Genomic DNA, 57,671 nt, shown 5'->3' with positions numbered 1-57,671 from the left:
ACACCACGAGCATCATCGCGCTGCGCACGGGTGAGAAGGACCAGGGGGTCGTCGGGCTGCACCAGACGGGTATCCCCGAGGAGTACGAGCCCTCGCTGAACGTGCGCTTCATGGGCGTCGACACCACCGCGATCATGAGCTATCTGGTCACGGCCTACTACTCGATGGCCGTCCTGGTGCCCGACGCGGCCGGGATCCTGGAGAACGTGCAGGTGGGGTGGATGCCGGAATGAACGAGCCGTCACCGGCCGGAGCACCCTCCCTCGACAGGGCCCCGGAGCCGCTGGAGCCACCGGGTTCCGCCCCTGCCCGGCCACCCGAGACCCCGGGTTCCGCGCGTACGCGGCTGCCGGGGCCGCCGAGTCCCGCTCGGGCGCGGCGGGCTCGGCGGGCGGGCGCGATTCCCGGGCTGCTGTACCGGCCCGCCGTGCCCGCGGATCCGGCGCGGGCGGCGGAGGTGGACCGGCGGCTGGAGGCGTGGGCGGAGCGCCTCGATCTGTTCCCCCGGGAGTGGCGGGGGCAGTTCGCCCGCTTCGGCCTGGGCCGGGCCATCGTGCTGGCGCATCCGGGCGGGGCCGGCCTCGACCATCTCGCCGCCGCCGGGAAGCTGCTGCTGGCCGAGCATCTGGTCGACAACGTCTACTGCGAGGTCGACGAGGGCAAGGGCGGTTCGCCGCGCGGCCTCGGGGGCCGGCTGCTGATGGCCCAGTCGGCGCTCGACCCGCTGCACTCCACGCCGGAGGCGGAGGAGCGATGGGGGCGGGGAGTACGGGCCGACGGTCCGCTGCGGTCCTACCACTTCGCGCTGCGCGACTACGCCGCCCTCGCCACGCCCAGCCAGACGGACCGGCTCGTGCACGACCTCGCCCGGTTGCACCTGGGCTACCTCGGCGAGGCGGCCTGGGCCGAGACGGATCACATGCCGCAGGTCTGGGAGTACCTGGTGATGCGGCAGTTCAACAACTTCCGGCCCTGTCTGTCGGTGGTCGACGCCGTGGACGGCTGGGAGCTGCCGGAGGCCCTCTACGCCCGGCCCGAGGTGCAGCGGATCACCGCGCTGGCCGGGAACGCGGCCACGATCGTCAACGACCTGTACTCCTTCACGAAGGAGCTGTCGAGCGATCCTGGCCATCTCAATCTGCCCGTCGTCATCGCCGCGAACGAGCGGCGCGGGCTGAAGGCGGCCTATCTGGAGGCCGTCGAGATCCACAACCGGATCATGGAGGCGTTCGAGGAGGAGTCCGCGGCGCTGTCCGCGACCTCGCCGCCGGTGGGGCGCTACGCCGCCGGGCTCGCGGCCTGGGTGGCGGGCAACCACGAATGGCACGCCACGAACACCGACCGCTACAGCCTGCCCGACTACTGGTAGGGGCTGCGCGCCCCGTTCGCGCAGTTCCCCGCGCCCCTGATGAAATGGCCGCAGGCCTTTCAGGGGCGCGGGGAACTGCGCGAGATGGCGGAGACCCTGCAGGGCGACGAGCGGGCCCGACTGCTGGAGCGGACGCGGGAGGAACTGGTCGACGCCACGCTGGAGGCGTCCCTGAGCGCGGACCTGGAGGCCCGGATGCACGAGGAACTGGCCGACGTCCTCGATCTGTTGGGCCGTTCGGACGAGGCGATCCTCGCGCTGCGCTCGATCGGTGACACGGCGAGCCGGTCCGGGGCCGGCCGGCACCACGAGTGGATCGCCCATCTGATCGCCGGGCGGGAGGAGCCGTGGGAGGTGGAGCAGGAGCTGATCGAGGCGCAGGACGCCTGCGCGGCGCGGCTGGAGGAGTTCCACGGCACGGACGAGGAGCCTCCGCTGCGCGCCGCGCTGGTCACGCTGACCGCGCGGCTGGCGATGTTCTACGCGGAGCAGGGCATCCGGCTGGACGAGGCGCGGCTGCTGGCGGAGGGTGCCCTGAAGAGTGCGCGACAGGTGCTGGAGCCCGGCCGGATGGCGCTGTGCGAGGACGCCTGCGGTTGGGTCGCCTACCGGCAGGGGCGTCTGGAGGAGGCTGTCGACCTTCTCCAGGACGCCGTCGAGCACTCCGGCGGGCACGCCCGCCAGTGGGCCCACCTCGCCCTGGCTCTCGAAGCGCGCGACGATCCCGAGTGCGCCGACCGCGCCCGCGACATCTGGCAGCAGATCGCCGAACAGTTCCTCCACAGCGACACGGCGGACCAGGCCCGCCGCCATCTCACGATCGCGTCGCCGTGAAGGGGGGACGGACACCCGGGCAGGCGTCGGCGTCAGGCGGGGGTCACGGGCCCATGCTCACGGTTCCGAGGTCTCGGATTCGAGGGCCGTGCGGGTGGGCTCGCCGTAGACGCCCGACTCGTCCTCCAGGAGGACTCGGGTCAGCTGGTAGCCGCGGACCGCACTCTCGACCTCACGGTCGAAGTCGCCGTCGGCGTCGCCGTTGTAGAGGCCGAGCTGGCCCAGACGGAGCTGGAGTTCGGTGACCTCCGCGCCCTGGTCGCCGAGGCCGAGGACGGGCGGCGGCCCGTCGGAGACGGTCGGCGCGGGCGCGGTCGGCACGGTGGCATCGCTCCCGGCGGGGTCCCTGGTCGGGGTGGCCGACGCGGTGGGGGTGGCCCGGGTCGCGGTCGGCGTCGCCTCGGGCGAGGTGGCCGCGCTGCCGGACGGGGACGCCGTGGACGCCGTGGGGGACGCGGTCGCCGAGCGCGAGGCCTCCTGGGCGGCCGCCGCCTCCGGAAGGCCCGCCCTGATGTCGTCGGGGCCCGAGCCGTCCCGCGACGGGGCCTCGTACGAGAAGAGGCCGCCGATGATCCCGCCCGTCACCAGGACAGCGGCCACGAGGGCCCCCGCCCCCGCGGCCAGCGCCACCCTGCGCCGCCGCCGACCGCCCCCGTCACGCCCGTCCGGACGTCGAGCGTCACCCGCGAGGTGCGCGTCGTCGCCCGCGTCCGGTTCCTCGGCCACGGCCTGTTCCGGGCCCGCAGCGCCGTCCTCGTCCCCGACCGCGTCTCGCCCCTCCTCCACCGGCGGTGTGCCGTGCGGCTCGCTGTCGTCGCCGACCTGTACGAACGGGCGTATGCGCACCGGGTCGAAGTCCTCCGCGGCCTCGGCCTGTGCCGCGCGAACGTCCCGGTGAGCGTCGGAGGCGAGGCGGCCGCAGGAGCAGGCCGGGGTGCCGTCCGTCGCCCGGGGCGTTCCGCATCGCGGGCAGACGGGGGCTGTCGGTTCACTCACGCGTGGTCTCTCTTCGAACGGGTTTCAGAATTTAAACAGATCTTCTCCACGGAATCCCCCACACTTGCTTGAAGCCTGAACCAGCGCGCGAGGCTGACTCAAGTCCCCCCGCAGAACGGCGCGTTCACGCTCATCAGCTCTTCATGCGTCGGGGGTGGTGCCCGACCCGCTCCTCGGTGTGTCATGCCTCTGACATCAACCCGGTGTGCCCGGAGTGGAAGGAACCCCGTGAGCCAGATCCGTCCCCGACCCCGTTCCCGCCCGCGTGTCCGCGCCCGCGCCCTGTGCACGGTCGCCGCGCTCGCCCTGGGCGTGCCCGTCGCCTTCTCGGGCCCCGCCGCCGCCGCGGTCCCCACGTACGCGGTGTACCTGCAGAACTCCGTCACCGGCCTCAACGCGGCGGACACCGGCGGTACGGTCGCCGCGCACAACCCCAAGGGCAATGAGGACCACCAGCAGTGGACACCGGTCGCGGTCACCGGTGGCCACCAACTGCGCAGCGCCGACCAGTCGGGGGTCTGCCTCGGACGCAGCGGCACCTCCGCGGTGACCGCGTCCTGCGGCACGGACGGCACCACGTGGACGGTCACCGAGGCCGCGAACAGCACGTACACCATCGGTGTGCCGGGAACCTCGCAGGTCCTGACGGGGACGTCCGCCGACTCCTCCCTCGTGCAGCTCGGTTCGAGCGGCTCCTACGCCCGCTGGTATCTCACCCCGGTCTCGTACGCGACGTCGGCCATGCCCCCCGCCGACACCCGCACCCTCGACCAGGTCTCGTTCCTCACCTCGCACAACGCGTACGCGAACGGCGTCGACGGCAACTTCGCCTCGTTCCCCGTCAGTCTCTTCCCGAACCAGGCGCGGGGTGTGAGCCAGCAACTCACCGACGGGGTAAGGGGGTTCATGCTGGACGCCTACACCGTCTCGGGACAGGCGATGCTCTGCCACAACAGCTGTGACGGGGTGAGCAGCCCGGTCCCGCTCGCCACCGACCTCCAGCGCATGGTCACCTTCCTCAAGGCCAACCCGGGTCAGTTCGTGACCGTCTTCCTGGAGGACTACACCTCCTCCGACGTGCTCAAGTCGTCGCTGGCTTCCGTGAGCGGCCTGTCCGACGTGCTGTACCGGCCGGACCAGGAGGGTGTGGCGACGAGCGGCTGGCCGAGGATGGCGGACCTCGCGGCCCGGGGCAAGCAGCTGCTGATCTTCAGCGACCGCACGCGCGCGAGCGACACCTCCGCCGGCTACGTCACCCGTGACACGTTCGGGGTGATGTACCAGCGTGAGTGGACCGTCGAGAACTACTGGTCCATGGGCGGCGGGCTCGGCGGCTCCGACTGGTCCTGCCACAGCCGCTGGGGCACGGCCAGACCGCTCACCACGGACTCCGCCGCCTTCCACCCGCTGTTCGTGATGAACCACTTCCGTGACTACACCGTCAGCGGCACGGCGGAGACGGACAACGCCAAGCTGGGCAACCGGGCGCAGAACTTCTGCACCCCGGCCGCGCGCAAGAAGCCCAACTACCTCGCCGTGGACCGCTACGAGCTGGGTTCGCCGTCACCGCTCACGACGGTCGGGAACCTCAACACGTACGTCCTCACGGCCGGCCAGTAGCCGCCGCCCCGCGAGACGACCCGGCAGACGACCCGGCAGACGGCCCGGCAGACGGCCCGCCGAACGACCCTCCGGCGGGCGTCGCCGTGCCCACCGCGCGCCCACCCTGCGGGGCGCCGAGCGCATGTCCCGCAGGACGGGCAGATGGCTCCGGGTGAGCTTCGCCCGCTCGCCGCCGCCCGCGATCAGGGCGTTGACCGACGCCATCGGATCGGCACCGGCCGACCGCGCCACCAACGCCCCCACCACCAGCGGCAGCAACACCACCGCGAGGGCCGAACCGGTGGCGGTGGCCGTGGCGGTGACCTGGCGGAGGGGGCGCGGGCGCGGGGTGTGCGTGTCCATGACGACAGTGCATCACCGGGACGGGGCGCCGGGCACCCGACCACATACTCAGTCGCCCCGTCCGACGTACTCAGGCCGCCGCCACGGTCCCCCGCTCCCCCGCCTCCCGGTGGATCGGCATGCCCGAACCGGTCAGCGGCACACCCGTGCCGCCACGCCGGGCCGCGACGATCTCCGCCGCGATGGACAGGGCCGTCTCCTCGGGCGTACGGGCGCCGAGGTCGAGCCCGATCGGGGACCGCAGCCGGGCCAACTCCCGCTCGGTGAGGCCGACTTCACGCAGCCTCCGGTCCCGCTCTGTGTGGGTGCGGCGGGAGCCCATCGCGCCCACGAACGCGACCGGCATCCGCAGGGCCTCCTTGAGCAGCGGGACGTCGAACTTGGCGTCGTGGGTGAGCACGCACAGGACGGTGCGGCTGTCGGTGTCGGTGCGCCGCAGATAGCGGTGCGGCCAGTCCACGACGATCTCGTCCGCCTCGGGGAAGCGGGCCCGGGTGACGAAGACCGGCCGGGCGTCGCACACCGTGACGTGGTAGCCGAGGAACTTGCCCGCCCGCACCAGTGCCGCCGCGAAGTCGATCGCCCCGAACACGATCATGCGGGGTGGTGGCACCCGCGTCTCCACGAGGAGGGTGAGCCCGTCGGGGCAGTGCGACCCGTCCGGGGAGAGCTCGATCGTGCCGGTCCGTCCGGCGTCCAGCATGGCCCGCGCCTCGGCGGCGGCGGTCCGGTCCAGGTCCCGATGGCCGGCGAGACCGCCGTCGTACGCGGCGGCACCCGCACGCGCCCCGCCGCCCGCCCGGCCGTGCTCCTCGGCGTCAGTCCTGTCGTGCGGCTCGCCGGACACCCCGGCGGTCCGTACGAGCAGGGCCTGGCCGAGGAGTTCGGCCGGGCCCCGGACGACGCGGGCGACGGCCGTCGGCTCGCCCGCGGCGGCGGCCGAGAGCGCGGCGCGCAGGACCGCTCGGGCGGGTGACCGGGCGGTGACGGGGGTGACCAGGATGTCGATCACCCCGCCGCAGGTCAGACCGACGGCGAAGGCGTCCTCGTCGCTGTAGCCGAAGCGCTGAAGGACGGTCTCGCCGTCCGCCAGGGCCTGTCGGCACAGCTCGTACACCGCGCCCTCGACACACCCGCCGGAGACGGAGCCGATCACCGTGCCCTCGCCGTCGACGGCGAGGGCCGCGCCGGGACCGCGCGGTGCGCTGCCGCCGACCGCGACGACGGTGGCGACGGCGAAGTCGCGGCCCTCCTCGGCCCAGGCGCTCAGCTCGGTGGCCAGGTCAAGCATCCCGGGCCGCCGTCAGGACGCGGTCGGGCCGGATCGGCAGATGACGGTGGCGGACGCCGGTGGCGTGCCAGACCGCGTTGGCGACGGCGGCCGCCGCGCCCACGATGCCGATCTCGCCGATGCCCTTGATGCCGACGGGGTCCTCGGGGTCGGCGTCGTCCACCCAGTCGGCCTCGACGGCGGGCACGTCGGCGTGCGCGGCCACGTGGTAGCCGGCGAGGTCGGCGCCGTAGTGGCCGCCGGACGCCCGGTCGCGTACCGCCTCCTCGTGCAGGGCCATGGAGATGCCCCAGGTCATACCGCCGATGAACTGGCTGCGGGCGGTGAGCGGGTTGACGATGGTGCCGGCCGCGAAGATGCCGAGCATGCGGCGTACGCGTACCTCGCCGGTGGCGGGGTCGACGGCGACCTCGGCGAACTGGGCGCCGTAGGCGTGGCGTTCCTTCTGGGCGAGGGCGCCGATGGCGGCGGTGGTGTCCGAGCGGACCGTGAGGCCCTCGGGCGGGACGGCTCCACCGAGGGCGAGCCGTCCGCGCAGTTCCTCCGCCGCGAGGGTGACCGCCCAGGACCAGGAGCGGGTGCCCATCGAGCCACCGGCGATCATGGCCGGGCCGAGGTCGCTGTCCCCGAGGCGTACGTGGACGCGGTCCGTGGCGACGTCCAGCGCGTCGGCGGCGACCAGGGTGAGCGCGGTGCGCGCGCCCGTGCCGATGTCCGCCGCGTTGACCCGCACGGTGAAGGTGCCGTCGGCCTCGGCCGTCACCGCCGCCGTGGACGGTCCCGCCCCCGCACCGAAGGAGGCCGCCGCCGTGCCGGTGCCGAGCAGCCAGCGGCCGTCGCGGCGCACACCGGGACGCGGGTCGCGGTCGGCCCATCCGAACCGGCGTGCGCCCTCGCGGAAGCAGGCGTGCAGGTTGCGGTTGGCGAAGGGCAGTCCGGAGACCGGGCCGCGCTCGGGTTCGTTGCGGGCGCGCAGTTCGATCGGGTCGATGCCCAGTTTCTCGGCGAGTTCGTCGAGCGCCGACTCCAGTGCGAACGAGCCCGGGGCCTCGCCGGGCGCCCGCATGAACGTCGGGGTGGGCACGTCGAGCCGGACGACCCGGTTGGCCGTGTGGTGGGCGACGGCGTCGTACATCACGCGGGCCGGTCCGGCGCCCGACTCGACGAACTGGTGGACGGTCGAGGTGAGGCTCTGGGAGCGGTGTTCGAGCGCGCGCAGCCGTCCGTCGGCGTCGGCGCCGAGCCGGACGCGCTGGGTGGTGGGGCTGCGGTATCCGGCGAGGGAGAACATCTGACGCCGGGTCATCACCACCCGGACCGGCCGCTGCAGGACGGTCGCGGCCATGACGGCGGCGACCTGGTGCGCGCGGACGCCCTTGCTGCCGAAGCCGCCGCCGACGTGCTCGGAGCGCACGTGCACCGAGGCGGGGTCGAGGGAGAACAGGCTGGCGAGTTCGCCCGCGACCCACATGGTGCCCTGGTTGGAGTCGACGACGTCGAGTCGGCCCCCGTCCCAGCGGACCGTCACGGCGTGCGGCTCCATCGGGTTGTGGTGTTCCTCGGGGGTGCTGTACTCGGCGTCCACGACGGCGGCGGACGCGGCGAGTTCGGCCTCCAGGTCGCCCTTCCCGGTCACCGCCGGGCCGAAGCCGCCCGCGTCGTAGGCGGCCGGGTGCTCGGCCGCGAACGCGACGTCGTGCGGCTCCTGGTCGTAGTGCACGACCAGGGCCTCGGCGGCCTCCCTGGCCTGCTCGGAGGTCTCGGCGACGACGAGCGCGACCGGCCAGCCCAGGTGGGGGACCCTGTCGTGCTGGAAGACGGCCGTGGTCGGGTCGGGGGTCATCCCCATGAGGCCCGTGTAGTCGGTCTCGACGCGCGGAGCGTTCTCGTGGGTCAGGACGGCGAGCACGCCCGGCCGCGCGAGCGCGTCGGCGGACTCGATCGCGCGGATCCGGCCACGCGCCACGGTCGACAGCGCCAGCCAGCCGTGGACGAGCCCGGTGAACGGGACCTCCCCGGCGTAGCGGGCCGCTCCGGTGACCTTGTCGCGGCCCTCGATCCGGGTGTGCGCGGTGCCGACGGCGCGCTGGCGTGCGGTGGGGGCGGTGGTCATCGGGTGGCCTCCTCGGAAGACTTGGAGGTGGGTACGGACGTGGCAGGGGGTTCGGAGGCGAGTTCGGACAGGACGGCCACGACGAGGTTGCGCATCAGCGTCACCTTGTACGTGTTGTGCGGCAGCGGTTTCGCGGCGGCGAGTTCGGCGTCGGCGGCGGCCGCGAAGGTCGCGGCGTCGGCCGGCGCGCCGGTCAGCACACGCTCCGCGGCGTGGGCCCGCCACGGTCGGGAGGCGACCGCGCCGAAGGCCAGCCGCACGTCCCGTACGACGCCGCCCCGGACGTCGAGCGCGGCGGCGACGGAGCCGATCGCGAAGGCGTACGAGGCGCGTTCGCGCACCTTGCGGTAGCGGGAGTGCGCGGCGACGGGGGTGGGCGGCAGGGTGACGCCGGTGATCAGGGCGCCCGGCGGCAGGGCGTTCTCCAGGTGCGGGGTGTCGCCCACGGGGAGGTAGAAGTCGGCGAGCGGCGACCGGCCCGGCCCGTGGGGCGTCTCGTACGTCACGACGGCGTCGAAGGCGGCCAGGGCCACGCCCATGTCGGAGGGGTGGGTGGCGACGCAGTGCGAGGAGGCGCCCAGGATCGCGTGGTTGTGGTGCTCGCCCTCGATCGCGGGGCAGCCGCTGCCGGGGTCCCGTTTGTTGCACGGCCGGGTGACGTCGGCGAAGTAGCCGCAGCGGGTGCGCTGCAGGAGGTTGCCGCCGACGGTGGCCATGTTGCGCAGCTGCCCGGAGGCACCGGCCAGCACCGCCTGGGCCAACGCCGGGTAGCGGCGGCGGACTTCCGCGTGCGCGGCGAGGTCGCTGTTGGTGACGGTCGCGCCGATCCGCAGTCCGCCGTCCTCGGTCGCCTCGATCCCGTCGAGCGGGAGTTCGCGGACGTCGACGAGGCGGGCGGGCCGTTCGACGCCGGTCTTCATCAGGTCGACGAGGTTGGTGCCGCCGCCGAGGAAGCGCGCCTCGGGGTCGGCGCCGAGCAGGGCGAGGGCGCCGGAGACGTCGTGGGCCCGCTGGTAGTCGAACTCCCTCACGCAACGGCCTCCTTGGCCTTGGCAGTGCTGTCGGCGGCGGCGCGGGCGACGGCCTCGACGATCGACACGTAGGCACCGCAACGGCACAGGTTGCCGCTCATCCGCTCCCGGATCTCCTCCGGTGTCAGCGGTGGCGCTCCCGCCTCCGGGCGTACGTCGTCGGTGGCGGCGCTGGGCCAGCCCGCCGCGTGCTCCTCGATGACCGCGATGGCCGAGCAGATCTGGCCCGGTGTGCAGTAGCCGCACTGGAAGCCGTCCAGATCGAGGAACGCCTGCTGCACGGGGTGCAGTTCGTCCCCGTCGGCGACGCCCTCGATGGTGGTGATCTCACGGCCCTCGGCCGCCACCGCCAGCTGGAGACAGGAGAGGCCCCGGCGTCCGTCGACGAGGACGGTGCAGGCACCGCACTGCCCCTGGTCACAGCCCTTCTTGGTGCCGGTCATGTCGAGGCGCTCGCGCAGGGCGTCGAGGAGCGTGGTGCGGTGGTCGACGGAGAGCGTGTGCTTCTCGCCGTTGATGTTCAGGGTGATGGCGCTGTACGTCGAGGAGGTGGCTGGGGGCATGATCAGCCTTCTTTCGCGTATCCGGGACATGTCGAAGGGACTCGCTCCGGCGGGCGGTCGCATCAGGAGAACGGACAGTGGGGGTGCCGACGCGGGTCGCGCCGACGCTACGATGAAGCAACCGGACAGCTGTCCGCTCCGGAAAACGTAACGGACAGCTGTCCGCTTAACAAGTACGGGTTTCGGACACGGATCCGCCAGGAGGTCGCGTGCGACAGAAGAAGGACGCCTCCCTGCGCTCGGACGCCCAGCGGAACCGCGAGCGCATCCTGGCGGTCGCGCTGGTCGAGCTGACGCGCGCCGCGGACACACCGCTGAGCAGGATCGCCAGGGAGGCGTGCGTCGGACAGGGCACGTTCTACCGCCACTTCCCCACCAGGGAGGCCCTCGTCCTGGAGGTCTACCGGCACGAGATGCGGCAGGTCGCCGACGCCGCCGCCGAGCTGCTCGCCCTCCGGGAGCCGGACCGGGCGCTGCGCGAGTGGATGGACCGTCTCGCCCGGTTCGCCATGACCAAGGCGGGCCTCGCGGAGGCGATCCGCCAGGCCACCTGCGGCCCTGGCGCCCCCGAGAAACCGGGGCACACGCCGGTCTCCGAAGCCGCCGAACTCCTGTTGCGCGCGGGCGTGGAGGCCGGCACCGTCCGCCCCGACATCACCGTGGACGACTTCTTCCTCGCGATCGCCGGCCTCTGGCAGCTCGACCCCGAGGACTGGCAGCCGCGCGCCACCCGCCTCCTCGACCTCGTCATGGACGGCCTGCGCACCGGGACGACGGCGAGCTGAGCGCGGCGGCGAGTTCGGTGACCCTCGGTTTCACGGCGACCCGTGACTCCACCGACCCGGCACCGACCACGCTCACGCTCAACGGGGCAGCCTGCACGGCGAGTTGACGCGCAGGGGCAGCGCGTGCCGCGCCGGCGTGCCGCGCCTCAGCCGGGTGGCGCTCCGGGGCCCGCCCCGCCCTTGAGCCGCTCCAGGTCGGAGGGCCGGACCTGGATGGCGAGGACGGCGATCAGGGCCGCGATCACGGTGAAGATGGCGGCCATGACGAAGGCGGCCGAGACACCCGCGGTGAGCACCTCGTCGGACCAGGGCGGCGGCAACTGCCCGGTCCGCTCGAACTCCAGTCGCTCGGCCGGGGTCGCCTGGGAGAGGAAGTCCGGGACCTGCTTCTCGGCCTCGTTGGTGCTGGCCGTGCCGTACATCGTCACGAGGATGGAGAGGCCGAGGGACCCGCCGACCTGCTGGGTGGCGTTGAGGAGCCCGGAGGCCGCGCCGGTCTCCGCGGGGGTGACGTTGGAGAGCGCCATCAGGGTCAGCGCCACGAACTCCATGCCCATGCCCAGGCTGAAGACGAGCATCGGGCCGAGCACACTGCCGGCGTAGGTGGAGTGGACGTCGGTCAGGGTCAGCCAGCCCAGGCCCGCCGCCGCGAGGATCGCGCCCACCACCATGAACGGCTTGGGCCCGTACACCGGCAGGAACCGCGAGGTCAGTCCGGCACCGACCGCGATGACGGCGCTGACCGGCAGGAACGCGAAGCCCGTGGCCAGCGGGCTGAAGTCGAGGACGTTCTGGGTGAAGAGCGTCAGGAAGAAGAACATGCCGAAGATCGCGGCGGCCAGGCACAGCATGATCCCGTAGGTGCCGGCGCGATTGCGGTCGGCGAACATGTGCAGCGGGGTGATCGGCTGCCGGGACCGCCGCTCCACCAGCACGAACACCACGAGCAGCACGACGGCGCCGGCGAACGACGCCAGCGTCAGCCCGTCCCGCCAGCCCTCCTGCGCGGCCCGGATGAAGCCGTACACCAGGAGCACCATGCCCAGGGTGGAGGTCAGGGCGCCGGTGATGTCGAAGTGGCCGGGGTGGCGTTCGGACTCCTTGATCCAGCGGGGCGTCGCCAGCGCGATCAGCAATCCGATCGGCACGTTGACGAACAGCACCCACCGCCAGTTCAGCCACTCCACGAGGATGCCGCCCGCGAGCAGCCCGATCGCGCCGCCGCCCGCCGAGACGGCCGCGAACACCCCGAACGCCCGGTTGCGTTCGGGGCCTTCACGGAACGTCGTACTGATCAGCGCCAGCGAGGTCGGGGACGCGATCGCGCCGCCGACGCCCTGGAGGGCGCGGGCGGCGAGGAGTTGGGCCTCGTTCTGGGCGAGACCGCCGAGCAGCGACGCGAGCACGAACAGCAGCACACCGAAGACGAACACCCGCCGCCGGCCGAGGATGTCGCCGGCTCGTCCGCCCAGCAGCAACAGGCCGCCGAACGTGAGCGTGTAGGCGTTGACCACCCATGCCAGGCTCGTCGTGGAGAAGTCCAGCGACCGCTGGATGTCCGGGAGCGCGATGTTCACGATGGTGATGTCCAGCACCACCATCAACTGGCACGAGGCGATGACGAACAGCGCCATCGCGCTTCCACCACCACCTGTTTCCAAGGTGGTGGTCGGCGCTGGGGAGGTGGGCCGCGAGTCGCTCATGACGTGTCGCAAAGGCAAGGTGAGGTGTCACCGAGGCAGGGTGCGGCGGACGGTCGCGTCCACCGCCGCGTTCACTGTTCGACCGTACGCCGCCACCCGGTCCCGCACCACTTGACGGAGAGGGCGCGGACGGTGGCCCGTCCGGGGGGGTCGGGGCGCGCGGGTGCGTGGGGGTGTGCGCGCGGGTCCCAGGTCGAAAAACGGGTGTGCGTGGGAGCCCGGTGGCGTTACGATCCCCGCGATGACTACTCATTCCCTCAGCAGAATGGGGGTCCCGTCCGCGCAAGGTGAGTGCTGATGCTCACCGATGTCGCGAACGGGGATCCCCGGCTTTCCTTCTGGTTGCGCGTGCGCGAGTTCGCCGTGCCACCCTCCATGATCGAGACGGCGACCGCCCGCCGTGCCGTCGGCGACTGGGCCGGTGCGTGTGCCGCCGCAGCCGTCGACCTCGACTTCGACCTGCGTTCCCTGGCCGGCCGACACGGCTCGGCGCTGGCGTCCCGAGTCCGGGCGGACCTACGGCACTTGGCGCCCGATCTGCTGCGCTGGCACATGCCGCGGGTCGCCCCCGACGGGCTGCTGCGACCGGGCCTGACCCTCACCCTGGCCACGTACGGGGCGGCGGAGGGTGCCGGGCCGGGCCCCGTACATCTGGTGGCCCGCACTCCCCCGGCCTGGGCGGACGCCGGTCAGCGGATCGGGCTCGCCCTGTGGGAGGGCTCCCGGTCCGGGCCCGACGCCCGTGGCCATCCTCATCCACGGCCCAGCCGTCGCCACCGGTTCGATCTGCACCGCCATCTCTGGGACGCGCGCAGAGCCCCTGAACTGCGGGCCCGTGCGGGAGCGGACCGACCGGCCGCCGGCACACCACCGACGCACCCGCACCCGCACCCGACGCTGCCTCCGTCGGCGGCTTCGTCGGCGGCTTCGGACGAGTGGTGGGCGTGGGCGGCGGAACACGGCTGTGCCGTGGACCGGTGGGCGGAGGAGGCGGCGATCGTGCTGCGCGCCGAAGGGCGGTCCACCGGTTCCGTCCTCGTACGGTGCGGCGCCCGACGGCGGCTCCTGCTGGACGTGGGCCCGGACGCCGTGACGGGCGGGGGCCCGGCCGATGACGCCACGCCGGACGCGGACGACGGCACCCGGCCGGCCGCGCCGCGGATCACGGCCGTGCACGGCGACGACGGTGCCCTCGGCGCGCTGCCGGTGCTGCCCGACGCCGCGACCTGGGTCCTGCCCGACCTGGAGCTGATCCGTGCCGGTGCCATCGACGCCGGGCGGCTGCATCCGCTGGTCGCGTCGGCGCTCGTACCGGATCACGTGCCGTCGGCCGCGGCCGCGGCCGAGGCCCCGGACCGGGCAGGGCAGCCGCGGATCGTGGAGTGCCGGGGGGAGCGCCACCGGATCGGCCTGGTCGACGGGGTGCTGGTGGCCCTCGACCACGACCCGGCCGAACTCCGGCGCGAGGAACTGCTGGTCGCGCTGACCGGCACCCCGCTCCCCTGTCTGCGGGTCATCGACGAGGCACATCGTCGCCCGGACTGTCTGTCCGGTGTGCGCGAGCGCCTGGACCACGGGGACGTCGACGGTGCGCTGGCGATCGTCGAAGGGCTTCTGGGCCCCGAGGCGATCCTGCGCGACGGCCCACTGCGGGACGAGTTGGAGTCCGCCGCGCGCCGACGGATCGCCTACGGCCTGTACCGGGCCGGTCTCGCCGAACCCCTGCCCGGCCGGGTCCGCTCCAACGTCGGCCGCCGCCCGTCCCGTCAGCGCCGCCCCCGCATGGCGACGTTCTTCTGACCGCACGCCCACGTCTGACCGCACACCCACTTCTGACCCCACACCCGGCGCGCCACCGACCGCGCGCGTTCGACTTCAGCCTTCTACACCCCAAGGTGATCACACATGCCCACACGCACTCCTTTCGCCATGCCCGCCGACGCCGACCCGCTCTCCCAACTGGACGTCGCCGCAGACCTGTTGACCATGCTGCGGACCACGACCACCGAACCGCGCCCCGACATCCAGCTGGAGGCGCTCACCCTGGCCGTCGCCGCGGATCTGCCCGTACTGCTGTGGGGTGAGCCGGGGATCGGCAAGACCGCGGCGCTGACCCAGCTCGCAGCCTCCCTGGATCTACCGCTGACGACCGTGATCGCCAGCGTGCACGAGCCGTCCGACTTCTCGGGCCTGCCGATCGTGGGGGACGACCCGGCCGAGCAGGGTGTCCCGATGGCTCCGCCGGACTGGGCGGTGCGGCTGGTACGGGCCGGCCGGGGGCTGCTGTTCCTGGACGAGCTGTCGACGGCGCCGCCCGCCGTCCAGGCGGCCCTGCTGCGGCTGGTGCTGGAGCGCAGGATCGGCGCGCTCCAACTGCCGCCCGACGTACGGATCGTGGCCGCCGCCAACCCCAGGTCCTCGGCGGCCGACGGCTGGGAGCTGAGCCCGCCGCTGGCCAACCGTTTCGTGCACCTCCAGTGGACGCACGACCACGAGGTCGTCGTACGGGGGCTCGGGGGGACGTGGCCCCGGGCCACTCTGCCGCTGCTGGCACCGGAGCGGCTGGCGGAGGCGGTGGACTTCGCCCGGCGCGCGGTGTGCACGCTGCTGGCCGCCCGGCCCAAGCTCGTGCATCAGCTGCCCAACAGCGAGAGCCGACGCGGTGGGCCCTGGCCGTCGCCGCGGAGCTGGGAGATGACGCTGCGTCTGATCGCCTTCGCGACCGCCGCCGGTGTCTCGCGCGACGTGCTGTCCCTGCTGGTCAGGGGCACCGTGGGCGACGGCCCTGGACTGGAGCTGCTGGCCGCCCTGGACCGGCTGGACCTGCCCGATCCCGAGGTGCTGCTCGCCGACCCCACGGCGGCGGAGCTGCCCCAGCGGGGGGATCTGCGCCAGGCGGTGCTCGACGGGGTGGTGGCGGCGGTCCGGTCACGGCCGGACAAGGCCCGCTGGGACGCGGCCTGGGCGCTGCTGGTCCTGGCGCTGGAGACGGGGGCACCGGATCTGGTGGTCGTCCCCGCCACCACCCTGGCCTCGCTGCGCCGCGACGACTGGGACGTCCCGACGGAGATCGAGAACCTCGCGGGAGTCGTTCTCCTCTCCCGGCGGGCGGACGAGGCGGCGGCCCGCGCGAAGACGGCGACGAAGGTACGCCGATGAGCACGGACACCGACACCGGCCGGGGAACGCCGTCCACGAACCGCGAGGGCACCCTCGACCTCGACAAGCTCTTCACCGCCCGGCTCCAGGCGGCGCGGGCCCGGCCCTATCTGGCGACGGCACTGTTCGCGCTGCACACCGTCGAGTCCCGGCAGGTGCCCACCATGGGCGTGGACCGGTACTGGCGGTGCTACGTCTCGCCGGACTTCGTGGACCGTACTCCGGTGGAGGAGCTGGCCTCGGTGTGGGTGCACGAGGTGTCGCATCTGCTGCGGGACCATCACGGGCGCAGCGACCGGGTCGCGAAGGAACGGGACCTGACCGGCCCCGGGGACCGGCTGCGGATGAACATCGCCGCCGACTGCGAGATCAACGACGACGCGTTCGGCGACGGACTGGTCACGCCCTCGGGGGCCGTGCTGCCGTCGTTCCTGAAGCTGCCCACGGGACAGCTGATGGAGGAGTACCTGTGGGAGTTCCGGCTCGGGCCCCGCACCAGGGAGTTGGCGTGGCTGGACTGTGGCAGCGGCGCCGACGGTCTGGAGCGGGAGTGGGAGCTGGGCCCGGACGGGGCGCACGGCCTGAGCGAGCAGGAGCGGGACGCGGTCCGGTTCCGGGTGGCCCAGGGCATCAAGGGCCGTCCGGGGTCCGCGCCCGAGGGCTGGAAGCGCTGGGCGGAGGAGGCGTTCCATCCGCCGCAGCCGTGGCGGGCGTTGCTGGGTGCGGCGGTCCGGTCGGCGGCCTCCGCGCCGGGCGCCGGTGAGGACTACAGCTACGGCCGGCCGTCGCGGCGCTCCGCCGGTGTGCCGGGCACGGTGCTGCCGAGCCTGCGGCGCCGCCCGCCCCAGGTCTCCGTGATCATCGACACCTCGGGGTCGGTCAGTGACGCGGAACTGGGCAGCGCCCTGCTGGAGGTCGCCGCGATCTCCCGGGCCGTGGGAGGGCGCCGTGACCTGGTCACCGTCGTGCCGTGCGACGCGGCGGCCCGGATCGCCCACCCGCTCTGCCGGGCGGAGGGCATCCCGCTGCTGGGCGGCGGCGGAACGGACCTGCGCGCGGGGTTCGCCAGGGCGCTCCGCAGCCACCCCAGGCCCGATGTCGTCGTGGTCCTGACCGACGGCCAGACCCCCTGGCCCAGCTCCCGGCCGCCGTGCCGAACGGTGGTCGGCCTGTTCCCCCGGCACCACGTACACACCACGTGGGACGAGGACGACCCCGACTACATACCGGACTCTCCGCCCGACTGGGCGCGCGTGGTCCACATCGGTTAGGCCGGAGACGCATCGTCGCCGCCGCCTCGTCATCCGCTCGCGACCTTCTTCACGATCCCCCCATGACAATGAAAACGATTATCGATAAGGTGCACATGTCAAGCCGGGCACCTCCTTGTCGAGGTGTCGTCGGGCTGCCCTGACGCCTGAACGCACCGCACGAAAAGGGGAGCTGTGGCTCATCTGTTGGTGGTCGAGAGCTGGGTCGGATCGATGAGCAGGCTGCTCCCACGGGCCATCCGGGAGGGCGGTCACGAGTTCACGTTCCTCACCCGCGACCTGCACCACTACCTGCGCTCGGCCCCCGAGGGCACGTCCCATCCGCTGCTGGGCGCGCGGAACGTGGTCACGGCCGACACCAACGACCTCGACACCCTGCTGCCGGAGACCGAGCGCCTGCACTCGGTGTTCGGCTTCGACGGGGTGATCTCGTCCTGCGACTACTACCTGCCGACCGTGGCCCGGATCGCCGGGCACCTCGGACTGCCCGGGCCCGGTCCGGGGGCTGTCGCGGACGCCTGCCGCAAGGACGCCACCCGCCGGGTGCTCGCCGACGCCGGCGTGCCCGGCCCCCGCTTCGCCCTGCACGAGGAGTGGGCCGACCTCGCCCGCGCGGCACGGGAGATCGGCTACCCACTGGTCGTCAAACCCGTCGACCTGTGCGCGGGCATGTATGTGCGGAGGGTGGACGACGAGGTCGAACTCGCCGCCGCAGTACGGTCGTTGGCCGACTTTCCGCTGAACGCGCGCGGGCAGCGCCGGGTGCCCGCCGTGCTCCTCGAAGAGCTGCTGACCGGACCCGAGGTGAGCGTCGAGACCGTGTCCCACGCGGGAGCGGTGCACGTCGTGGGTGTGACCGACAAGAGCATCGGCGGGGCGCCCGCGTTCATCGAGACCGGGCACATGTTCCCCGCCGCGCTGACGGGCGCCGACACCGAGGCGGCCGAACAGACCGCGCTGAGCGCGCTCAAGGCGCTCGGGCTGACCGACGGCGTCGTCGCCCACACCGAGATCAAGCTGACCCCGGCCGGTCCGCGTGTGGTCGAGGTGAACCCCCGGCCCGCCGGGAACCGCATCACCGAACTGGTCCGCCATGTCACCGGCATCGACCTCGCCGCGGCCGCCGTGGAGGTCGCCCTCGGCCGCGAACCCGACCTGCGGCGCCGGGAGACCGGCCTGCGCAGCGCGGCCGTCGGCTTCCTCGTGCCGGAGACCTCGGGCACCCTCGCATCCCTGGACGGCGGTGAACTCGCCGACGCCGAGAACGTGCTGGAGGTCCAGCTCGCCGAGCCCGGCCGACAGGTCAAGTCGGCGGGCAGCAACAACGAGTACCTCGGCCACGTCATGGTGGGCGACCCCGGCGGGCTGGGCGCGCGCGAGCGGGTCGAGGCGCTGTTGGGCGAGTTGAGCGCCGGGCTGGTGATCCGGTGAGCGCCGTCGCGCCGGTGGCCGGGACGGTCACGTACGAAGAACTGCTGGAGCGGGCCCGGGCCGGCCTGCTCGGGCCGGATCCCGGAACGCTGCGCATCGCGGTGGCGTTCGTGACCCGGCAGGCCGTGCGCCACGACGGGCGGGGCACCGGCTACCGCAACGAGGTGCTCAGTCTGCGTCTCGCCGGTGCCGTGGGGTCCTGCGCGGTCGAGCCCGGTGCCCTGCCGGACGCGGCGATCGACGACTGTGTCGGGGCAGATGTCGCCCGGCTCCTGGAGCATCCGCTGCCGCCGGTGCGGGTGGCCGCGCTGGACGCCTATCTGATGCACGTCCGCCCGCACACCCCCGACAACGGGGCACGGCCGTTCCCCCTCCCGGCCGGTACGTCGCTGGAGAAGTCACGGGCGCGGGCACGGGCCGTCGTCGAGCTGCTCGACCTGCCGTCGGGCGCGACCGTGCTCGTGGTCGGAGTCGTCAACTCCCTTCTGGAGGCGCTGCGTTCACGAGGACTGCGCTATGTGCCGTGCGATCTCAAGGGCGGGGTCACCGAGTGGGGCGAGGAGGTCGTCACCGACGCGCTCGACGCGGCCGAGCGCTGTGACGCGCTGCTGGTCTCCGGGATGACGCTGAGCAACGGTTCCTTCGAGCCGCTGCGGCGACACGCCCTGTCGCACGACAAGCAGTTGGTGATGTTCGCGCAGACGGGCAGCGCGGTGCTGCCCCGGTTCCTCGGGCACGGGGTGAGCGCGGTGTGCGCGGAGCCGTATCCCTTCTTCTGGCTGGACGCGGGCGCGGGCACGCTGCACCGCTACCGCGCGCAGAGCCCGGGATCGGCAGGCGGCCGGTGACCTCCTCGACCGTCCTGCGCACCGTCGCTCGGCCGGAGCTGCTGTCCCTCGTCGGACGGACACCGCTGGCGCGCATCACCGCCGATCTGCCCGGCCCGCAGCCGGGGTTCTGGGCCAAGCTGGAGGGGCTCGCGGCCGGCGGGATGAAGGCACGGGCCGCCGTGTCCATGTTGCTGGGCGCCCGGGAGCGCGGTGAACTGCGGCCCGGCGCGCCGGTGGTGGAGTCGACGTCCGGCACGCTGGGCATCGGGCTCGCCTTCGCCGGGCAGGCCCTCGGCCATCCGGTCGTGCTGGTCGGCGACAGCGAACTGGAGCCGTCCATGCGGCAGTTGCTGCGCTCGCACGGCGTACGGCTGGAGCTGGTGGACCGCCCGGCGGCACGGGGCGGCTGGCAGGCGGCGCGCCTCGCCCGGCTGCGGGAGCTGCTCGCCGTCCTGCCCGGGGCGTACTGGCCCGACCAGTACAACAACCCCGACAACACCGCCGGATACGCCTCGCTCGCCGCCGAACTCGCCGTTCAGCTCGATCACTTGGACATCCTGGTGTGCAGCGTCGGCACCGGCGGCCACAGCGCGGGCATCATCGGCCCCCTGCGCCGGCACTGGCCGGCGCTGCGCCTCATCGGCGTCGACTCCACCGGCTCGACGATCTTCGGCCAGCCGGCCCGGCCGAGGCTGATGCGCGGCCTCGGCAGCAGCATCCATCCGCGCAACGTCGCCTACGACGCCTTCGACGAGGTGCACTGGGTCGGCCCGGCGGAGGCCGTCGACAGCTGTCGCCGTCTCGCCCGCGGCAGCTTCGTCAGCGGCGGCTGGAGCACCGGCGCGGTCGCGCTCGTCGCCGCCTGGGCGGCCCGCGTCCACCCGGGCGCCGTCGTCGCCACCGTCTTCCCGGACGGCCCGCACCGCTACCTCGGCAGTGTCTTCGACGACGACTTCGCCGCCGCCCACGGCCTCGACCCGGCCTCCGCCGCCGCGCGACCGGTGGAGATCCCCCATCCCCGCGCGGCCGAGGCCGTCGGCTGGGTGCGCTGCGGCAGGGTCGCCGACCCGCTCGACGTCCCCCCTTCGGAAGAGAGACTGTGAAGGCAAGCCGGCGCACCGTGCGCCTCGAACTCGCCGAACCGTTGCGTATCTCCCGCTCCACCATGTCCGCACGTGACGCGGTCTGGCTCACCGTGCGGGACGACGACGGGGTCCAGGGCCACGGTGAGGCCGTCACCAGCGTCTACTACGGCCTCGACACCGACACGCTGGGCCGGTTCCTCACGGAGGCCGCCTCCGACCTGCGGCGGTTCCCCGATCCGGAGAGAGCCCTGGAGGCCCTGCGCGGCGGCGGACCAGTCGGTTCTCCCGACGCTCCCCCGGCCGTGACCGCCGCCGTCGACGCCGCGCTCCTCGATCTCGTCGGCAAGCGGGCCGGAGCCCCGGTGCACCGCCTGCTGGGCGCGCCCGGCGCGCCGGCGGCCGCCACCGCCCGGACCATCGGCATCACCTCGCCCGCGCGGGCCGCGGCCGAGGTGGGCCGCCTCGCCGCGAGCGGCTTCGCGGTCGTCAAGGTCAAGGCCGGGGCACCCGACCCCGAGAGCGACATCGCCCGCGTACGGGCCGTCCGCGCCGCCGCACCCCGGCTCCGGCTCCTCCTCGACCCCAACGGCGCCTGGACGCCCGCCCAGGCGGACGCCCTGCTGCCGCGCTTCGCGGAGCTGGGCGTGGAGGCGGTCGAACAGCCCGTAGCCCCGGGCGCCCCGGAGACGCTCGCCGCCCTGGCCGAGCGCTCCCCGCTGCCGATCATCGCCGACGAGGACGCCGTGGGGCTGGAGGACGTCCGGCGGCTGGCCGGACGGGTGCACGGGGTCAACGTCAAGCTCGCCAAGTGCGGCGGTGTCCACGCGGCATTGCGGATCGCCGAGCTGATCGAGGGCAGCGGGACCGAGCTGATGCTCGGCTGCCTCACCGCCAGCAGCCTCGGACTCGCCCCGGCCGTCCACCTCGTGGACCGCGCCCGCTGGGTGGACCTCGACGGGCATCTCCTGCTCGCCGACGACCCGTGGACCGGCATCGGCGGCACCGACGGCGTCGTACGCACAACAGACGCACCCGGCCTCGGAGTTCGGCTCCGCGCGGCCCACGAGACGGAGGAGGACCACCGTGCAGACGTGGCATGAGATACGCCGCTTCCCGTTCGCGGTCCGCCTGCTGCTGATCAATCAACTCGGCGTCAACATCGGGTTCTACCTGCTGATCCCCTACCTCGCCACGCACCTCACCGAGAACCTGGGCATGTCGGCGGCCGTCGTCGGCATCGTCCTGGGTGTCCGCAACCTCAGTCAGCAGGGCCTGTTCATCATCGGCGGCTCCGCCTCGGACCGGCTCGGCGCGCGGGGCGTCATCATCGCCGGATGCGCCCTGCGGACCGTCGGGTTCGGGCTGTTCGCGCTCGGCGACGGGCTGGCGGTGCTGCTCGCCGCGTCGGTGCTCAGCGGGCTCGCCGGGGCGCTGTTCAACCCGGCGGTGCGGGCGTATCTGGCGCAGGAGGCCGGGGAGCGCAAGGCGGAGGCGTTCGCGCTGTTCAACGTGTTCGCGACGACGGGCGCCCTGATCGGGCCGCTGCTGGGCAGCGCCCTGCTGCTGGTGGACTTCCGTACGTCCGCTCTCACGGCCGCCGGGATCTTCGCCGTGCTGACCGTCGCCCAGGCCCTCGTCCTGCCGGCGCGGCAGGTCGAGCCGAGCGGCGGCGGTGTCCTCGGGGACTGGCGGGAGGTGCTCGGCAACCGGGCCTTCCTGGCCTTCGCGCTCGCCATGGTCGGCATGTTCACCCTGGAGAACCAGCTGTACCTGCTGCTGCCGGCCGGTGCCCGGGAGGCCACCGGCTGGGACGGGGCCGCGGGTCTCGTCTTCCTCGTCGGGACACTCGCGAACCTCGCGCTTCAACTGCGCATCACCAAGACGCTCAAGTCGCGCGGCGACAGGGCGCGTTGGATCGGTGTGGGGCTCGCCGTGACCGGTCTGGCGTTCCTGCCACCGGCGGTCGGGGCCGGGCTCGGCGTCTCCGGATGGACCGCCGCCGTACCCGTCCTCCTCGGCGCGCTGCTCCTCTACCTGGGCCTCATGGTGGCCTCGCCGTTCGTGATGGAGCTGATCCCCCGCTTCGGCCGCCCGGAGCTGACCGGCACGTACTTCGGGATCTTCTACGTCGTCTCCGGTGTCGCGGCCGCCGTCGGCAACACCGTCGTCGGGTGGGCCATGGACGCCGGGGAGGGCGGCGGCCACGCGTGGCTGCCGTGGGTGTGCTGCGCCGCGTTCGGCCTCATGTCGGCGGCCGGTGTCGGCTGGCTGCACCGGCTGGGGGCGCTGCCCGCGAACCCCGAGGCCGCCGAAGCCGCCGAAGCCGCCGAGAAGAGCAACGCATGACGCACGCCAACCTCCTCACCGACAACCCGGAGCTGTACGAGGCCCGCTTCCCCGACCCCGAGCGGCTGGCCGGGCGCTGGGCCGAGGACTGCCTGCGGCGCCACGGGGCCGGACCGCGGGTCCTGGACCTGGGCTGCGGCACCGGACGCGACGCCGCCCACCTGCACACCGTCGGCCGTACGGTGACCGGCGCCGACCTCTCCGAAACGATGCTCGCCCACGCCCGCGTCCGGCATCCCGGTCCGGCGTACGTGCGGGCCGATCTGCACGGCTTCGACCTGGGCCGGGCGGCCTTCGACGCGGTCGTCTGCCTGGACAGCTCCCCGCTGTACTGCCACACCAACGCCCAGCTCGACGGCTTCCTCTCCTCCTGCCGCCGGGCGCTGGCACCCGATGGGCTGCTGGTAGCCGAGATGCGCAACGGCGCCTATTTCCTGGGCCGTACCGACCTGCTCGACACCCCGACCGTCCACGGATTCACCTGGCAGGGCACCGCCTACCGGTCCACCACCACCCTCACCGTCGACCGCACCGCCCAACTGCTGCGCCGTACCCGCGTCTGGACCTCGGACGACGGCGCGGCCCGCGTCGAACAGCGGTCCGCCTGGCGGCTGTTGTTCCCGCAGGAGCTGCGCCACCTCCTGACCGCGCACGGCTTCGAGGTGCTCGAACTGCACGACGGGCCGGGCCCTCGCACCGAACCGCCGTGGCGGGAGGGCCGGTTGCCGGGCGATACGGCGGACGCGGACCGCCTGCACGTCGTCGCACGCGTCGCCTCCCCCACCCACTGATCCCCTCCTCGCCCTTCCTCCCTCTCGACACCCAAGGAACCCTCATGCACGACGAACGTTTCCCCGGTCTGCGCCGACGCGGCTTCCTCGCCGCCACGGGCGCCGCGACGCTCGGCGCGCTCGCCCTGACCGCGTGCGGCGCGGACGACACGGACTCCGGAGCGAGCGGCGACAGCGGCACCCCCAAGCGGGGCGGACGGCTGCGCGCCGCGTTCGCGGGCGGCGGCGCGAGCGAGACCCTCGACCCGCACCTGGCCAATCTGTTCGCCGACGTCGCCCGGGCCAAGGCCCTCTACGACAAGCTCGCCGACTACGGGGCCGATCTGTCCGCCCAGCCGCGCCTCGCCACCAAGTGGGAGTCGAACAAGACCCTGGACCGCTGGCAGGTCACCCTGCGCGAGGCCACCTTCCACGACGGCAAACCGGTCACCGCCGAGGACGTCCTCTACAGCTACCGCCGGATCGCCGACCCCGAGAAGGCGTTCCGCGCGAAGGCGTCCCTGGAGCCCATCGACCTCGACGCGAGCCGGGCCACCGGTGAGCGGTCCGTCGAGTTCGTGCTGAAGCGGCCGACCGCCGAATTCCCCAACGTGCTGGCCGCGTTCGGCGCGTACATCGTGCCGAAGGACGCGGGGAAGAACGCCGGGGACTTCGACAAGAAGCCGATCGGCTCCGGCCCCTTCCGCTTCGTCTCCTTCTCCCCCGGCCGCTCGGCCGTCTTCCGCCGCTTCGACGCCTACTGGGAGGGCGCACCGCACCTCGACGAGCTCGAGTTCGTCGTCGCCAACGAGGAGTCGGCCCGGGTCAACGCGCTCCTCGGCGGCCAGGTCGAGTACGCCCACGAGCTCAACCCCACCACCGCCCGCGCCCATGAGGGCAAGGGACAGATCGAGATCGTCCGGCTGCGGGGCAGCGCCATGCAGGGGTTCTGCATGAAGACCGACCGGCCGCCCTTCGACGACAAGCGGGTCCGGGAGGCGTTCTTCCTGATCGCCGACCGGCAGGAACTCGTCGACGGCGCCCTGTCCGGCGCGGGCGTCGTCGGCAACGACCTGTTCGGCAAGGGCTACGAGTACTACGCCGCCGACCTCCCGCAGCGCGAGCAGGACCTCGACCGGGCCCGAGCCCTGCTGAAGCAGGCCGGCGCGGAGAAGCTGAAGGTCACCCTGGACACCTCCGCCGTGGCCGCCGGGTTCACCGAGGCGGCCAGCATCTTCAAGGACCAGGCCGCCAAGGCGGGCGTCACGGTCGAGGTGCGGATGGGCAGCAAGGACTCGTACTGGAGCGACATCCTCGACTCCGGCACCCTCGCCTGCTACCGGTCCGGTGCCATGCCCATCGAGGCCCACATCTCGCAGCGGCTGCTCACCGACTCCACCACCAACGCCACCAAGTGGCAGCACAAGGACTTCGACGCCCTCTACCAGCAGGCCCAGTCGACGCGGGACAAGACACAGCGGGCGGCCGTCTACGAGCGGATGCAGCGCCGGCTGTACACCGAGGGCGGCTTCCTGATCTGGGGGTTCGCCGACTGGATCCTCGGCACGGCCAAGACGGTGAAGGGAGTGGAGACCAAGGCCCCCGCCAACACGCTCGACTGGGCACGCTTCGACAAGGTGTGGCTGGCGTGACTCCAGGGTCCGCCGGCGCCTCGAAGGGGCGCGGGGAACCGCGCGACCAGCCACGACGGCGCGGCGGCAGCCGGACGACGGATCGCGGCACAGCGTTCGTCGCCCGGCGCCTCCTGCTCGGCGCGGCCCAGACCGTGGCCGTCGTGCTGCTGGTCTTCGCGCTCACCGAGGCGCTGCCGGGCGACGCCGCGGTCGCGCTGGCCGGCGACCAGCCCGACCCGGCGCGCATCGCCGCCATCCGCGAGGCGATGCACCTCGACCGGCCGGTGCACGAACGACTGGCCGACTGGGCGACGGGTCTGCTGCACGGTGACTTCGGCACCTCGCTGACCTCCGGCCGCCCGGTCGCCCAGTACATCGCCGACGGCTTCGGGCCGACGCTGCTGCTCGCCGCGCTCACCGTGGCGCTGCTCGTCCCGATCGGCTTCGGGCTCGGCGTGCTGGCCGCCCGCCACGAGGGCGGCCCGGTCGACCGCCTGGTCAGCTCACTGACGCTCGCCGTGTACGCGGTTCCCGAGTTCGCCCTCGGGGTGCTCCTGGTGACCGTGTTCGCGCTGCGACTGGGCTGGCTGCCGCCGACCGCCGTCGGCTACGGCACCGACCTCCTCGCCCACCCGGCCGCCCTCGTCCTGCCCGTCCTCGTCCTGCTGTCCCGGCCCGTCTGCTCCCTCGTCCGGCTGGTCCGGGCCGGCATGGTCGACGCCCTCGCCTCCCCGTACGTCGCCCACGCCCGCCGGTACGGCGTGTCCGGCGCCCGCGTCCTCTACACCCACGCCCTCCCGAACGCCCTCGCCCCGGCCGCCCAGCAACTCGCCCGCACCATCGACTGGTTGCTGTGCGGCGTCATCGTCGTGGAGGCCCTCTTCGTGATCCCCGGACTCGGCACCGTCCTCCTGAACGCCGTCGCCGAACGCGATGTCCCCGTCGTCCAGGGCCTCGCCGTGGTCTTCGGCGTCCTGACCGTCGTGCTCAACCTGGGCGCGGACGTGGTCGCCCGACGGCTGGCTCCCCGAGCGGGGGTGGCGGCGTGACGACGGGCACGGACATCGGCCCGCCCGGCACGGAAGCCACCCCGCGCACCCGGCGCCGGCCCACGGGCCGTTTCGCGCTCGGCCTCACGGTCATCGCCGTCCCGCTCGTCCTCGCCCTGCTGGGACCGGTGTTCGCGGGCGAGCCGACCGCACGGGCCGCTTCGTTCACGCTCGGCGACGGGCACTGGCTCGGCACGGACTTCGTGGGCCGGGACGTGTGGCAGCAGGTGCTGCACGGCGGCCGGCCGGTCGTGCTGACCGCGCTCGGCGCCGGAGTGCTGGCCTATCTCATCGCCCTGCCGGTCGGTCTCGTCGCCGCGCTGACGCACCGGCGCTGGCTGGAGGAACTGCTGATGCGACCGCTGGACGTCCTGATCGCCGTCCCGTCACTGCTGCTGATCCTGCTGGTCGCGTCGGTCCTCACCCCGGGAGCCGTCGGCCTCGCCCTGCTCGTCGCGCTGATCAACGTGCCCGACGCGGCCCGGCTCGTCCGCGCCGCCGCCACGGAGGCCGCCGCCCGGCCGGTCGTCGAGGCGCTGCGTCTCCAGGGCGAGAGCTGGTGGCGCACGGCCGTCGGCTACGTCGGCCGGACGATCCTGCGCACCCTCGGCGCCGACGCCGGCACCCGGCTGACCGGGGTGCTCTACCTGGTCGCCACGGCCGCCTTCCTCGGAGTCGGGGTGACCCCGGACGCGGCCGACTGGGCGGTGATGGTCGACCGCAACCGCACCGGCCTGTTCGTGCAGCCGTGGGCCGTGGTCGTCCCCGCCCTGCTGATCGTCGCGCTGACGACAGGCACGAACCTCCTCTTCGACGCGGCGCTGGAGAGGCCCGGTGGTCGACAGGCACGGAAGGAACGACGTTCGTGACGCGGTACGACGACAAGAGCGGCACGACCGCCCCGGCCCCCCTGGCCGAACTCACGGACCTCCGGGTCGAGGTGGGCGGACGGGCGATCGTGGACGGGGTGAGTCTGCGGGTGCTGCCCGGCAGGGTCACCGCGCTGGTGGGTGCCTCGGGCAGCGGAAAGACGACCACCGGGCTGGCGCTGCTCGGGGAGTTCCCGGTGGGCGCACGCGTCACCGGCGAGGTCCGCTCGGCGGCCGAAGGGCGCGGCGGAGCCGGGGGCCTCGTCGGATACGTGCCCCAGCACCCGGCCTCCGTCCTCAACCCCGCCCGCCGGATCGGCGCCCTCCTGACCGACATCGCCCGTCCACGCGTACGTCATCTCCCGCGCGGCCGGCGCCGGGCGGCCGCGCGGGCACAGGTGCTCCGCGCTCTCGCCGACGCCCGACTCCCGGACGCCGAGGCCCTGTTGCGTCGCCACCCGCACCAGCTCTCCGGCGGTCAGCAGCAACGCGTCGTCCTCGCCCAGGCCCTCCTGCTCGGCGCCGAGGTCGTCGTCGCCGACGAGCCCACCACCGGCCAGGACACGCTGACCAAGAGCCTCGTCGTCGAACAGTTGGCGACGATCGCCGCGCGCGGCATCGCGGTCGTCCTGCTCAGCCACGACCTCGATGTCGTCCGCTCGCTCGCCGACGAGGTCCATGTCATGCGGGCGGGACGTGTCGTGGAATCGGGACCGACACAGCAGGTGTGGTCGGCGCCCCGGCATGCATGGACGCGCCAACTTCTCGGCGCGCAGGCGTCGTTCACCGACCGGGGCGCCACGGACGAGGCGGACGGAACGGCGACCGCGTGCGGCGACCGACCGGTGCTGCGCGTGCGGAGCCTCGTCGCCCGCCACCGCGACGGCTCACGGGGTACCGCAGTGACCGTGCGGGCGCCCGAACTCGACTTCCACGCGGGGCAGTTGCTGGCCGTCGTCGGCCGTTCCGGCAGCGGCAAGACCACGCTGGCCCGCTGCCTCGCCGGACTCCACCGCGACCAGGACGGCGAACTCCTCCTCGACGGCACTCCCCTGCCCCGCAGCCTGCGCGACCGCGCCCGGGGGCAGTTGGCGGCCGTGCAGTACGTCTTCCAGGACGCCCGTGCCGCGTTCGACGAGCACCGCCCGGTCCTGCGGCAGGTCGCCCGCACGGCGGTCCGGCTGCGCGGAGTCGACGCCGGGAACGCCGAGACCGAGGCGCTGGCGACCCTGAGCCGTCTGGGCCTCCTCCCGGAACTGGCCCACCGTCGCCCCGCCGAGCTGTCCGGCGGCGAACTCCAGCGCGCCTCCCTGGCCCGCGCGCTTCTCGCCCACCCCCGCGTCCTGATCTGCGACGAGATCACCTCGGGCCTGGACACGGTCAGCCGACGCGGCATCCTCGACGTCCTCACGGGCCTGCTCGGCACCGGCCCGGGCACCGGAACGGCTCCCGCCGCACCGGCGCTGGTCCTGATCACCCACGACCTGGACACCGCCTCCGTCGCCGATCGCATCGCCGTCATGGACGCGGGGGAGATCGTCGAGCAGGGCCCCGCCCGTCAACTCCTCACCACACCACGGCACCCCTTCACGGCTTCGCTCGTCGCCGCGGACCGCGTATAAAGGGACGCGTTCCGTAACGAGGCATCAACAGGGCGTACGGGCGTATGAGTTGAAGGGTAGGCGTATGGGCACGGGCAGGGGCCGGATCGGCGTCGCGGTGGCGGCGTCCCTGGCGTGGGCGCTCACCGGCTGCGGCGGGGACGGCGTCCAGGACGACCGCTCCGACGGCGGCGACAGACCACCGTCGGAGACGCGACAGCAGCCGACCACGCCCCCAGCCTCCGCAACCCCCGCTGAGCCCGAAGCCGACGACGACGGCGACAGGACCGGCAGCAAAGACGGAGACGGAAACAACGCCCCCGAGGACAAGGGCGCCCTCGACGGTGGACGAGGCGGAGCCGACGGCACCGGCACCGGCACCGGCACCGGCACCGAGGCCTGCTTCGACGGCCGGTGCGAACTCACCGTGTCCGAGCCGCTGTCCATCGAGGTCGACAGCCGTTTCGGCGTCGGTGATCTCCGCGTCACGAAGATCACCGACGACACCGTCGTCCTCCGGTCCTCGGGAGCCGGTACGCACCTCAGCTCCTCGGTCGGCGAGGGCGGCACCGGCGGCCTCAACGGCCTCGGTTTCCGTGTGAAGTCCCTCGAAGGCGGCACGGCGGTGCTGGAGTTCTTCCCCCGCGCCTGAGCCGGCCTCATGTGGTGTCAGCCGATCTCGACGAGCAGGTCGCCGCCCTCCACCTGCTGGATCTTGTTGATGGCGAGGCGGGAGACCCGGCCGGCCTTCGCGACGGTGATGGTGGCCTCCATCTTCATGGCCTCGATGGTGGCGACCGTGGCACCGGCGGCGACCTCGTCGCCCTCGGCGACCGCGAGGGTGACCACCCCGGCGAACGGGGCGGCGACGTGGCCCGGGTTGGAGCGGTCGGCCTTCTCGGTGACGGGGATGTCGGTGGAGGCGGCCTTGTCGCGGATCTGGATCGGCCGCAGCTGGCCGTTCAGGGTCGACATCACCGTGCGCATACCGCGTTCGTCCGCCTCGCCGACGGCCTCCAGACCGATGAGGAGCCGCACACCGGGCTCCAGGTCGACGGCGTACTCCTTGCCGGGGCCGAGGCCGTAGAAGAAGTCCTTGCTGTCGAGGACGCTGGTGTCGCCGTAGGTCTGGCGGTGGTTCTCGAACTCGCGCGTCGGGCCGGGGAAGAGGAGCCGGTTGAGGGTGGCGCGGCGGTCCTTCTCCAGTCCCGCGCGGTCCTCGGCGGTGAGGTCCTGGACGGGCTTGGCGTCGGCGCGGCCCTGGAGGGCCTTGCTGCGGAACGGCTCGGGCCAGCCGCCGGGCGGGGTGCCCAGCTCGCCGCGCAGGAAGCCGATGACGGAGTCGGGGATGTCGAACCGGTCGGGCGTGGCCTCGAAGTCGGCGGGCGTCACTCCGGCGCCGACGAGGTGCAGCGCCAGGTCGCCGACCACCTTGGAGGAGGGGGTGACCTTCACCAGGTGGCCGAGGATGCGGTCGGCGGCGGTGTACATCGCCTCGATGTCCTCGAAGCGGTCGCCGAGGCCGAGCGCGACGGCCTGGGTGCGCAGGTTGGAGAGCTGGCCGCCGGGGATCTCGTGGTCGTAGACGCGGCCGGTCGGGGAGGCGAGGCCCGCCTCGAAGGGGGCGTAGATACGGCGGACGCTCTCCCAGTACGGCTCCAGATCGCCGACGGCCTGGAGATCGAGGCCGGTGGGCCGGTCGGAGTAGTCCGTCGCGGCGACGATCGCGGACAGCGACGGCTGTGAGGTGGTGCCCGCCATGGAGGCCACGGCCCCGTCGACGGCGTCGGCGCCGGCCTGGATCGCGGCGAGGTAGGTGGCGAGCTGGCCGCCCGCCGTGTCGTGGGTGTGGATGTGCACCGGCAGGTCGAACTCGCGGCGCAGCGCGGTGACGAGCTTGGTGGCGGCGGGGGCGCGCAGCAGTCCCGCCATGTCCTTGACGGCGAGGACGTGGGCGCCCGCCTCGACGATCTGCTCGGCGAGCCGGAGGTAGTAGTCGAGGGTGTAGAGCTGCTCGGCCGGGTTGGACAGGTCGGAGGTGTAGCAGAGGGCGACCTCGGCGACGGCCGTTCCGGTGGCGCGTACGGCGTCGATGGCGGGCCGCATCTGGCCCACGTCGTTGAGCGCGTCGAAGATCCGGAAGATGTCGATGCCGGTCTCGGTGGCTTCCTGGACGAAGGCGTCGGTCACCTCGGTCGGGTAGGGCGTGTAGCCGACGGTGTTGCGGCCGCGCAGCAGCATCTGGAGGCAGATGTTGGGTGCGGCGGCCCGGAAGGCGGCCAGGCGCTCCCAGGGGTCCTCGGCGAGGAAGCGGAGGGCGACGTCGTAGGTGGCGCCGCCCCAGCACTCCAGGGAGAGCAGCTGCGGGAGGGTCCGGGCGACCACGGGGGCGACGGCGAGCATGTCCTTGGTGCGGACCCGGGTGGCGAGCAGCGACTGGTGGGCGTCGCGGAAGGTGGTGTCGGTGACGCCGATGGTCGGGGACTCGCGCAGCCAGCGGGCGAAGCCCTCGGGACCGAGCTCGACGAGCTTCTGCTTGGAGCCGGCCGGGGGTTCCGTGGTGGTGGGCCTCGGCAGCTTGGAGGACGGGTCGATCAGGTCGGGGCGCGGGCCGTTGGGCTTGTTGACCGTCACGTCCGCCAGATAGGTGAGGAGCTTGGTGCCCCGGTCGGCGGAGTGCCGGGAGGTGAGCAGGTGCGGGCGCTGCTCGATGAACGACGTGGTGACCTGGCCCGCCTGGAAGTCCGGGTCGTCGAGGACGGCCTGGAGGAACGGGATGTTCGTGGCGACGCCCCGGATGCGGAACTCGGCGACGGCGCGCCGGGCCCGGTTGACGGCGGTGGTGAAGTCCCGGCCCCGGCAGGTCAGCTTGACCAGCATGGAGTCGAAGTGGGCGCTGATCTCCGTACCGGCGTGGGTGGTGCCGCCGTCGAGCCGGATGCCGGAGCCGCCGGGCGAACGGTAGGCGCTGATGCGGCCGGTGTCCGGGCGGAAGCCGTTGGCGGGGTCCTCGGTGGTGATACGGCACTGGAGGGCCGCGCCGCGCAGGGTGACGGTCTCCTGGGAGAGTCCGAGGTCGGCGAGGGAGGCCCCGGCGGCGATCCGCAGCTGGGACTGGACGAGGTCGACGTCGGTGACCTCCTCGGTCACCGTGTGCTCGACCTGGATACGGGGGTTCATCTCGATGAAGACGTGGTTGCCGTCGCGGTCGAGGAGGAACTCGACGGTGCCCGCGTTGCGGTAGCCGATCTCGCGGGCGAAGCGGACGGCGTCGGCGCAGATACGGTCGCGCAGGGCCGGGTCGAGGTTCGGGGCGGGCGCCAGCTCGATGACCTTCTGGTGGCGGCGCTGCACCGAACAGTCGCGTTCGAAGAGGTGGATGACGTTGCCGTGGCCGTCGGCGAGGATCTGCACCTCGATGTGGCGGGGCTCGACGACGGCCTTCTCCAGGAAGACGGTCGGGTCGCCGAAGGCGGAGGCCGCCTCGCGGGACGCCGCCTCGATGGACTCGCGCAGCGCCGCCGGGTCCTCGACGCGGCGCATACCGCGACCGCCGCCGCCCGCGACGGCCTTGACGAAGACGGGGAAGCCGATCTCGTCGGCGGCGCGGACCAGTTCGTCGACGTCGGTGGAGGGCTCGGAGGAGCCGAGAACCGGTACGCCGGCGGCGCGGGCGGCGGCGACCGCGCGCGCCTTGTTGCCGGTCAGCTCCAGGATGTGGGCGCTGGGGCCGACGAAGGTGATGCCGGCCTCCTCGCACGCGCGGGCCAGCTCGGGGTTCTCGGAGAGGAAGCCGTAGCCCGGGTAGACGGCGTCGGCGCCCGCCAGCCGGGCGGCGCGCATGATCTCCTCGACGGAGAGGTACGCACGCACGGGATGCCCGGGTTCGCCGATCTCGTAGGCCTCGTCGGCCTTGAGCCGGTGCAGCGAGTTGCGGTCCTCGTGGGGGAAGACGGCGACCGTCCGCGCGCCCACTTCGTAGCCGGCGCGGAACGCGCGGATGGCGATCTCGCCACGGTTGGCGACCAGTACCTTGCGGAGCATCCCTGATCCCTTCGAGCTGCCATGAGGACACCATGGTCCCGGCAATGATGCCGTCGCACCACAGGAATCGTGTCACTCAGTGCCATGTGAGCCCCGTCACTTCCACGGTCAGACCATGCGACCACTAGACATTCCGCCTGGTCAGCGCGCTCACGGACCCGTTCCACCCGCGTGACTCCCCGGACTCATGTGACCCTCAGTGCCACGCGAGCGGTCGACTTCCTCCGATTTCCTGTCAACTCCCCACCGCGAACCGGCCGTCCGCCTTCGCGCCGTCGCCGGCCCCTGCGACCGCGACACGCCACGGTTAAATCGTTTCATTCCCGATCCCAGCGATGACACCGGACTCCCGACCTCTTGACCCGCTTCGACGCGGAAACCTAACCTCCGGGCCATCGCATTGAAACCTTTCACCACACGACTCCAGAGAACCGAAGGTGCACCATGGCACGGGACTTCTCACGGCGAAGACTTCTCCAGCTCGGCGGCACCATGGCCGCCTCCGTCGTGCTGACCGGGCCCCGGGCCGTCGCCGCCACCGGGGGCGTGGCCGTCGGCGCCACCGGGAAGCCGCCCGCGCCCACCGGAATGCTCACCGACCTGCTGCCCCGGGCCCTCGGCACGAGCGCCGGGCACGCCCCCCGCTTCAGCTGGCAGGTGCCCGACTTCCGCGCCGGCACCGTGCAGCGGGCCTACCAGCTGCAACTGGCGGCCACCCCCGGCGGTTTCGAGGACGACCGGCTCGTGTGGGACTCCGGCAAGCGGAAGTCCGCCGACTCCACGGCCGTCCCCTACGGCGGACCGGCGCTGGAGCCCCGTACGGCCTACTGGTGGCGGGTCAGCAGCTGGGGTGAGAAGCGCTCGGCCTGGTCGGAGCCCACCCTGCTGGCCACCTCCGTCGAGGACGAGTGGGAGGCGAAGCCGATCTGGGCGCCGGCCGGGCCGGTGATGACCGACGGCACCCTCACGGTCCGCGTGAAGATCACCGCCGTGGCCGCCGGGCTGTGGTTCCGGGCCACCAACACCGCCAACAACTACCTGTGGCAGCTGCGCGCGGGCACCACCGGGGTGCTGCGCAAGCACATCTGCGTGGGCGGCTCGTACACCGTGCTCGGCGAGGTGCGGCTGCCGTTCGCGGTCACCGCCGGGGAGTGGGTGGACCTGAGCGTCACCATGACCGGCTCGACCTTCACCACCACCGTGAACGGCAGCGTCGTCGACACCACCACCGACAGCCGCTACGCATCCGGCAACATCGGGCTGCGCAACGGCAGCACCGAGTCCCAGAGCTACGACCGGGTCACCTTCACGGCCGCCGACGGCACGGTCCTCCTCGACGACGACTTCGCCTCCGACAGGGGCACCTTCGCCACCGGCACGGTCTCCGGCGGCGTCCTCACCGTCCCGACCGGCGCCTCCTCGCTCTCCTCCTACGGCGCCGACGACACCTGGGCGCTGCTGCGCCACGAGTACGCAACGAAGGCCGGCAAGGAGGTAGCCGCCGCGATCCTCTATGTCGCGGCCACCTCGCCCGATCCGGCCCGGCAGTACGTCGCGAAGGTGTGGAGCAACGGCAGCACGGTCGGCTACGCGTCCGTCCGCTCCGGCGAAGGAACCGCCTACCAGGCCTTCGACGTGACCTCCACGCTTCGGGCCGACGGGAAGGCCAACGCGCTCGCCGCGCTGTGCTGGACCACCTCGCAGCAGAAGTTCCTGGCCCAGCTGGAGATCACGTACACCGACGGCAGTCGGTCGACCGTCGCGTCCGGGGACCACTGGAAGGCGCGCCGCCAGGCCGGACTGCTGCCCGCGAAGGGCAGCGCGGGCAGCACCTACTTCACCGTTCCGCAGGAGTACTGGGACCTGCGCCGCGAGCCCGTGGGCTGGACGAAGCCCGGCTTCGACGACGGCGACTGGCTCACGCCGGTGGTCCGTACGGCGATCGACGGGCTCGTGCCCGCGGTGATCGAGGCGGTACGGCCGCACGACGTCACCCCGGCTTCCGTCGTCAAGATGGCCGACGGACGCTGGCTGGTGGACCTCGGCCGGGAGATCGTCGGCGGGCTGGCCCTGGAGGTCACCGGCAGCGCGGGCGACACGGTCGAGGTGCGGCTCGGCGAGGAGCTGAACGCGGACGGCACCGTGCGGTACCAACTGCGCGCCACCAACACCTACCGCGAGGTGTGGACCCTGCGCGACGGCGAGCAGCGCTTCGAGCACTGGGGCTACCGCGGCTTCCGCTGGGCCGAACTGCGCACCCCGCTCGACCTGTCGGAGGCGGTCGTCACCGGCCGCGCCTGGAAGCTCGACTGGGACGACTCGCACGCCTCGTTCCGCAGCTCCGACACCGACCTGGACCGGGTCTGGGAGCTGTGCCGCTACTCGATCGAGGCCACGCGCGGCGACCTCTACACGGACACGCCCACCCGTGAACGCGGCCCGTACGAGGGTGACGCGCTGATCAACCAGCTCTCCGAGTACGGCGTCCAGCGCTCCTACGCCCTCGCCCGTTTCTCGAACGACTATCTGGTCCGCAAGGGCACCTGGCCCACCGAGTACCGGCTGATGTGCGCGATCTCCGCGTGGGAGGACTACCTCGCCACCGGCGACGACCGGCAACTCGCCAAGGACTACGACCTGTTGACCGCGAAGAACCTCACCTCGTACCTGGACTCCGCCGGGCTGGTCCGCAAGGCCCCCGGCAACACCAGCCAGGACCTCGGCGATCTGGTCGACTGGCCCGCCGCCAGCCGCGACGGCCATGTCTTCACGCAGGTCAACACGGTCGTCAACGCCTTCCAGTACGCGGCGTTCGAGGCGCTCGCCGAGTGTGCGGCGGCCCTCGGGAAGGACGCCGACGCGAGCGCCCTGCGCGGCCGGGCCGACACGCTCGCCACGGCCATGCGCGCCACCCTGCTGGACAGCGCGGGCGGGCGGTTCCTCGACGGCGTAGGCACCACGCACAGCGCCCAGCACGCGACCGCCTTCCCGGTGGCGCTCGGAGTCGCGGACGCGTTGGACGAGGAGGTGCGGGCGAGGCTGGGGGACACCCTCGCGGCGGGCGGCATGAAGGTGAGCGTGTACGGGTCGCAGTTCCTGCTCGACGCGCTGTTCCGGCTGGGCCGCTCCGACGCCGCGCTCGCCCTGCTCACCTCCACGGCGACCAACTCGTGGCTGCACATGCTGGACACGCTCAAGGCCACCGTCGTCACGGAGGCGTGGGACCCGGCGCTGAAGCCCAACATGACGCTCTCGCACGCCTGGGCGTCGGCTCCCGCCAACGCTGTGGCCCGGCACGTCCTCGGCGTCCAGGTCAGCGAGCCCGGCGCGGCCGGGTTCCGCATCCGGCCCAGGACCGGGTCGTTGACGGAGGTCGAGGGGACGGTGCCCTCCGTGCGCGGGCCGGTGTCGGTCCAGGTGCGCCGCTCCGTGGACACGCACACCACCCGGGTGACCGTGCCGCCGAACTCCCGTGCCGTGCTGGAGGTGGAGATCGGGGACGCCGACCCGGCGGCGTACCGGGTGAAGGGCACCACGCCGGGCGGGGAGGGCCGTGTGCGGGTCGAGTCCTTCACCGATCTCACGGGCACGGTGCTGCGGATCGGTCCGGTCGGCTCGGGCACGACGGAGGTGCGACGCACGGACTCCTGAGCCGCCGGGGGAGCCGGAAGTGACCGAAAGCCGGACCGCGAGCCCGCGCTGAGTTAGCCTCAGTTTCCTTGGGGGCGAACTGACGTACGCCAAAAGTCATTTCGGGGGTGTTGTGTCAGACCAGCGGCCGGTGCCACCGGGTTCGGCGGACAGGGCTCCGGCGCTGCGGCAGGCGGGGGCGCTGCCCCTGCGCCCCGGCGACCCGGACCGGATCGGTCCGTATGTGTCGCTGGGGCTGCTCGGCAGCGGCGGTATGGGGCGCGTCTATCTGGCGCGTCCCGCCGACGGCGGCCCGCACCTCGTCGCGGTGAAGGTGATCCGGCCCGAGTACGCGGAGGACGAGCGGTTCCGCCGCCGGTTCGAGCGGGAGGCGTCGGTCCACGGCCGGGTGCGCACGCCGCGCATGCCACGGCTGGCCGGGACGGGCTTCCGGGACGAACTGCTGTGGATGGCCACCGAGTTCCTGCCGGGGCTGGATCTGGCGGCGGCCGTGCACGAGGACGGCCCGCTGCCCGTCGTCGCCGTCCGGCGGCTGGTGGCGGAGCTGGGACAGGCCCTCGCCGACCTTTCCGCCGCCGGGATCGTGCACCGGGACCTGAAGCCGTCCAACGTCCTGCTGTCCGCGTGGGGCGCGCACGTCATCGACTTCGGTATCGCGAAGGCCGCCGACGCGAGCGCGATCACCGGCACCGGCAACCGGGTCGGCACCCCGGCCTACATGTCGCCGGAGTATCTGCGCACGGGCGCCTGCGACACGGCGTCGGACGTGTTCTCCCTGGCCTGCGCCCTGGTCTTCGCGGCAACCGGCAGCGCCCCGTTCGGCGACGGCACCGGCGTCGACGTCATGCACCGGGTGGCCTTCGAGGAGCCCAACCCGAAGGTGCTGGCAGAGATCGCGGAGGCCGACACCCAACTCGCCGCCCTCCTCGCCGAGTGCCTGTCCAAGGAACCCGACCAACGCCCGACCCCCACTCAGCTGATCGAGGCGACGGCCTCTGCGGGCAGCGGGGCGCAGCCCCTTGGTGGGGGCACCTCCCGCTCGAGCGAAGCCGAGAGTGGGGGAGGGACGGGTAGGGGCGGCGGGGGCGAGAACCCTTCGTGGCCCGAACCCCTGGCCGGCAGACTCCGCACCCTCCACCAGGCCTACGAGACCCTACGCCGCCTCCCCCTCGAACAGCCCGGCCTCGGAAAGGCAGCACAGGCCCCGGCCACCACCCCACCGCCGAGCGCCCCCACCGACGCCTCGGCCCAGTCGACACCACCCCGCCCCCGACTCCGCCGCAAACGACTGCTGCTCGGCGCCGCCGGCGTCGCCGTCTGCACGGCGACCGCCGGTGTCGTCGTCCTCACCCTGCTGAGCCCCGCCACCACCACGGCCTCGCCGCAGCGTGGCACGACACGGTCCGCCGACGCGGCTCCCGACGACGACGCCTCCGCCTCGGCGGCCTCCCGCCGGGACGGCGCGAACGCCGTCCCGGACGGCGGATCGAGCGACTCGGAGGTCTCCGGCAAGGACGACCGGACCTCCGCCGACGCCGACCGGACGCGCCCCGACGCGACCGCCTCCGACTCCGGCGCGGGCAAGGGCACAGCCGACGACCCGAGCAGCGACTCGTCCGTGCCCGCGGCCGGGAGCAGCGCCCCCACCGAACCGTCCCAGGAGCCGACCGACACGTCCACCGAGCCCTCGACCCCGACCTGGCTGACGGACTGCACCTACTACGACGGCAACGGACGCACCCGCCTCGGCGACAGCGGCGACCGCGTCCTCCAGGCCCAGTGCATGCTGAGCAAGCGCGGCTACGGCCTCGACGTGGACGGCGAGTTCGACGCCGACACGGAGGCCGCGGTGCGGAGCTTCCAGCAGGACAAGGGGCTTCTGGTCGCCGACGGTGTCGTACGGCCGCGTGTCTGGAAGGCGTTGCGCTCCACCGAGTGAGCTGCGCCGCTGCCGCTGCCGCTGCCGTCTCCGTCCGCCGGCGCGGCCGGGCCCGTCACTCGGCGAACAGGCCGCGCGCGGCGGCCCGGGTGTCGAAGTCCTCCAGGTGCGCCTGGGCGTCCGGCAGGGCGTCGCACATCGTCTCCAGGAGGACCTGGCCCAGCAGCTGGGGAGCGCCCGCGGTGTCGAAGACCAGGCCGGTGCCCACGGCGGCGGGCAGCAGCAGGTCGCTGTGGGCGGCCACCGGGGCGAACGTTCCGTCGGCGACGGTCACCACCGTCAGGCCGGCGGCCCGGGCATGGGCGAGCGCGTCGAGCAGTTCACGCGGATGCCGGGGCAGCGCGAAGCACAGCAGTGCGCTCGCGCCGGCCCGGCGGGCGGCGTCGACACGGTCGGCGAGCAGGGAACCGCCCTCGTCGAGGAGCCGAACGTCGGGGTGGACCTTCGCCGCGAAGTAGGCGAAGCCGCGTGCCTGGGCGGCGGAGGCGCGCAGGCCGAGCACGGGGAGGGGCCGGGAGGCGGCGAGCAGACGGCCTGCGCGTTCGACGGGTCCGGGGTCGGTGAGCAGGGACGCCAAGTGCCGCAGATTGTCGATCTCGGCTTCCACGGCACGCTGGTAGGGGTTGGCCGGCCGCCCGCCGAGGTCGTGTCCGTCGGGTGCGACCGCCCGCAGGTGGTCGCGCAGGGCCGGATAGCCGTCGAAGCCGAGGGCGACCGCGAAGCGGGTCACCGACGGCTGGCTGACCCCGGCCACGCGGGCCAGCTCCACGCTGGACAGATAGGGCACGTCCGCGGCCTGCCGGACCAGGCAGTGCGCGATGCGCCGCTGCGTCGGGGTGAGCCGACGGCCCTCGAAGAGTCGCTGAAGCCGCGCGGCCGCGCCGACGGGGTCCGTCATCCGGTCCTCCAGCCGGTCGTCGAGCTCGGTCCCCTCCCCTGCCCGGCAGGGCGCGTGGTGCGCGGTGCCGGGCAGGGCGGGGGCGGTGATGGCCTGGCCGAGGCGGTCGCCTCCGCCCGGTTCAGCTCACCAGACCGGCGGAGGTCAGCCACTCCTCGGCGACGGAGTCGGCGTCCTCCTTGTCGTTGACGAGCTTCTTCATCATCTCCAGCAGGTCCTCGGTGGTGAGCTTGGCGGAGACGGCGTTGAGCGCGTCCTTCGCCTTGTCGTCCACCGCCTCCTTGTAGACCAGCGGGGTGACGTTCTGCGAGGAGAAGAGGTTCTTCGGGTCCTCCAGCACCACCAGCTTGTCCGCGACGATGGCCGGGTCGGTGGTGTACAGGTTGGCGGCCTGCACCTTGTCGTCCTTGAGCAGCTTCACCAGGGTGGTCTGGGCACCGGCGTCGAGCGGCTGGAACTTGCCGAACTTGACGCCGTAGACCTTCTCCAGGCCGACGCCGCCCTGTGTACGGGTCTTGAACTCCGACCCGGCGCCGAGCGTCAGGTCGCCCGCGACGGGCTTGAGGTCGGCGAGGGTCTTGAGCTTGTACTTGGCGGCGGTCTCGGCGGTGACGGTCACCGAGTCCTTGTCCTCGGCCGCGGCGGAGTCGAGGATCTCCACCGACTTCGGGAGCTTCTCCTTCAGTTCGGCGTTGATGTCCTCGGTGCTGGTCGCCGTGCTGTTCTTGTCGACCGCCACCGACAGCAGGGCGCCGTTGTACTCGGGGAAGACGCCTATGCCGCCCTTGACGACCTGGTCGTAGTAGACCTCGCGGGCCCCGATGTCGAACTTGCGGGTCACTTTCAGGCCCTTGCTCTCCAGGGCCTGTGCGTAGATCTCGGCGAGCAGCTGGTTCTCGGGGAAGTTGGCCGAGCCGACGACGATCGACTTGCCGCCACCGCTGTCACCGCCGTCGGTCAGCGGGTTGTCGTCGCTGCCGCCGCCTCCGCCGCAGGCGGTGAGCGTGAGTGCGGTGATGAGGCCGAACGCGGCGCCTCGGTACATGCCTCGCATGGGATGTTCCTCTCTGGTTCAGGACTTCGACGCCGAGGCCCTGAGGCCCGGCGAGACGACGACGCGTCGCAACGCGGTGAACACGAGTTGGACGACGAGCGCGAGCACCACGACGACCGTGGAGCCGCCGATGACCAACTCGTAGTCGTTGCGGGAGAGCCCGTCGACGATGTAGCGGCCCAGACCGCCCAGACCGGGGTACGCGGCGACGGTCGCGGTGGCCACGACCTGGATCGCGGCGACCCGCAGACCCAGCAGGATCAGGGGCAGCGCCATCGGCACCTCGACCCGCGTCAGGACCTCCCACTCGGTCATGCCGACGCCGCGCGCGGCGTCCCGCGTGGCGGGGTCCACGCCCCGTACGCCCTCGAAGGTGTTGATCAGGATCGGCGGTACGGCGAGCGCGACGAGGGCGACCAGGACGGGCGCGGTGCTGAGCCCGGCGAGCGTGACGACAAGGACGACCAGGCCGAAGGTGGGGATCGCGCGGGCGAGGTTCGCCACACTGGCCACGGCGAAGGCGCCCCGGCCGGTGTGTCCGACGAGCAGTCCGAACGTCAGCCCGATGAGGGCGGCGAACAGCAACGACAGTCCGCTGTAGGTGAGATGCTCCAGGAGCCGCCGGGGGATGCCCTCGTCGCCGTGCCACTGCGCGGAGGAGGTCAGCCAGTCCCCCACGAGCTCCATCTGGTTCAGGAAGTCGTTCATGCCGACGTCACCTTGTTCCGGGACCACGGGGTGAGCAGTCGCTGCGCCAGCACCAGCAACGCGTCGGTGGCGAGCGCGAGCAGCATGATCAGGACGATCGCGGTGACGATCGGGGTGGGGAAGTCGAGTTGGAGACCGCGGGTGATGTAGTAGCCGAGGCCGCCCTGCCCGATCAGCTGTCCCACCGCGACGAGGCTGATGGAGGAGACCGCGGCGACCCGTACGCCGGCGATGACGACGGGGACGGCGATCGGCAGCTCGACCTGGACGACCCTGCGTACGGCGCCGAAGCCCATCGCGGTCGCCGCGAGCCGGACGGGTTCGGGGACGGAGGCGAGTCCGTCGACGACGTTGGGGACCAGCACGGACAGGGTGTAGAGCGTCAGCGGGATCATCACGGTCTGTTCGGTCAGACCCGTGTACCGGACGAAGATCATGAACAGGGCGAGCGACGGGATCGAGTAGAGGATGTTGGACACGGTCAGCACCGGCGGGTAGAGCCAGCGCCAGCGGTGGCACAGGATGCCGAGCGGCACGGAGACGATCAGTCCGAACAGCACGGGCAGCAGGCCGAGTCTGAGGTGGATGCCGGTGTACTCGGCGAGTTCGCCCGTGTGATCGGCGATCCACTGCCACCGGACGAGCGGCTCGTCACCGGTCATCGTTCACCACCGCCCGGGGTGTCGACGGCGGCGGTCTCGTCCACGGCCGGCGCCTTCGACGTCGACGCTCCGGTCCCCATGGTCGCACCGGTCGCCCCGGTCGCCCCGGTCGCTGCGGTCGCCCCGGTCGCTGCGGTCGCCCCGTTAGCCGCGGTCGCCCCGTTAGCCGCGGTCGAGAGTTCGTGTGCGTCCACGACTCCGGCGACCGCGCCCTCCGCGTCGACGGCGACGGCGAGACGGGCGGGTGAGAGGAGGGCCGAGTCGAGGGCGGCCCGTGCGGAGTCCCCGGCCAGGCTGAACGTGTGGCCGAGGGGGGTCAGGGGGGCGTCGGCGAGGGTGCCGGCCGTCGGGAGGTCGGCGGTGGCGGCCCAGCCGAGCGGTCGTCGCTCGTCGTCGACGACGAGCACCCAGGGCGCGTCCGCCGCCCGGGCCTCGGCGACGGGGGCCCCGGACGGCAGCACCGGGCCGTCGCGCAGCGGCAGTCGGGCCGCGTCGACGAAGGAGAGCCTGCGGATGCCCCGGTCCTGGCCCACGAAGTCGGCCACGAAGTCGTCGGCGGGGCTGCCGAGCAGCCGCTCGGGGGTGTCGAACTGCGCGAGTCTGCCGCCGGTGCGGAACACCGCGATGTTGTCGCCGAGTCTGATCGCCTCGTCGATGTCATGGGTGACGAACACGATCGTCTTGTGGAGTTCTTTCTGCAGCCGGACGAACTCGGCCTGCAACTCCGCCCGGACGATCGGGTCGACCGCGCTGAACGGCTCGTCCATCAGCAGCACCGGCGGGTCGGCGCCCAGCGCCCTGGCCACTCCGACCCGCTGCTGCTGTCCGCCGGAGAGCTGGTTGGGGTAGCGCTTGGCCATCTCGGCGGGCAGGCCCACGAGTTCGAGCAGCTCCGCGGCCCGGGCCCGGGCCTTCTTGCGGCCCCAGCCCAGCAGCAGCGGGACCGTGGCTATGTTGTCCAGGATGGTGCGGTGCGGGAAGAGTCCCGCGTGCTGGATCACATAGCCGATGCCCCGGCGCAGCTCGGGCGCGTTGACCTCCCGGATGTCCCGTCCGCGCAGGCTCACCGTGCCGGCGGTCGGCTCCACCATACGGTTGATCATGCGCAGGGTGGTGGTCTTGCCGCAGCCGGAAGGACCGACCAGGACCGTGATGCCGCCCTCGGCCAGCTCCAGGGACAGGTCGTCCACCGCTGTCGTGCCGTTGGGATACTTTTTGCTCACCGCGTCGAATCTGATCAAGACTGCCCCTTACCTGACTGCATATGGTCATGCAGAGTTGTCGGTGCCTGAATGACAGTCAATGGAATTACGTGAACGGCACGTTACGTTCACACCGAGCCGCACCGGGGAGCGCCCGTTTTCCCCACCTTGTGCGACTTTCTCCCTTGTGTGAGGGGCCACGGCCGCGGCGCCGGGGATGTACCGTAGCGCCGGCCTTGGTGGGAGGAGCGTCATGACCAACTGCGACGTGCACCAGCATCTGTGGACCCCCTCGCTGGTGGCGGCCCTCAGGTCACGCCGCGAGCCGCCGTTCCTGGACGGCTGGACCCTGTTCCTCGACGGCGAGCCTCCCTACGAGCTGCCGCCCGCCGACCACGACATCACCCGCCGTGCCGCGCTCGCCGACAGCGACGGTCTGGGCCGGGCCCTCGTCTCGCTCTCCTCCCCGATCGGCGTGGAGTGGCTGCCCGCGGCCGAGGCGCGCCCCCTGCTCGACGCCTACCACGAGGGCGCCGCGGCGCTCCCCGAGCCGTTCGGCGCCTGGGCCGCGGCCTGCGTCCGGGACGTCGACGCGAAGGCGACCGCCGAGGACCTCGACCGGGGCTTCGTCGGCCTCCAGCTCCCGGCGAACGCCCTCGCCGACGCGGCCGGGCACGCCCGCTGCGCCCCGCTCCTCGACCTCCTCGAAGAGCGCGACCTGCCCCTGTTCGTCCACCCGGGCCCCGCCCCCGGCGGCGCCGCGGGGCCCGGCTGGTGGCCCGCGATGGTCCCCTACGTCCAGCAGATGCACTCCGCGTGGTTCGCCTTCCGTGCCTTCGGCCGCCCCCGTCACCCCCGGCTGCGGGTCTGCTTCGCCCTGCTGGCCGGGCTCGCCCCGCTGCACGGGGAGCGGTTCGCCGCCCGCGCGGACGGCCGTGACGCCGGGGTGGACCGCGATGTCTTCGTGGAGACGTCGTCCTACGGGCCGACCGCCGTCGAAGCCGTGGTCCGCGCCCTGGGCGTGGACGCCGTCGTCCAGGGCTCCGACCGCCCCTACGCCGAACCACCGCAGCAGCCCGGCTTCGGCCTGGGCGGCGCGGCCGCGTACGCGTTCCGCATCACCAACCCACGACGCCTGCTCACCGGCACGGACGACTGACACGGCGAGCCGCCGCGACGACTGACACGGCGAGCCGCCGCAACGGGCGCGGCCCGGGAGGCCCGGCTTCGGTCAGCGGCCGGAGCGGATCAGGCCCGTGAGATAGCGCCACAGCGAGGAGCGCTGCCGGGCGGACGCGTCCGGCGTCACCGTCTCCGTCGCGTCCGTGTCCTGCACCTCCGTCGGCGCCCCCGCCGGGCCGTGCGCCGTCGGCGCGAGCTCGTACCGTACGGGCAGCGAGCGCAGGCCCCGCATGAAGGGCGAGGAACGCCAGGGCAGTTGGTCGACGGGGAGGGCGAGGTCCAGGTGGGCGAACCGCTCGAACAGGCGGCCCACCCCGACGGCCGCGACCGTCGAGGCCAGCTCGCGGGCCGGACACTGACGCGGGCCGGCGCCCCAGGACAGGTGTGCCCGGGTGCTGACCGTGGTGCTGGGCGCCACATGGTCGGCGAAGAGCGGGTCGGCGTGCGCCGCCGCGGACGAGACCCAGACCGGGTCACCCGCGCGGATCGTGTACGCACCGAGTCTGGTGTCCTCGGCGGCGAACCTCGGCACGAAGTTCACCAGGGGCGGCTTGCGCATCACGACCCGGTTCATGGCCTCCCGGACCATGCCGGCGGAGAGGCTGGCCCGCACGCTGTCCTCGCCGGAGAGGACCTCGACGACCGTGTTGGAGACGAGGATGCCGACGTGGTCGGAGGTCATGCCCAGCAGCATGAAGAGTTCGCGGGCCAGTTCGTCGAGCGAGAGGTCCGGGTGGGCGGCCAGCAGGTAGGAGGGGAAGTCCTCGCCCGGCGTCTTCAGCTTCAGCTCGGCGAGTTCCGCCAGCGCGCCCAGCAGCCGGTCCAGGGCGGGCCCCGCGTCGGGACCGGCGTCCAGTACCCGCCACATGTCCATCAGCGCGTCGTCGCCCTGGGAGCCGGGGAAGCCCAGCAGATGGCTGGCCACCATCAGCGGCAGCGGCCGCGAGAACTGGGCGGACAGGTCCGCCAGCCCCGTGCCGCCCGCCTCGCCCATGAGGGTGATCAGCTCGTCGGCGTAGGCGGTGACGGCCGACTTCAGCCGTTTGGCCTGGGGGTTGCGCGGGTCCTGGAAGGGCTTGAGCGCTTGGTCCCACGCGGTCCGCAGGGTCCGGTAGCCGGGGCCGCCCTGGATGAGGACGTGGTTGACCTCCAGGGACGGGCCGAGCGGCCAGTCGGCGGGGACGCGGCCCTCGGTCCTGGCCCGCCAGTTCTCCAGGCCCTTGGGCCAGCCGGCGTCGTCCTGCAGCACCTGGAGCGCCTCGCGGTAGCCCAGCACCAGCCAGGCGGGGACGCCCAGCAGATCGACCGGCGCCACCGCGCCGTGCCGCTGCCTCAGCCGCTCGTACACCAACGACGGACGCGTCTCGTAGTCCCGGGTCAGCAGCGGTTCGGGAGACATCTCCTCCAACCCCGCACCGGCCAACTCCACGAACACGTCCTCACCCGACTGGGTTTCCCTCACCATGCCGCCCCTCCGACACTCCCCGTACCGGCCCACCTTCAATCGGTAGCCGGAACGGTGGGACCCTACCCCAGGGTCACTTCCGGGGGAACGCCGGGCATCACCACTCACAGCTCCAGCCCCGTGACAGACAGCCGCCGACGGGGCTCCGCCACCGCCGCCCGTCACCTCGCGGAGCGGGCCGCCCTGATGAACTCCCTGATCAGAGCAGGGTCCTTCACCCCTCGGCGCTCTTCCACGCCGCTGGAGACGTCGACACCCCAGGGGTCGGTGGCGGCGATGGCGTCGCGCACGTTCTCCGGCGTGAGGCCGCCGGCGAGGAGCCACTTCTCCCCGGAGGCCTCCAGCGGCTTGCCGGCCCAGTCCCAGGCGATGCCCGAGCCGGGGACGGGCGCGTCGAGGAGGAGCATGTCCTCCCCGAACTCGCCGCAGCGCGGGACGGAGTCGCCGAACGCGGCGGCCCGGATCAGCGTCCGGTCGTCGGTCGCCAGCTCGTCGTAGTAGGCGCGGTCGTCGGGGCCGTGCAGCTGGATCGCCCGGATCCCCGACTCGGCGGCCAGGGCGCGCACGTCATCCAGGGGCTCCTGGCGGAAGACGCCCACCGTCAGGACGTGCTCCGGCACGCGGCGGCCCAGCCGTGCGGCGGTCGCGGCGTCGATACGGCGGGGGCTGGCCGAGAAGACGAAGCCGATGGCGTCGGCGCCCGCCTCGACGGCGGTGTCGACGTCCTGCTCGGTCTTCAGACCGCAGATCTTGATGAAGAGGGAGTCACTGTTGCTCACGGTCCCAGCCTGCCGTATCGCCGCCGGCACGGGGACAGCGACCGTACGGTCCGGAGGCCGACCCTGGGACGGCGGCCGTACGGTCCGGGAAGCCCACCCACGGCCACCGGGCGCGGCACTCGGCACGGTCAGCGCCACGCTCCCGACAGGCGCCGGGTGACGGCCGCGCTGAGCGTGCGCACCCCCCGGGTCGAGCCGGGGTCGATGCCGGTGAGCTCGCGCGCCCGGCGCAGGCGGTAGTCGAGGGTGCGGGTGTGGACGTTCAGAGCGGTGGCCGTGGCGCCGCGGTGCATGTCGTTGCGGTAGTACACGTCGAGCGTGACCAGCAGGTCCGGGCCGGTGGCCAGCCGGTCGGACAGCGCGCGCAGCCAGGCGTCGACGAACGGCACGTCCGCGGCGGCGAGTTCGACGAAGAGGTCCGCCAGGGTGTGCGGCCGCAACCGGGCGGAGGCCCGGCGCAGCGGGGCGGTGTCACTGATCCGCCGGGCCCGGTCGAGCGCGTCGGACAGCTCGGGCAGCGGCGCGGTGGCGGTGCCGACGGCGCAGGGCCGACCGAGAGCCTGGGCCGCGTCCCGGACGAGGTCCGCCACGTGTTCCGGGGCGAGATCGGGCAGGAGGTCGGGAACGGTGTGCGGCGGCACATCCTCCGCCCGCGCGGCACCCGAACGCACCGGGACGAGAGCGATCAGCTCACCGCTCCCGTCGCCACCCCGCGAGTTCCATACGATCGGGGTCCGATGACTCTTCACCAGCGTTTCGAGCTCGTTTTCCAGGATGCGGTCGACAGGGGGAGGGTCCGGCAACCGGAACACGGTCACCGCATACCGGTCCGACAGTTCCATGTCGATGGCCTCGGCGAGTTCCGCCGCTATCGGATCCCCGTTCAGCAATGACCGGGCCAGCAGGGCGACCTGTTCGACGTACGGCATTCGACGGCGCAGTACACGGACGAATCCCTGCCGGTAGGCGACGATGCCGCGCTCGCCCTGCGGGGCGAACCAGGTCATCATCCGCATGAGTTCGTCCACACCGGCGCCGCGCTGGGCGTCGGTCGCCTCGTTGATCTCGCGCAGCATGAGCGCGGTGTGCAGCCGCAGCACCTGCTGCCGTGCGTCGAGCGACATGCCCGCGCCGGCCCGCAACTCCCCCATGGACGCGATGTACTCAAGATCGTCGCCGCTCAACTCGCTGTTGTCCGGCGACAGTTCGACCGTGCGGTGCCGGAGCCAGACCGAGTGGTCGTAGGTCTCGGCCCGCGCCCGGGGGTCCTTGTCCAGGAACCCGAACTCCGCGATCTCGCGTGTGTATGCCTCTACCTCCCGGCGGGCGTTGGTCGACGCCTGACGGGCCAGTTCGGCGAAGAGGCTCCCCATGACCGCGAGCATGTCATTCCGGCCGAACGGGCCGACAGTCGAGATCCGGACGGCGTTCATCACTTCGCATAAAACGGCGGCAAGTAGGCCGACCGGGCTTTTGTCACCATGCGCAAAATTCCCGGATCGGGTCGTTCCCGTCACCGCTTCCGCTTGTGTAGGAGTCGTAAAGCGGCCTTAATGGAGCCGCGTACCCGCCCGTGGGGGAAAAGAACGCCGCAATCATCAGTACGGGCCGGAGTACGGAAATTCCTCAACCGAGCGTCGGACGTCGACGCACGCCCATACGGGAGGGAAACTCCGATGAAAGCTGGAACGCGAAAGAGAATCATGGCGGCGATGGCGGTCATGGTCACGTCGACCACGCTCATGCTCGCCGCGCCGGGCACCGGTTCGGCCGCCCCCGCCGCCGCCCCCAGCCTGCGCGCGTACGGGATCACCGGTGACGGCACCCTGATGGCCGCGTTCTGGACCGACCGTGCGGACGTGCTCAACTGGGTCAGGGCCGTCACCGGGCTCAGCGGCGACACGGCCCTGATCGGCATCGACTTCCGGGTGCAGAACGGCACGCTGTACGGCGTGGGCGACAAGGGCGGCATCTACACGATCAAGATCCCGACGGGTACCCAGGACGTCGTGGTCACCAAGGTGTCCCAGCTCCAGTACGCGCTGAACGGCACGAACTTCGGCGTCGACTTCAACCCGGCGGCCGACCGACTGCGCGTGATCAGCGACAACGGCCAGAACCTGCGCCACAACCTGAACGACAACACGACGATCCAGGACCTGAATCTCACCACCCCGCCGATCGAGGGCACGACCAAGGGCGTCTCCGCCGCCGCCTACACCAACAACGACCTCGACGGGACCACGGCGACCACGCTGTTCGACATCAACACGACCAGCGACCAGGTCGTCATCCAGGCGCCGGCCAACAACGGCACGCTCTCCCCGACCGGCAACCTCGGCCTGGACGCCCAGATCAACGCCGGGATGGACATCTACAGCACCCTGAGCGGCGGCAAGACGGTGGACAACACCGCCTTCGCCTCCCTCACCGCCTATGGCGCGAGCACGCCGTCCCTCTACACCCTCAACGTCTTCACCGGGCAGGCCACGCTCGTGAACGACGCCGCCAAGTCCAAGTTCCCCCTGAACATCACGGACGTGGCCGTCTCCCTGACCGGCAGCTGACCCCGCATCGCAGCCTCGCCGCGGCCCGGCCATCACCGGCCCGCGGCGAGTCCGGTCCCGTCACCGCAGTTTCTCCAGGTCGAGGTCCGACCCCACCACCAGGGTCACCACTCCCGCCCCCGCTTCCGCCGACCGCGTGGCCTTGGCGTCGGGCAGCCGTGAGGCGAGGACCCTCGCCTGCTTGGCGAGGTCGGCCGGATGGGCGACCGTGGTGGTGTCCGTGTTCTCGGGCGCGTTGCCCGTGCCGACGACGGTGAACCCCGCCTCGCGCAGCTTCTCGGCGACGGCGGCGGCCCGCCCGGAGACACCGGTGCCGTTGAGGACCTGGACGCGCACGTCGGAGGCGTAGATCAGGTCGTTCTTGGCCTGTGCCTGGAGTTTCTTCTTGTCGACCTCCTTGTCGTTGGCCAGGGAGGTGAACAGATCGGCGGCCTGCGGGTACTGCCAGACGATATTGGCCCTGTCGGTAGGGACGTCGGCCTCACGGGGGTAGTTGGGGACGGTCAGGAAGGTCAGCCGGTCGCTCGGGATGCCCTTGAGCTGGGAGGCGAGGTCGTAGAGCGGATCGATACCGTCGAGATCCTCGTCCGTGGTCAGCGACTTGGTGGCGGACTTCAGGAAGCCGTAGAGCGAAGTGGGGCTGGTCAGACGGGACTTGGCCTTGGCCGCCAGGGTCTCCATGAACTCCTGCTGCCGACCGATGCGTCCGATGTCGGAGCCGTCGCCGACGGCGTAGCGGGTCCGCACATAGCCGAGTGCCGTCTCGCCGTCGACGGTCTGGCAGCCGGCCTCCATGTCGAGGAGGGCGTTCTCGTCCTTGATGGCCTGCTCGGGACAGACCTCGATGCCGTCCAGGGCGTCGACCATCCCCTTGAAGCCCTGGAAGTCGACGGACATGAAGTTGTCGATGCGCAGACCGGTGTTGGCCTCGACCGTCCTGATCGAGCAGGCGGCCGCGCCGGCGACCTCGCCGCTCGAACCGCCGATCGCGAACGCCTCGTTGATCTTCGCCAGGTGCGGGCCCGACGTACTGCCGTCGCCCTTCTCGCACGCCGCTATCTCGACCCAGGAGTCACGCGGGAACGACACCACGGTGGCCCACTCCCGGTTCGCGGGGAGGTGCAGCACCATGAGCGTGTCGGACTGCATGGTGGTCAGGTCGCTGCCGTACTTCGCGTTGGCACCGTCGCGGCTGTCCGAGCCGACCACCATGATGTTCTTCGAGCCGGGGCTCAGATTGACCGGGCGGTCCCCGCCGAGCTTGCTGTCGACGTCGGCGCCCGTGATGTTGTTGTCCAGGTCCTTGTAGACCCAGGCGCCGACCCCGCCCACGCCGAGGATGACCAGTGCCGCGCCGCCGGCGAGCCAGCTCACCGTACGGCCCCGCCGTGTCAGCCGCGTCCCGCCGCCTCCGGCACCCGCGCGCCGCCTACCCGTACCACTCACCGACCCTCCCCCACTTCGGCCGCACCCGGCCGGTCGACTGCCCCCTGGACGTCCGGCGGTCGTGATCACCGAACCCGCAGGACTCTACATGCATGTAGATATACGGACCGGCGCCGCACGCGACTCACCACGCCTCGCACGCATGAACGCCACAGGGGCGTCGCAGCGTACAGAAGGACGACCGGCGGCACGTCCGGGTTGCCTCGAACACCATCGGTCCCGGGAGGAATCAGTCGCCCCTCGCACCCTCCGCCCCCTCCGTCTCGCCGAGGAGCTCGCGCAGCAGACGCTCGTCGGCCGGCTCCAGGGAGGTGACGAAGCTGGCCAGCACCGCCCCGCGGTCCCCTTCGCCGTCGAGGACCCTGCGCATCCGGTGCGCGGCCAGGCCCGCCCGGTCGGAGGCCGGGGTCCACACGAAGGAACGGCCGGAGCGCTCCCGGGTCACCGCGCCCTTGGCCAGCAGTCGGGTGAGGATCGTGATCACGGTCGTGTAGGCGAGGTCTCCGCCGAGGCGCTCCCGCACCCACCCCGCGTTCTCGGGGCCGTCCGCTTCACGCAGCGCGGACAGGACGAGCGCCTCCAGCTCCCCCTGCCCCCGCCGCCGGGGACGCCGCTGGTCCGTCAACGCCCGGTCTCCCTTCCGTCACCGACCGCGGCCACCTCACGATCTACAGGATTGTAGAAGGAGAGACACCGACGACGAGGCTCAGCGGAGCGCGTCACCCCGAGTGGTCCCGCCTGACCACGCACAGGGCCCAGATGATGAAGGCCGAGAAGGCGATCATCACGATGGACCAGACGGGGTAGTACGGCAGGGACAGGAAGTTGGCGACGATGATCAGGCCCGCGATGGCGACGCCTGCGACGCGGGCCCACAGGGACTCCTGGAAGAGGCCCAGGCTGACGAGCACGGCCACGGCGCCGAGGGCGAGGTGGACCCAGCCCCAGCCGGTGAGATCGAACTGGAAGACGTAGTCGCGGGTGGAGACGAAGACGTCGTCCTCGGCGATGGCCATGACGCCCCGGCAGATGTCGAGGACGCCCGCGATCATGAGCATGACGGCTGCGAAGGCCGTCAGCCCCTCGGCGAAGGGCCGTGACCGCTTGGTCGAGTGCATGCGTCCGGTGTGTGTGGCGGTCATACCGTTGCCTCGATTCGGTGTCGTGCGGTGGGTGTCGGATCCGTCCTCAGCGCCCGGCGGCGGTCGGGCCGCTGCCCGTGCCCGCCGAGGCTCCGTGGCCGCTCAGGACGAGTTCCTTCGCGCGGCGGAACTCGTCGTCCGTGATGTCGCCGCGTGAGCGGATCTCGGACAGCCTGGCGAGTTCGTCGACGCTGCTGGATCGTCCGTCGCCGCCCCTGGCCGTCTGCCGGACGTAGTCGTCGAAGGCTGTCTGCTGGGCACGCGCCTGTGCCACCTCGCGGCGGCCCATGTTCTTGCCCCGGGCGATCACATAGACGAACACGCCCAGGAACGGCAGCAGGATCGTGAAGACCAGCCAGCCCGCCTTGGCCCAGCCGTTCATGTCGTCGTCGCGGAAGATGTCGACGACGACCCGGAAGAGCAGCACGAACCACATGATCCACAGGAACAGCAGGAGCATGGACCAGAAGACGCTCAGCAGCGGGTAGTCGTACGCGAGGTACGTCGGACCACTCATGTCTCTCCTCCGTCCCGGGCGTCGCCCGGCAGGTGCTCTGCCGTTCTCCACGCGCCCGTGGCGCCACGGTCGGCGCCGTTCTCAGCGTGCCCACGACCGGAGCCGGGCGGCCTCACCCCGGGCGGGTGAGAGCGGCCTCGTCCGGGGCGGGGTCCGCCGCGGCGGCGGCCACCGCCACGAGTGCCAGTACGACGATGACCAGGACGGCGACGAGCACGACCGCGCCGACCGTGGGGTGGTTCCAGAGCAGGAGGGCCACCGCGCCCGCGCCGAGGACGACGCCGGTGGTCCAGCGGGGGTGGGCCGCCAGCCGGCCTCCGGTCCGCCCGGTGCTCACGCCGGCGCGCCGCAGCGACCGCCCGGCCGCCGTGGTTCCGCGCCGGGCCAGGGCCCGCACCCACCGGGCGACCCGCCCGGGGCCGTAGAGATAGGCGGCGAGGGCGGTGGCCAGGAAGATCACGAGCAGGGTGCGCGTACTGTCGCGCAGGAAGCGCAGGAAGGTGTCGAAGACGGCCGCGGCGGCGTCGGGCGGCAGGGTCGCGGCAGGTACGGCGTCCAGGTAGACGCGGCGGACCACGGCCAGCGCGACGAGCAGCACGCCCATCATCACGCTGATGCCGAGGGCCGTGATCAGCAGCATCGCCCGGTGGCCGGGCGCGGTCCACACGGCGAGGGCGGCGAGGGCGATCGTGATGACGGGCAGCCAGGTGCCGAGGATGTTCAGCAGCCGCATGCCGTCCTGGGCCTTGCCCAGTTCGTCGGTGTGGAACAGGGTGATCGTGCGGTCGCTGTCGGGGATGGCGGCGGCCTTGTCGAAGCCCGCGTCGACGAGACGCTCCCGCACCTGGTCGACGACGGCGCCGACGTCGAGCTGGATCGTGTCGCCGGTGGCGCGCAGGGCGCCCTCCCGTTCGCCGGTGAGCATGTGCACCACGGCCGCGTGTGCCCGCCGGTTCGCGCCCTCCCAGACCTGCTGGAAGAACTCGCTGGTGATGACGCGGGTGACGTTGCGCTCCACGACGGTGTGGACCACGGAGCGCAGCGGGCCGTCCAGGGCTCCGGCGCCGGCCACGACCTGGGGCGGCGCGCCGTTGTCGGCGAGCACCTTGGTGAGGGCGTCCGTCACCGCCTTGACGTCCACGTTCTTGACGACCTCGTCGGTCAGGCGCTCGATCACGACGTGCTGGATCGCCGGGTCGGACGCCAGGGGAGCAACCGTCTCGACGTAGCGGTCGGTGTCGGCGACGGTGTCCTCCACCCAGGCCGCGACGACGGCGAGGGGCGCGAGCAGCAGGGTCACCACGAGCAGAAGAGCGGCACCCGCCTTGCGCAACCGCCGATGCCGCACCCCGGCATGCCGCCGCAACCGCTCATACTCCTCCCGCTCCGCAGCACTGAACACATGCCACCCGGCCCCGGCCACCCCACCAGCCCCGGCCGACCCCGCCCCGGCCTCACCCGGTCCAACGCCACCGCCCGGCCCGGCCTCACTCGGCCCAACGCCACCGCCCGGCCCGGCCCCGCCCGGTCCAACGCCACCGCCCCGCCCGGTCTCATCACCCCGTCCGGGTCCGCCGCTCGGCGTGGCGCCATTGTCCGAGCCGGTTGCGTCTTTCGGGTCGGTGCTGTCGGGCGGGTCGGAGTTCGGTGGTACGGGGTCGTTGTCCGGGGACATGGGTCCTCCTCGGGGTGTGCGGGAGGTTCAGGCGGCGCCCGTGGTCGGTGCGCCGGAGCCCGTGAGGCCCGCCCGGCGCAGGGCGGCCCGCCAGGCGAGGGCGACCGTCGCCTCCGCCAGGCCGAGCAGGACGAGCCACAGGCCGAGCAGCCGGGTCAGTGCCGTGGCCGACTCGGTCGGCAGGGCCAGCACCACGATCCCGGCGACGACGCCGAGCACCGCCACGCCGAGGACGAAGCCCCGGTGGGGCAGGTTCTTCGCGGCGAGCGCGGTGTAGAGCGTGAGGATCCCGGTCGACAGCCAGACGATCCCCACGATCAGCGAGAGCGCGGTGATGGTCTGCAGGGGGTGCCGCAGGCACAGGACGCCGGCCAGGACGTACAGCAGCGCGAGGAGCAGCCCGGGCACCCGCTCGCCCGGCTCTTCCCGGGCGAAGACGTCGACGAACCGGAACGCCCCGATCGCGAGCAGATACAGCCCGAGCAGGACCGCGATGACATGCAGGGTCCCGTCCGGCCAGACCAGGAGGATGACGCCGGGCACAAGCGTGGCCAGCGCCGAACCGAGGATCCACTTCCAGGACCGGCCGACCCTCCCCAGCGCCTCCGCCGGGTCACCCATCAGCCCGGCAGTCTCCCCGCCGGACATCCGGTCCCGCTCCGCCTCCCCCACCCCACGGTCCACCCCACCGGCAACTCCACTCGCCCCACCGCCCACACCGTCCGCCGCCACGGGCCTCGCCCCGGCCCCACCAGGCATGGAGTCGTTGGCCCCGGAACGCGGCGCCGGACCAGGAGACTCGGTCATGGCTCCTCCTCGGTCATCACTCCGCCTCGGTCATCACTTCTCCTCGCGGCCGGGCGGGCCGCTCCGCCCCGCCGGTACACGACGGCGTGCGGGCACCTCACCGGCCCAGCGTCCCGCCCCACCCCGCGCCTCGGATCACCCCCGGCGGGTGATCCCCGCGCATCGCACGGCCGAGGAGGGTGGACGGTACGCCGGGCCGCCGGTTCAGGAGGTGTGTGTCATGACCAGTGCGAGCGCATCCACGGCGCCACCGACGGTGGCCGAAAGGGCGGCGCTCGGCCGCGCGGCGCGCAAGCGCGCCTCCCGGTCCTGCCACGGCTGGTTCGAGTCGGACGCGGACGCCGACCGGACCGACCCCATCGAGGTGATTGAGCGTCAGTCGGCCACCCGGATACCGGAGTTGGTGCCGATCCGCTACGGCCGCATGCTCGAATCCCCGTTCCGCTTCTACCGGGGCGCGGCGGCCATCATGGCGTCGGATCTCGGCCCCCTCCCCAACACCGGTCTGACCGTGCAGCTCTGCGGCGACGCCCATCTGCTCAACTTCCGGCTGCTGGCCTCGCCCGAACGCCATCTCGTCTTCGACATCAACGACTTCGACGAGACCCTGGCCGGCCCGTTCGAATGGGATGTGAAACGGCTGGCGGCCAGCTTCGTGATCGCGAGCCGGGCCAACGGCTTCTCGACCGAGGAGCAGGACAGGGCGGTACGGACGTGCGTGAAGACGTACCGGCACCGCATGCGCGAGTTCGCCGGCATGCGCACCCTGGACATCTGGTACGCCCAGGACGACGTGGACCGGCTGCGCGAGCTGATGGCCTCGTCGATGGACGAGGAGAGCCGGCGCCGTACGGCCGAGGCGACCGCGAAGGCCCGTACGCGCACCCATCTCCAGGCCTTCGAGAAACTGACCCGGGTCACGGCCGAGGGCCGGCTGATCGCCCCCGATCCCCCGCTGATCACCCCGCTCCGGGACCTGCTGGCGGACTCCTCCGTCGAAAGCCAGGAGAAAGAGCTGCGCAACGTGCTGGACCAGTACGTACGGACCCTGTCGTCCGAGCGCCGGCATCTGCTGCGCCACTACCACGTGGTCGACATGGCCCGGAAGGTGGTGGGCGTCGGCAGCGTCGGCACTCGCTGCTGGATCGTGCTGCTGCTCGGCCGGGACGACAGCGACCCGCTGCTGCTCCAGGCCAAGGAGGCGCAGCCGTCCGTCCTCTCCGCCCAACTCGGCGGCGACAGCTACGACAACCAGGGCCGCCGGGTGGTGTCCGGGCAGCGACTGATGCAGACGACCAGTGACATCTTCCTGGGCTGGACCCATGTCCTCGGTCTGGATGGCCGCGAACGTGACTTCTACGTACGGCAGTTGCGTGACTGGAAGGGCATCGCGCGCCCCGAGACCATGGATCCGGGCCTGCTGCGGCTCTTCGCCCGGTTGTGCGGCGCCGGCCTGGCGCGCGCCCACGCCCGTTCCGGCGATCCCATCGCCATCGCCGCGTACCTGGGCGGCAGCGACCGCTTCGATCGCGCGCTCGCCGAGTTCGCGCAGTCCTACGCCGACCGGAACGACCGGGACTTCGAGGCGCTGGGCGTGGCCGCGCACACGGGCCGGATCCACGCCGAAAGCCTCTGAGTCGCCCCAGGCCACCTCTCTACCCCAGGCCGCCCCTCTACGAGGACACCCCCGCGGCCCCGGCTCACTCCGGCAGTTGCCGCATCTCCAGGACGCGCAGGCCCAGGGACTGGCAGCGGGCCAGCAGCCCGTACAGATGTGCCTCGTCGACGACGTGCCCGAACAGGACGGTGTGGCCGGACATCACCACATGGTCCAGTTCGGGGAAGGCACTGGTCAGCGCCTTCGACAGCTTTCCGTCGACGCGGATCTCGTAGCGCATGAGTGGTGTGCCCCCATGGCCGGGTACGGGCGGGCTGCGCCCCTTCTCTGCGATCGTCCGTCCTGGGGCACCGGCCTGGCCTCACCCCCGGAAGGTGAGTAGCCCCCCGCATGGTGAGTCGACGGCGGTCAATGGGTCAGGTAGAGCTTGAGGGCGACGATCAGGAGGCCGAGCAGCAGGTTCACCGAGGCCGTGACGGCCACCATGCCCCGCGGGGCGTGGGCCCGGCGGGCCGCGGCCACCGACCAGCCCACCTGTCCCGCCACGGCCACGGCGAGCGCGAGCCAGAGGGAGCCCTGCACATCGAGGCCGAGGAGCGGGCTGGCCGCGACGGCGGCGGCCGGCGGGACGGCGGCCTTGACGATCGGCCACTCGTCGCGGCACACCTCCAGCACGATCCGGCGGTCCGGGGAACGCCGCGCCAGCCGGGCGCCGAACAGTTGGGCGTGCACATGCGCGATCCAGAACACCAGACCGGTGAGCAGCAGCAGAAGGACGATCTCCAGACGGGGGTAGGCCCCCGGGGCCCCGGCTCCGATGATCACGGAGGAGGCGAGCATGGATCCGTAGACGCCGCCGGTGTAGTCGGTACGGGCCCGTCGCTCCACGGCGCGCCCGTCCCGGGACTCGGCTCGCCCTGACGTGGCCATCGTCTCCGCCTCCTCTCAACCCCGACCGACCCGACCGGCCGACCCTGACCGACCGACCCGGCCGCCCCCGCCCTCAGTGCTCCGCGCGGCGCGGCGCGGCCGGTGCGCCGGTGCCGGGCGACTTGAACGGGTCCGCGCCGCCCGGTGGTGTCGGACCGTCCGTCCGGGCGCCCGGCAGTCGTGGGGTGACCAGGAACGCGGCGAGGGTGATGCCGCCGGTGGCGAGGATGGCCGCCTTCAGGCCGTCCAGCTGGGCCGAGGCGTAGGAGTCGGCGAGGGCGTCGACCTCCGACGGTGGCAGCCCGGCCCGCTCGGCGGCCGTACGCACCTGATCCGTGGGGACGAAGCTGATCCCGGCCTGGAGCGCGACACTCGTCTGCTGCTTGGCCTCCTGCGACAGCGCCGGGTCGTCGTCGACCTGCGCGGTGAAGGCATGGGCCAGGGCGCCGATGAGCAGCGATCCGATGAGCGCGGTGCCGAGGGCGGACCCCAGGTTCTGGGCCGTGAACTGCAGTCCGCCGACCTCGCTGCGTTCCTCTTCTCCCACGCTGGACTGCACCACGTTCCCCAGTTGCGAGGCGAGCAGCCCCATCCCGACGCCGAGCAGTGCCATGGCCAGCGCGAACTGGGTGTCGTCGATGACGGGGTCGATGGTGGCCAGCAGCCACACGATGGCCCCGGCCAGGGTCA

49 protein-coding genes (2 of these 49 running past the window's edge) are annotated in these 57,671 nt (G+C 72.5%); 24 read left to right on the top strand and 25 right to left on the bottom strand.

The genetic code is table 11. The annotated features are described in order from the left end of the window. From PUR53_RS39600 to PUR53_RS39590, 3 genes are all read left to right on the top strand, one after another. On the top strand, nt 1-233 hold the final stretch of the coding sequence (locus PUR53_RS39600; protein WP_329902168.1) for a family 2B encapsulin nanocompartment shell protein. It extends 1,195 nt beyond the left edge of the window; 233 of the gene's 1,428 nt are visible here — the last part of the coding sequence; its start codon lies beyond the left edge, outside the window; it ends in the stop codon at nt 231-233. Next, on the top strand, nt 230-1,369 hold the full coding sequence (locus tag PUR53_RS39595) for a family 2 encapsulin nanocompartment cargo protein terpene cyclase (RefSeq protein ID WP_329911594.1): 1,140 nt from the start codon (nt 230-232) through the stop codon (nt 1,367-1,369). The genes PUR53_RS39600 and PUR53_RS39595 overlap by 4 nt, the downstream gene beginning before the upstream one ends. An 84-nt stretch (nt 1,370-1,453) precedes the next feature. Next, nucleotides 1,454-2,203 (top strand): hypothetical protein, encoded by a 750-nt coding sequence (locus PUR53_RS39590; protein WP_329902170.1) that lies wholly within the window; start codon nt 1,454-1,456, stop codon nt 2,201-2,203. Nucleotides 2,204-2,260: 57 nt separating this feature from the next. Here PUR53_RS39590 and PUR53_RS39585 read toward each other — a convergent pair whose 3' ends face one another. Further along, nucleotides 2,261-3,199: a peptidoglycan-binding protein gene (locus tag PUR53_RS39585; protein ID WP_329902171.1), complete on the bottom strand. Its 939-nt coding sequence runs from the start codon at nt 3,197-3,199 to the stop codon at nt 2,261-2,263. Nucleotides 3,200-3,427: 228 nt separating this feature from the next. On the opposite strand from PUR53_RS39585, the gene PUR53_RS39580 reads away from it, so the two are divergent. Beyond that, on the top strand, nt 3,428-4,819 hold the full coding sequence (locus tag PUR53_RS39580; RefSeq protein WP_329902172.1) for a phospholipase: 1,392 nt from the start codon (nt 3,428-3,430) through the stop codon (nt 4,817-4,819). Here the strand turns inward: PUR53_RS39580 and PUR53_RS39575 are convergent. From PUR53_RS39575 to PUR53_RS39555, 5 genes are all read right to left on the bottom strand, one after another. Next, entirely contained in the window at nt 4,763-5,164 is a 402-nt protein-coding gene (locus tag PUR53_RS39575; RefSeq protein WP_329911593.1) for a hypothetical protein, read from the bottom strand. The genes PUR53_RS39580 and PUR53_RS39575 overlap by 57 nt on opposite strands. A 70-nt stretch (nt 5,165-5,234) precedes the next feature. Continuing rightward, complete coding sequence (locus tag PUR53_RS39570; RefSeq protein ID WP_329902174.1) at nt 5,235-6,455, bottom strand: XdhC family protein; 1,221 nt, start codon at nt 6,453-6,455, stop codon at nt 5,235-5,237. Further along, entirely contained in the window at nt 6,448-8,568 is a 2,121-nt protein-coding gene (locus tag PUR53_RS39565; RefSeq protein WP_329911592.1) for a xanthine dehydrogenase family protein molybdopterin-binding subunit, read from the bottom strand. Before PUR53_RS39565 ends, PUR53_RS39570 begins: the two co-directional genes overlap by 8 nt. Beyond that, complete coding sequence (locus PUR53_RS39560; protein WP_329911590.1) at nt 8,565-9,599, bottom strand: FAD binding domain-containing protein; 1,035 nt, start codon at nt 9,597-9,599, stop codon at nt 8,565-8,567. The genes PUR53_RS39565 and PUR53_RS39560 overlap by 4 nt, the downstream gene beginning before the upstream one ends. Then, entirely contained in the window at nt 9,596-10,162 is a 567-nt protein-coding gene (locus PUR53_RS39555; protein ID WP_329911589.1) for a (2Fe-2S)-binding protein, read from the bottom strand. Before PUR53_RS39555 ends, PUR53_RS39560 begins: the two co-directional genes overlap by 4 nt. A 209-nt stretch (nt 10,163-10,371) precedes the next feature. Here PUR53_RS39555 and PUR53_RS39550 point away from each other — a divergent pair, with 209 nt between their 5' ends. Then, entirely contained in the window at nt 10,372-10,947 is a 576-nt protein-coding gene (locus PUR53_RS39550; protein ID WP_329902178.1) for a TetR/AcrR family transcriptional regulator, read from the top strand. A 146-nt stretch (nt 10,948-11,093) separates the two neighbouring features. Here PUR53_RS39550 and PUR53_RS39545 read toward each other — a convergent pair whose 3' ends face one another. Continuing rightward, nucleotides 11,094-12,581, bottom strand: a complete 1,488-nt coding sequence (locus PUR53_RS39545) for an MFS transporter (protein WP_329911587.1) — start codon at nt 12,579-12,581, stop codon at nt 11,094-11,096. Between the two features lie 366 nt (nt 12,582-12,947). Between PUR53_RS39545 and PUR53_RS39540 the strand changes: the two genes are divergently transcribed. The 14 genes from PUR53_RS39540 to PUR53_RS39475 all read left to right on the top strand — a co-directional run bounded on the left by PUR53_RS39540 (nt 12,948) and on the right by PUR53_RS39475 (nt 29,347). Next, nucleotides 12,948-14,450: a hypothetical protein gene (locus PUR53_RS39540; RefSeq protein ID WP_329911585.1), complete on the top strand. Its 1,503-nt coding sequence runs from the start codon at nt 12,948-12,950 to the stop codon at nt 14,448-14,450. Nucleotides 14,451-14,555: 105 nt separating this feature from the next. Further along, entirely contained in the window at nt 14,556-15,809 is a 1,254-nt protein-coding gene (locus PUR53_RS39535) for an AAA family ATPase (RefSeq protein WP_329902181.1), read from the top strand. Continuing rightward, nucleotides 15,806-17,080, top strand: a complete 1,275-nt coding sequence (locus PUR53_RS39530; RefSeq protein WP_329911583.1) for a vWA domain-containing protein — start codon at nt 15,806-15,808, stop codon at nt 17,078-17,080. Before PUR53_RS39535 ends, PUR53_RS39530 begins: the two co-directional genes overlap by 4 nt. A 174-nt stretch (nt 17,081-17,254) precedes the next feature. Beyond that, nucleotides 17,255-18,511, top strand: coding sequence for an ATP-grasp domain-containing protein (locus tag PUR53_RS39525; protein ID WP_329911581.1), 1,257 nt, complete (start codon nt 17,255-17,257; stop codon nt 18,509-18,511). Beyond that, complete coding sequence (locus PUR53_RS39520) at nt 18,508-19,359, top strand: Rossmann-like domain-containing protein (protein WP_329911579.1); 852 nt, start codon at nt 18,508-18,510, stop codon at nt 19,357-19,359. The genes PUR53_RS39525 and PUR53_RS39520 overlap by 4 nt, the downstream gene beginning before the upstream one ends. Further along, complete coding sequence (locus tag PUR53_RS39515; protein WP_239751335.1) at nt 19,356-20,444, top strand: PLP-dependent cysteine synthase family protein; 1,089 nt, start codon at nt 19,356-19,358, stop codon at nt 20,442-20,444. The genes PUR53_RS39520 and PUR53_RS39515 overlap by 4 nt, the downstream gene beginning before the upstream one ends. Then, entirely contained in the window at nt 20,441-21,526 is a 1,086-nt protein-coding gene (locus tag PUR53_RS39510) for a mandelate racemase/muconate lactonizing enzyme family protein (RefSeq protein ID WP_329911577.1), read from the top strand. The genes PUR53_RS39515 and PUR53_RS39510 overlap by 4 nt, the downstream gene beginning before the upstream one ends. Beyond that, the gene (locus PUR53_RS39505; protein ID WP_329911575.1) at nt 21,510-22,772 is read left to right on the top strand and encodes an MFS transporter; all 1,263 of its coding nucleotides are present in this window, start codon (nt 21,510-21,512) and stop codon (nt 22,770-22,772) included. The genes PUR53_RS39510 and PUR53_RS39505 overlap by 17 nt, the downstream gene beginning before the upstream one ends. Further along, nucleotides 22,769-23,563, top strand: a complete 795-nt coding sequence (locus PUR53_RS39500) for a class I SAM-dependent DNA methyltransferase (protein ID WP_329911573.1) — start codon at nt 22,769-22,771, stop codon at nt 23,561-23,563. Before PUR53_RS39505 ends, PUR53_RS39500 begins: the two co-directional genes overlap by 4 nt. Nucleotides 23,564-23,607: 44 nt before the next feature. Further along, on the top strand, nt 23,608-25,194 hold the full coding sequence (locus PUR53_RS39495; protein ID WP_329902187.1) for an ABC transporter substrate-binding protein: 1,587 nt from the start codon (nt 23,608-23,610) through the stop codon (nt 25,192-25,194). Beyond that, nucleotides 25,191-26,225: an ABC transporter permease gene (locus PUR53_RS39490; protein ID WP_329911571.1), complete on the top strand. Its 1,035-nt coding sequence runs from the start codon at nt 25,191-25,193 to the stop codon at nt 26,223-26,225. The genes PUR53_RS39495 and PUR53_RS39490 overlap by 4 nt, the downstream gene beginning before the upstream one ends. Before the next feature lie 14 nt (nt 26,226-26,239). Then, nucleotides 26,240-27,094 (top strand): ABC transporter permease, encoded by an 855-nt coding sequence (locus PUR53_RS39485; protein ID WP_443080417.1) that lies wholly within the window; start codon nt 26,240-26,242, stop codon nt 27,092-27,094. After that, nucleotides 27,091-28,716, top strand: coding sequence for an ABC transporter ATP-binding protein (locus PUR53_RS39480; protein ID WP_329911569.1), 1,626 nt, complete (start codon nt 27,091-27,093; stop codon nt 28,714-28,716). The genes PUR53_RS39485 and PUR53_RS39480 overlap by 4 nt, the downstream gene beginning before the upstream one ends. A 64-nt stretch (nt 28,717-28,780) precedes the next feature. Further along, nucleotides 28,781-29,347: a hypothetical protein gene (locus PUR53_RS39475; RefSeq protein WP_329911567.1), complete on the top strand. Its 567-nt coding sequence runs from the start codon at nt 28,781-28,783 to the stop codon at nt 29,345-29,347. Between the two features lie 17 nt (nt 29,348-29,364). Here PUR53_RS39475 and PUR53_RS39470 read toward each other — a convergent pair whose 3' ends face one another. Next, nucleotides 29,365-32,739: a pyruvate carboxylase gene (locus tag PUR53_RS39470; protein ID WP_329911565.1), complete on the bottom strand. Its 3,375-nt coding sequence runs from the start codon at nt 32,737-32,739 to the stop codon at nt 29,365-29,367. A 444-nt stretch (nt 32,740-33,183) separates the two neighbouring features. Here PUR53_RS39470 and PUR53_RS39465 point away from each other — a divergent pair, with 444 nt between their 5' ends. Together PUR53_RS39465 and PUR53_RS39460 are read left to right on the top strand one after the other, a co-directional pair. After that, nucleotides 33,184-36,390: a family 78 glycoside hydrolase catalytic domain gene (locus PUR53_RS39465; RefSeq protein ID WP_329902192.1), complete on the top strand. Its 3,207-nt coding sequence runs from the start codon at nt 33,184-33,186 to the stop codon at nt 36,388-36,390. 112 nt (nt 36,391-36,502) lie between these two features. Continuing rightward, complete coding sequence (locus PUR53_RS39460) at nt 36,503-38,329, top strand: serine/threonine-protein kinase (RefSeq protein ID WP_329902193.1); 1,827 nt, start codon at nt 36,503-36,505, stop codon at nt 38,327-38,329. Nucleotides 38,330-38,384: 55 nt separating this feature from the next. Here the strand turns inward: PUR53_RS39460 and PUR53_RS39455 are convergent, their stop codons facing one another. The 5 genes from PUR53_RS39455 to PUR53_RS39435 all read right to left on the bottom strand — a co-directional run bounded on the left by PUR53_RS39455 (nt 38,385) and on the right by PUR53_RS39435 (nt 42,892). Further along, nucleotides 38,385-39,227, bottom strand: a complete 843-nt coding sequence (locus PUR53_RS39455; protein ID WP_329902194.1) for a MurR/RpiR family transcriptional regulator — start codon at nt 39,225-39,227, stop codon at nt 38,385-38,387. Nucleotides 39,228-39,348: 121 nt separating this feature from the next. After that, on the bottom strand, nt 39,349-40,272 hold the full coding sequence (locus PUR53_RS39450) for an ABC transporter substrate-binding protein (protein ID WP_329902214.1): 924 nt from the start codon (nt 40,270-40,272) through the stop codon (nt 39,349-39,351). 27 nt (nt 40,273-40,299) lie between these two features. Then, a complete protein-coding gene (locus tag PUR53_RS39445; protein WP_329902195.1) occupies nt 40,300-40,989 on the bottom strand; it encodes an ABC transporter permease in 690 nt (229 codons plus the stop codon). Then, nucleotides 40,986-41,651 (bottom strand): ABC transporter permease, encoded by a 666-nt coding sequence (locus PUR53_RS39440; RefSeq protein ID WP_033532706.1) that lies wholly within the window; start codon nt 41,649-41,651, stop codon nt 40,986-40,988. The genes PUR53_RS39445 and PUR53_RS39440 overlap by 4 nt, the downstream gene beginning before the upstream one ends. Further along, nucleotides 41,648-42,892 carry an ABC transporter ATP-binding protein gene (locus PUR53_RS39435; protein WP_329911562.1) on the bottom strand — a complete coding sequence of 415 codons (1,245 nt, stop codon included), beginning with the start codon at nt 42,890-42,892 and terminating at the stop codon, nt 41,648-41,650. Before PUR53_RS39435 ends, PUR53_RS39440 begins: the two co-directional genes overlap by 4 nt. A gap of 214 nt (nt 42,893-43,106) precedes the next feature. Here PUR53_RS39435 and PUR53_RS39430 point away from each other — a divergent pair, with 214 nt between their 5' ends. Beyond that, nucleotides 43,107-44,012: an amidohydrolase gene (locus tag PUR53_RS39430; protein WP_329911560.1), complete on the top strand. Its 906-nt coding sequence runs from the start codon at nt 43,107-43,109 to the stop codon at nt 44,010-44,012. Nucleotides 44,013-44,084: 72 nt separating this feature from the next. On the opposite strand, the gene PUR53_RS39425 is transcribed toward PUR53_RS39430, so the two are convergent. From PUR53_RS39425 to PUR53_RS39415, 3 genes are all read right to left on the bottom strand, one after another. Continuing rightward, nucleotides 44,085-45,500 (bottom strand): cytochrome P450, encoded by a 1,416-nt coding sequence (locus PUR53_RS39425; RefSeq protein WP_329902199.1) that lies wholly within the window; start codon nt 45,498-45,500, stop codon nt 44,085-44,087. A gap of 161 nt (nt 45,501-45,661) precedes the next feature. Further along, nucleotides 45,662-46,279 carry a phosphoribosylanthranilate isomerase gene (locus PUR53_RS39420; protein ID WP_329911558.1) on the bottom strand — a complete coding sequence of 206 codons (618 nt, stop codon included), beginning with the start codon at nt 46,277-46,279 and terminating at the stop codon, nt 45,662-45,664. 128 nt (nt 46,280-46,407) lie between these two features. Beyond that, nucleotides 46,408-47,652: a PucR family transcriptional regulator gene (locus tag PUR53_RS39415; protein ID WP_329911556.1), complete on the bottom strand. Its 1,245-nt coding sequence runs from the start codon at nt 47,650-47,652 to the stop codon at nt 46,408-46,410. 330 nt (nt 47,653-47,982) lie between these two features. Here PUR53_RS39415 and PUR53_RS39410 point away from each other — a divergent pair, with 330 nt between their 5' ends. Continuing rightward, entirely contained in the window at nt 47,983-48,846 is an 864-nt protein-coding gene (locus PUR53_RS39410) for a DUF4394 domain-containing protein (protein ID WP_329911554.1), read from the top strand. 60 nt (nt 48,847-48,906) lie between these two features. Here the strand turns inward: PUR53_RS39410 and PUR53_RS39405 are convergent, their stop codons facing one another. The 6 genes from PUR53_RS39405 to PUR53_RS39380 all read right to left on the bottom strand — a co-directional run bounded on the left by PUR53_RS39405 (nt 48,907) and on the right by PUR53_RS39380 (nt 54,433). Next, nucleotides 48,907-50,292 carry an LCP family protein gene (locus PUR53_RS39405; protein WP_443078344.1) on the bottom strand — a complete coding sequence of 462 codons (1,386 nt, stop codon included), beginning with the start codon at nt 50,290-50,292 and terminating at the stop codon, nt 48,907-48,909. Nucleotides 50,293-50,521: 229 nt separating this feature from the next. After that, a complete protein-coding gene (locus PUR53_RS39400) occupies nt 50,522-50,917 on the bottom strand; it encodes a BlaI/MecI/CopY family transcriptional regulator (protein WP_329902204.1) in 396 nt (131 codons plus the stop codon). 94 nt (nt 50,918-51,011) lie between these two features. Next, nucleotides 51,012-51,434, bottom strand: a complete 423-nt coding sequence (locus PUR53_RS39395) for a DUF7144 family membrane protein (protein ID WP_329911552.1) — start codon at nt 51,432-51,434, stop codon at nt 51,012-51,014. Nucleotides 51,435-51,480: 46 nt separating this feature from the next. Next, nucleotides 51,481-51,951: an SHOCT domain-containing protein gene (locus PUR53_RS39390; protein WP_329902206.1), complete on the bottom strand. Its 471-nt coding sequence runs from the start codon at nt 51,949-51,951 to the stop codon at nt 51,481-51,483. A gap of 112 nt (nt 51,952-52,063) precedes the next feature. Continuing rightward, a complete protein-coding gene (locus tag PUR53_RS39385; RefSeq protein ID WP_329902207.1) occupies nt 52,064-53,353 on the bottom strand; it encodes a hypothetical protein in 1,290 nt (429 codons plus the stop codon). 300 nt (nt 53,354-53,653) lie between these two features. After that, nucleotides 53,654-54,433 carry an HdeD family acid-resistance protein gene (locus tag PUR53_RS39380; RefSeq protein ID WP_443078345.1) on the bottom strand — a complete coding sequence of 260 codons (780 nt, stop codon included), beginning with the start codon at nt 54,431-54,433 and terminating at the stop codon, nt 53,654-53,656. Nucleotides 54,434-54,653: 220 nt separating this feature from the next. Between PUR53_RS39380 and PUR53_RS39375 the strand changes: the two genes are divergently transcribed. Continuing rightward, entirely contained in the window at nt 54,654-56,069 is a 1,416-nt protein-coding gene (locus PUR53_RS39375; RefSeq protein ID WP_329911549.1) for a DUF2252 domain-containing protein, read from the top strand. 64 nt (nt 56,070-56,133) lie between these two features. Here the strand turns inward: PUR53_RS39375 and PUR53_RS39370 are convergent, their stop codons facing one another. The 3 genes from PUR53_RS39370 to PUR53_RS39360 all read right to left on the bottom strand — a co-directional run. Then, nucleotides 56,134-56,331 carry a hypothetical protein gene (locus tag PUR53_RS39370; RefSeq protein ID WP_329902209.1) on the bottom strand — a complete coding sequence of 66 codons (198 nt, stop codon included), beginning with the start codon at nt 56,329-56,331 and terminating at the stop codon, nt 56,134-56,136. Between the two features lie 128 nt (nt 56,332-56,459). Beyond that, the gene (locus PUR53_RS39365) at nt 56,460-56,981 is read right to left on the bottom strand and encodes a hypothetical protein (protein ID WP_329911547.1); all 522 of its coding nucleotides are present in this window, start codon (nt 56,979-56,981) and stop codon (nt 56,460-56,462) included. Nucleotides 56,982-57,054: 73 nt separating this feature from the next. Beyond that, a protein-coding gene (locus tag PUR53_RS39360; RefSeq protein ID WP_329902216.1) for an MFS transporter crosses the window boundary here: on the bottom strand, nt 57,055-57,671 show its 3' end. 1,039 nt of this gene lie beyond the right edge of the window; only the last 617 of its 1,656 coding nucleotides appear in the window; its start codon lies off the right edge, out of view — the gene reads right to left on this strand; the stop codon is at nt 57,055-57,057.

It is taken from the genome of Streptomyces sp. SP18BB07 (genome assembly GCF_036322545.1).
Taxonomy (GTDB): Bacteria; Actinomycetota; Actinomycetes; order Streptomycetales; family Streptomycetaceae; genus Streptomyces; species Streptomyces deccanensis.
The sequence above is the reverse complement of the archived record's forward strand: the minus strand, read 5'-3'. Positions and strand labels throughout refer to the sequence as shown.

Coding starts and splice junctions, on each gene's coding strand:
- PUR53_RS39595 (WP_329911594.1), top strand. CDS start 230: ATGAACGAGCCGTCACCGGCCGGAGCACCCTCCCTCGACAGGGCCCCG.
- PUR53_RS39590 (WP_329902170.1), top strand. CDS start 1,454: ATGGCGGAGACCCTGCAGGGCGACGAGCGGGCCCGACTGCTGGAGCGG.
- PUR53_RS39575 (WP_329911593.1), bottom strand. CDS start 5,164: ATGGACACGCACACCCCGCGCCCGCGCCCCCTCCGCCAGGTCACCGCC.
- PUR53_RS39570 (WP_329902174.1), bottom strand. CDS start 6,455: ATGCTTGACCTGGCCACCGAGCTGAGCGCCTGGGCCGAGGAGGGCCGC.
- PUR53_RS39565 (WP_329911592.1), bottom strand. CDS start 8,568: ATGACCACCGCCCCCACCGCACGCCAGCGCGCCGTCGGCACCGCGCAC.
- PUR53_RS39555 (WP_329911589.1), bottom strand. CDS start 10,162: ATGCCCCCAGCCACCTCCTCGACGTACAGCGCCATCACCCTGAACATC.
- PUR53_RS39545 (WP_329911587.1), bottom strand. CDS start 12,581: ATGGCGCTGTTCGTCATCGCCTCGTGCCAGTTGATGGTGGTGCTGGAC.
- PUR53_RS39540 (WP_329911585.1), top strand. CDS start 12,948: ATGCTCACCGATGTCGCGAACGGGGATCCCCGGCTTTCCTTCTGGTTG.
- PUR53_RS39535 (WP_329902181.1), top strand. CDS start 14,556: ATGCCCACACGCACTCCTTTCGCCATGCCCGCCGACGCCGACCCGCTC.
- PUR53_RS39530 (WP_329911583.1), top strand. CDS start 15,806: ATGAGCACGGACACCGACACCGGCCGGGGAACGCCGTCCACGAACCGC.
- PUR53_RS39500 (WP_329911573.1), top strand. CDS start 22,769: ATGACGCACGCCAACCTCCTCACCGACAACCCGGAGCTGTACGAGGCC.
- PUR53_RS39495 (WP_329902187.1), top strand. CDS start 23,608: ATGCACGACGAACGTTTCCCCGGTCTGCGCCGACGCGGCTTCCTCGCC.
- PUR53_RS39475 (WP_329911567.1), top strand. CDS start 28,781: ATGGGCACGGGCAGGGGCCGGATCGGCGTCGCGGTGGCGGCGTCCCTG.
- PUR53_RS39470 (WP_329911565.1), bottom strand. CDS start 32,739: ATGCTCCGCAAGGTACTGGTCGCCAACCGTGGCGAGATCGCCATCCGC.
- PUR53_RS39465 (WP_329902192.1), top strand. CDS start 33,184: ATGGCACGGGACTTCTCACGGCGAAGACTTCTCCAGCTCGGCGGCACC.
- PUR53_RS39455 (WP_329902194.1), bottom strand. CDS start 39,227: ATGACGGACCCCGTCGGCGCGGCCGCGCGGCTTCAGCGACTCTTCGAG.
- PUR53_RS39450 (WP_329902214.1), bottom strand. CDS start 40,272: ATGTACCGAGGCGCCGCGTTCGGCCTCATCACCGCACTCACGCTCACC.
- PUR53_RS39445 (WP_329902195.1), bottom strand. CDS start 40,989: ATGAACGACTTCCTGAACCAGATGGAGCTCGTGGGGGACTGGCTGACC.
- PUR53_RS39440 (WP_033532706.1), bottom strand. CDS start 41,651: ATGACCGGTGACGAGCCGCTCGTCCGGTGGCAGTGGATCGCCGATCAC.
- PUR53_RS39430 (WP_329911560.1), top strand. CDS start 43,107: ATGACCAACTGCGACGTGCACCAGCATCTGTGGACCCCCTCGCTGGTG.
- PUR53_RS39425 (WP_329902199.1), bottom strand. CDS start 45,500: ATGGTGAGGGAAACCCAGTCGGGTGAGGACGTGTTCGTGGAGTTGGCC.
- PUR53_RS39415 (WP_329911556.1), bottom strand. CDS start 47,652: ATGGGGAGCCTCTTCGCCGAACTGGCCCGTCAGGCGTCGACCAACGCC.
- PUR53_RS39410 (WP_329911554.1), top strand. CDS start 47,983: ATGGCGGCGATGGCGGTCATGGTCACGTCGACCACGCTCATGCTCGCC.
- PUR53_RS39395 (WP_329911552.1), bottom strand. CDS start 51,434: ATGACCGCCACACACACCGGACGCATGCACTCGACCAAGCGGTCACGG.
- PUR53_RS39390 (WP_329902206.1), bottom strand. CDS start 51,951: ATGAGTGGTCCGACGTACCTCGCGTACGACTACCCGCTGCTGAGCGTC.
- PUR53_RS39380 (WP_443078345.1), bottom strand. CDS start 54,433: ATGACCGAGTCTCCTGGTCCGGCGCCGCGTTCCGGGGCCAACGACTCC.
- PUR53_RS39375 (WP_329911549.1), top strand. CDS start 54,654: ATGACCAGTGCGAGCGCATCCACGGCGCCACCGACGGTGGCCGAAAGG.
- PUR53_RS39370 (WP_329902209.1), bottom strand. CDS start 56,331: ATGCGCTACGAGATCCGCGTCGACGGAAAGCTGTCGAAGGCGCTGACC.
- PUR53_RS39365 (WP_329911547.1), bottom strand. CDS start 56,981: ATGGCCACGTCAGGGCGAGCCGAGTCCCGGGACGGGCGCGCCGTGGAG.